The sequence below is a fragment of the Citrobacter sp. MGH104 genome, assembly GCF_001034485.1.
Taxonomy (GTDB): Bacteria; Pseudomonadota; Gammaproteobacteria; order Enterobacterales; family Enterobacteriaceae; genus Citrobacter; species Citrobacter freundii.
The window spans coordinates 747749-805419 of sequence record NZ_KQ089819.1; the positions used below are offsets into that span (position 1 = coordinate 747749).

Genomic DNA, 57671 nt, shown 5'->3' on the forward strand with positions numbered 1-57671 from the left:
GGGTTCTTTTCGCCTTTCCCTCACGGTACTGGTTCACTATCGGTCAGTCAGGAGTATTTAGCCTTGGAGGATGGTCCCCCCATATTCAGACAGGATACCACGTGTCCCGCCCTACTCTTCGAGTTCACAACCTGTGCATTTTGGTGTACGGGACTATCACCCTGTACCGTCGGACTTTCCAGACCGTTCCACTAACACACAAGCTGATTCAGACTCTGGGCTGCTCCCCGTTCGCTCGCCGCTACTGGGGGAATCTCGGTTGATTTCTTTTCCTCGGGGTACTTAGATGTTTCAGTTCCCCCGGTTCGCTTCATTACGCTATGTATTCACGTAATGATAGTGTGACGAATCACACTGGGTTTCCCCATTCGGAAATCGCCGGTTATAACGGTTCATATCACCTTACCGACGCTTATCGCAGATTAGCACGTCCTTCATCGCCTCTGACTGCCAGGGCATCCACCGTGTACGCTTAGTCGCTTAACCTCACAACCCGAAGATGTTTCTTTCGATTCATCATCGACTTGCAAAAATTTGAGAGACTCGAACACACCATTTTTCATTTCTTATTACGGAGAAATGAAACAGTGTGTCGTTTCAATTTTCAGCTTGATCCAGATTTTTAAAGAGCAAAACTTCTTAATGCACTCGAAAGTACATTCAGAAGTTCATCATTCATCAGACAATCTGTGTGAGCACTACAAAGAACGTTTCTTTAAGGTAAGGAGGTGATCCAACCGCAGGTTCCCCTACGGTTACCTTGTTACGACTTCACCCCAGTCATGAATCACAAAGTGGTAAGCGCCCTCCCGAAGGTTAAGCTACCTACTTCTTTTGCAACCCACTCCCATGGTGTGACGGGCGGTGTGTACAAGGCCCGGGAACGTATTCACCGTGGCATTCTGATCCACGATTACTAGCGATTCCGACTTCATGGAGTCGAGTTGCAGACTCCAATCCGGACTACGACATACTTTATGAGGTCCGCTTGCTCTCGCGAGGTCGCTTCTCTTTGTATATGCCATTGTAGCACGTGTGTAGCCCTACTCGTAAGGGCCATGATGACTTGACGTCATCCCCACCTTCCTCCAGTTTATCACTGGCAGTCTCCTTTGAGTTCCCGGCCGGACCGCTGGCAACAAAGGATAAGGGTTGCGCTCGTTGCGGGACTTAACCCAACATTTCACAACACGAGCTGACGACAGCCATGCAGCACCTGTCTCAGAGTTCCCGAAGGCACCAAAGCATCTCTGCTAAGTTCTCTGGATGTCAAGAGTAGGTAAGGTTCTTCGCGTTGCATCGAATTAAACCACATGCTCCACCGCTTGTGCGGGCCCCCGTCAATTCATTTGAGTTTTAACCTTGCGGCCGTACTCCCCAGGCGGTCGACTTAACGCGTTAGCTCCGGAAGCCACGCCTCAAGGGCACAACCTCCAAGTCGACATCGTTTACGGCGTGGACTACCAGGGTATCTAATCCTGTTTGCTCCCCACGCTTTCGCACCTGAGCGTCAGTCTTTGTCCAGGGGGCCGCCTTCGCCACCGGTATTCCTCCAGATCTCTACGCATTTCACCGCTACACCTGGAATTCTACCCCCCTCTACAAGACTCTAGCCTGCCAGTTTCGGATGCAGTTCCCAGGTTGAGCCCGGGGATTTCACATCCGACTTGACAGACCGCCTGCGTGCGCTTTACGCCCAGTAATTCCGATTAACGCTTGCACCCTCCGTATTACCGCGGCTGCTGGCACGGAGTTAGCCGGTGCTTCTTCTGCGAGTAACGTCAATCACTAAGGTTATTAACCTTAATGCCTTCCTCCTCGCTGAAAGTACTTTACAACCCGAAGGCCTTCTTCATACACGCGGCATGGCTGCATCAGGCTTGCGCCCATTGTGCAATATTCCCCACTGCTGCCTCCCGTAGGAGTCTGGACCGTGTCTCAGTTCCAGTGTGGCTGGTCATCCTCTCAGACCAGCTAGGGATCGTCGCCTAGGTGAGCCGTTACCCCACCTACTAGCTAATCCCATCTGGGCACATCCGATGGCAAGAGGCCCGAAGGTCCCCCTCTTTGGTCTTGCGACGTTATGCGGTATTAGCTACCGTTTCCAGTAGTTATCCCCCTCCATCGGGCAGTTTCCCAGACATTACTCACCCGTCCGCCACTCGTCACCCGAGAGCAAGCTCTCTGTGCTACCGTTCGACTTGCATGTGTTAGGCCTGCCGCCAGCGTTCAATCTGAGCCATGATCAAACTCTTCAATTTAAGTTTGATGCTCGTGAATTAAACTTCGTAATGAATTACGTATGTTCACTCAAGAGACTTGGTATTCATTTTTCGTCTTGCGACGTTAAGAATCCGTATCTTCGAGTGCCCACACAGATTGTCTGATAAATTGTTAAAGAGCAGTGCCGCTTCGCTTTTTCTCAGCGGCGCGGGGTGTGCATATTACGCTTTCCTCTTTCAGAGTCAACCCTCATTTTCAGGTTTTTCTCTTCAACCGAACCGGCTGTTTGTGTGAAGTGATTCACATCCGCCGTGTCGATGGAGGCGCATTATAGGGAGTTTCCTGTGGCCCGCAACCCTTAAATTGCAGAAAAATGACTGACTGCTGCATTCCACAGCAAAACCCCGCCTTATACCCATTTACGCACAGAGTTATCCACAAACCACACGATCGTTTCTATGATCCTCTCGTTATATCAGCCTCTTTCAACAGAAAAAGAAGAGGTCAAAATCGAAAATTAAAAATTCGCGAGCGTTGCGCAAACGTTTTCGTTACAATGCCCCCGCACAACAAGGATGCCCCGTAAGGGGCGTTAGCTGAGTTTTTAGCCAAGAATTCACCTAACGCTCTCTGTAATAGTCAAATCCAGGGGATTTACCATGCAACAACGTCGTCCAGTCCGCCGCGCTCTGCTCAGTGTTTCTGACAAGGCCGGTATCATCGAATTCGCTCAGGCACTTTCCGCACGTGGTGTGGAGCTGCTGTCTACAGGTGGCACTGCGCGCCTGTTAGCGGAGAAAGGTCTGCCAGTGACCGAAGTTTCCGATTACACCGGCTTCCCGGAAATGATGGATGGACGCGTGAAGACCCTGCATCCGAAGGTCCACGGCGGCATCCTCGGTCGTCGCGGCCAGGATGATGCCATTATGGAACAACACCACATTGCTCCTATCGATATGGTGGTTGTTAACCTGTATCCATTCGCCCAGACCGTCGCCCGCGAAGGCTGTTCTCTGGAAGATGCAGTAGAGAACATTGATATTGGCGGCCCGACCATGGTGCGCTCCGCTGCCAAGAACCATAAAGATGTAGCTATCGTTGTGAAGAGCAGCGACTACGACGCCATTATTAAAGAGATGGATGCCAACGACGGTTCTCTGACCCTCGACACCCGTTTCGATCTCGCGATTAAAGCCTTCGAACACACCGCCGCTTACGACAGCATGATCGCCAACTACTTCGGCAGCATGGTTCCGGCCTACCACGGTGAAAGCAAAGAAGCCGCCGGTCGCTTCCCACGTACGCTGAACCTGAACTTCATTAAGAAGCAGGATATGCGCTACGGCGAGAACAGCCACCAGCAGGCTGCCTTCTATATAGAAGAGAATGTTAAAGAAGCCTCCGTTGCCACCGCGCAGCAGGTACAGGGCAAAGCACTTTCCTACAACAACATCGCCGATACCGATGCGGCGCTGGAGTGCGTGAAAGAATTCAACGAGCCAGCCTGTGTGATCGTCAAACACGCGAACCCGTGTGGTGTAGCAGTAAGTACCTCTATTCTTGACGCTTACGACCGCGCCTATAAAACCGACCCGACCTCCGCGTTCGGCGGCATCATCGCCTTTAACCGCGAGCTGGATGCTGAAACCGCGCAGGCGATCATCTCCCGCCAGTTCGTGGAAGTGATCATCGCCCCATCCGCCACCGAAGAAGCACTGAAAATTACCGCTGCCAAGCAGAACGTTCGGGTGCTGGTCTGCGGCCAATGGGCGCAGCGCGTTCCGGGCCTGGACTTTAAACGCGTTAACGGCGGTCTGCTGGTTCAGGACCGTGACCTGGGTATGGTGACCGAAGGTGAACTGCGCGTGGTGTCCAAACGTCAGCCAACCGAGCAAGAGCTGCGCGATGCGCTGTTCTGCTGGAAAGTGGCGAAGTTCGTGAAATCCAACGCCATTGTTTATGCCAAAGAGAACATGACTATTGGCATAGGCGCAGGCCAGATGAGCCGCGTGTACTCCGCGAAAATCGCCGGGATCAAAGCGGCCGACGAAGGCCTGGAAGTGAAAGGTTCTGCAATGGCTTCTGACGCTTTCTTCCCGTTCCGCGACGGGATTGATGCCGCTGCTGCCGCCGGTGTGACCTGCGTTATCCAGCCGGGTGGTTCTATTCGCGATGACGAAGTGATTGCCGCCGCCAATGAACACGGCATTGCGATGGTATTTACCGATATGCGCCACTTCCGCCATTAATCCACGGAGCAGACGATGAAAGTATTAGTGATTGGCAACGGCGGGCGCGAGCACGCCCTGGCGTGGAAAGCGGCGCAGTCGCCAAAAGTCGAAACGGTATTTGTCGCCCCGGGCAATGCGGGCACCGCGCTGGAACCCACGCTGCAAAACGTGGCCATCGGCGTAACCGATATCCCGGCGTTGCTGGACTTTGCCCAGAACGAGAAGATCGATCTGACCATCGTTGGCCCGGAAGCGCCGCTGGTGATTGGCGTGGTTGATGCCTTCCGCGCCGCCGGTCTGAAAATCTTCGGCCCAACCGAAGGTGCCGCGCAGCTGGAAGGCTCCAAAGCCTTCACCAAAGATTTCCTCGCGCGCCACCAGATCCCAACGGCGGAATATCAGAACTTCACCGAAATCGAACCTGCGCTGGCTTACCTGCGCGAGAAAGGCGCGCCGATCGTTATCAAAGCTGACGGTCTGGCTGCCGGGAAAGGCGTTATCGTGGCGATGACGCTGGAGGAAGCCGAAGCCGCGGTTCATGACATGCTGGCCGGCAACGCGTTTGGCGACGCGGGCCACCGCATCGTGATTGAAGAGTTCCTCGACGGTGAAGAAGCGAGCTTTATTGTCATGGTCGACGGTGAGCACGTGCTGCCGATGGCCACCAGCCAGGACCACAAGCGCGTGGGCAATGGCGATACCGGCCCGAACACCGGCGGGATGGGTGCCTACTCCCCTGCTCCGGTAGTGACTGACGAAGTCCACCAGCGCACCATGGAACGCATCATCTGGCCAACCGTAAAAGGCATGGCGGCGGAAGGTAACACCTATACCGGTTTCCTGTACGCGGGTCTGATGATCGACAAGCAGGGCAACCCAAAGGTTATCGAGTTCAACTGCCGCTTCGGCGATCCGGAAACCCAGCCGATCATGCTGCGCATGAAGTCCGATCTGGTGGAGCTGTGCCTCGCCGCCTGTGACGGCAAGTTGGATAAGAAAACCTCCGAGTGGGACGAACGCGCCTCGCTGGGTGTGGTCATTGCCGCCGGAGGTTATCCGGGTAATTACAATACCGGCGATGAGATCCACGGTCTGCCGCTGGAAGACGTCGCTGACGGTAAAGTGTTCCACGCGGGCACCAAACTGTCTGCAGACGATCGCGTGCTGACCAACGGTGGTCGCGTGCTGTGCGCCACCGCGCTGGGCAACACCGTGGCTGAAGCGCAGAAACGCGCTTACGCCCTGATGACCGACATCCGCTGGGATGGCAGCTTCAGCCGTAACGACATCGGCTGGCGTGCCATTGAACGCGAGCAACGCTAACGCGAAATTTTCGCCAGCAGCGTTTTACGCGTAATGCCTAACTGACGGGCGGCTTCCGTTTTATTGCCGCCCGTTTTTTCAAGCGCCGCCAGAATCACCTCCTTTTCGACATCCACCAACGGTTGGATCTCGCCACTGAATTCCGTTTTTATCGGCGTCGCGGCAATCGCCATCGGCAGTTCACGTTCGGAAATATATTCCCCTGTCAGCAGCACCACCGAGCGCTCAATCGCATTTTCCAGCTCACGAATATTGCCCGGCCAGTCGTAGTGGATCAGCAGATCCATCGCCTGCGGAGTAAAGCCTTTCACCGCTTTACGGTTACGCGCGGCAAAACGCTGGAGAAAATGTTCGGCTAACAGCGGAATATCTTCCCGGCGCTGGCACAGCGCTGGCATTTCAATGGTGACGACGTTCAGACGATAGTAGAGATCCTGACGAAAGCGCCCGGCGCTGACTTCCTCTGCTAGATCGCGATGCGTAGCGGCTATCAGCCGGACATCAACACCAATTGTCTGGTTGCTGCCAACCCGTTGCACCTCTCGCTCCTGGATAGCCCGCAGCAGACGTACCTGCATCAGCGGTGAGATATCGCCAATTTCATCAAGAAATAACGTGCCGCCGTCTGCTTCCACAAAGCGCCCTTCCCGCCGTTTATCCGCCCCGGTAAACGCCCCTTTCTCGTGGCCAAAAAGTTCGGACTCCAGCAGCGACTCATTGAGCGCCGCACAGTTTAGCGTCACCAGCGGCTTATCGCTGCGCGCGCTACTGGCGTGTAGCGCCCGGGCGACCAGCTCTTTCCCTGTCCCGGAATCTCCATGGATAAGCACCGTGGCGTCCGAGGGCGCTACCATCGCAATTTCGTTGAGCAATTGCTGCATCGCCGGACTGCTGCCAATCATGCCAAACTGCGCAGCCGACGCCGATGGCAGTTCGGCGCCCATTTCCCGCGTATGCGCCAGCGCCTTTTCCAGGGTCTCCTGCAGACGGTCAAAATCCAGCGGCTTGATTAAGTAGTCCAGCGCCCCGGTTTTAAGCGCCTCAACGGCGGTCTCTACGCTGGAGAACGCCGTCATGATCAAGACCGGAATCGCCGGATTCAGCGCTTTAATCTCTTTCAGCGTTGCGATGCCGTCCATCTCCGCCATGCGTACATCACACAGCACTAAATCAAATACGCGTTCGCGCACCTGTTCCAGCGCCGCTCGCCCGCTATAGGCCAGCGCGACCTCATAACCCCAGCCGCGCAGCAGCGCCTGTAAAATGGTGCAGTGGCTGATATCGTCATCTACTACCAGAATATTGATTTTTCCGCGCGTCATCCTTGTTAATCCTGTTGTTTCGCTTTGGTCGGCAGCCAAAGAGTAAAGGTCGCACCTTTGCCCTCAACGCTTGCCACCTGAATGGTGCCACCATGCTGTTCGATAATGTTCTGCACTACCGCCAGCCCGAGGCCGGTTCCGTCAGCTTTGGTTGTAAAGTAAGGCGTAAAAATGGCCTCCAGCTGTTCCGCTGCAATTCCCTTTCCGCTATCGGTAACCACAATTTTAACGCGATCGCCGCTGCTTTCATTCGCTTCAACCGTGATCGTGCCCTGACGACCAATCGCATGAATGGCGTTCAGATACAGATTCAACAAAACCTGAGTCAGTCGGTCAGGATCGGCCTGGATAGCGGGCAGCGTAGAATTGGCCGAAAAGCGGAGCTGGATTTCCCTGCTTGCCGCATCCTGACTCACCAGGTGTAATGAGTGGGTGATAACCTCATTGAGATCCACCTGTTGCAGCGTCAGATGTGCAGGCTTCACCAGCTCCAGCAGCTCGCTCACCACCCGATTTAAACGATCCGCCTCTTTCGCCATCACCTGTGCCAGCTCATGCGACTCGCCTCCTGCCGGGGTTCGCTCGGCAAAATACTTCGCCAGACCTTTGATCGATGAAAGCGGATTACGAATTTCATGCGCCACTCCAGCCGCAAGATGCCCGAGCGCTAACAGTTTTTCTTTACGCTTCATCGCATCCTGAAGTTCTTTGTACGAGCGCTGATAGCGCTGATACCAGAAGAACGTCAGTACGGTGGCCAGCAACACAGCCGCCAGCGCACAGAGGACTATCAGTGTGTTACGCCACTCTCTTGCCTGAGTCGTTGTCAGATCGCTGGCATCAAAGGCGATAAATATGGTTTGCGCTGGGGTGATAAGCTGCCCGTCATTGCTGGCACAGCGCGCCATGCCGTGGCGTCCTGGACCATACATCGGCTGAAACTGGCGATAAATTTCCAGGGCCGGCGTTTTTTCACCATCCCTCGCTGGAATTTCAATATTCCGCCAGCTTTCTTGCTCCCCAGGACTAAGCTGTCGCAGGACATCCGGTGAATAGAGCGTTTTTCCGACCATCGCGGCATTGCTGTGAGTAATAATGACACCATGCTCATCGACGACGGCAAACCATAGCACGCCTGGTTGTACGGCCATTTCCTCCAGTAGCGTCTGCTGCTGGGCATGATGCATGCGCATCCCCATGCCTACACGCGTACCAGACTCCAGAGCGCGAATGAGCACGCTGCCTTTTTCCAGTAGCGTTTGTCGGGCGGCATCACTTTCCCGCCCATAGTCCCGAATAGTCATAATCGAAAACCAGCCGACCAAAATCAGGATTGCCGCCAGCAAGAGTCGGCTCAACCACTTTGCCACCGTATCCTTATAAAGACGCATACGCTCTCCCTTTACCCCACTTGTTCCTTTCATCGTTGCAGGTATACAGCAGAAATCATGCCATTTTTTCCCCCTGATAACCCTGCCCTCAGACACAAACAGCTGAAAGTACCGGGTAAAAATGACTCGCTGGCACGTTCTGGCGAGTCATTTTTACTCGTTTTCCTGCAAAGACGGCGGGTACGACGCCCGCAGGACTGGGATTGCCGCTTTGGCACGGAAGATGCAATAGGGAATGTAAGCTAACCAACAGGAGAACGAACGATGAAACGGAACAACAAACTGGCACTGATTGCACTTTCTCTTATCGCACTGGGCTCCACCCCGGTACTGGCGCAGAATCACTGGGGATATGGTGATGGAATGCAGCAACGGGGCGGTACCCCAATGACCACTGAGCAGCAGGCTGCCGCACAGAAAATCTATGATGATTACTACTCCCAGACCAGCGCGTTGCGCCAACAGCTGACATCCAAACGTTATGAGTACAATGCACTATTAACGGCCAGCTCGCCGGACACGGCAAAAATTAATGCCGTTGCAAAAGAGATGGAAGCGTTGAATCAGTCTCTGGACGAGCAGCGCGTTAAACGCGATGTCGCAATGGCGCAGGCTGGCGTGCCACGTGGCGCGGGAATGGGCTACGGCGGATGCGGCGGTGGCGGTAACCATCGCGGCGGCGGCCATATGGGAATGGGTCACTGGTAACAGTATTGCCTGATGGCAGATTATCAGAAAGTTTTGGCTGTAGGCTGCCAGTGACAAAAATCTTCATTGGCAACTAGCAGTATCTGCGACCCTTCGGGCGCTTCCAGCCATGCCACACTCACCTCTACGGATGAATGTTTCTGGCGGCGCTCGATATGGTTTATCGCCCACGACTCCAGGTCTGGCTTCAGCGTTTCACCTTCACAGGTTGTGACCGTGTTATCCGCATGCCAACGTCCCTGACGCAATATCACCCGTCCCTGACGCAGCGCATCGCTGGTCTGGCGAATTTGATCGGCGCGATAGCGGTAAAGCGCGATTTGATCGCTGGAAAGCTGCTGCTTTTGCCCATCGACTTCACGCTGCATGAAGCTCAGTTCGCCCCGGTCATCAAAGCGTATACGGACATGTTCAGCCGGTTTACTGTAAACGTTGAGTTCTATCAGAGAGAGCGAATCACCCTGCCAGCGGTATTCACTGGTAGTGGTTTCGCCTTTTCGCCACGGACTAAATACCGAGAGCAAGTGAACATCGTCACCGGAGTCTTTACGCCAAATGCGTACCGCCCCCTGATCGCCAACATAGCCGCTGGCCGTGAACGGAGGAAGCTCAGAATGGCTACCGCAGGCAGACAGTAACAGAACACCTGAAAGCCAAAGCGTATGACGCCAGATGGACAAAAGGGGCGAAACCGCCCCTTCGTTAAAACTGTTCACTGCCACGCGAATTACTTAACCGCGTCTTTCAGTGCTTTACCAGAAACAAATGCCGGTACGTTAGCTGCGGCAATTTTGATTTCTTTACCGGTCTGCGGGTTGCGGCCAGTGCGCTCAGCACGGTGGTTCACTTTGAAGGTACCGAAACCAACCAGTTGTACAGCATCGCCTTCTTTCAGAGACTCAGTAATAGCAGCCAGAGTGGATTCCAGAGCAGCTTTAGCCTGTGTTTTAGACAGTTCTGCTTTGTCTGCAATTACATCAATCAGTTGAGTCTTGTTCATAAGTTATCCTTACAATGTGTTTATCGCTTGCTAAGCATCGAGTGCGACGGAAATGCCAGAAAAGCACTCTCCTGCATACACGCACCGATAGCCACTTTTTTTCGCCCCCCAAATGTAGACCAGACCGGGGGCGGATGGGAAGCCTTCAGGCACGACAAATCAGGCGTTAAATCACGTTTTGTGGTGTCATTGCTGAAAATTTATACCAATATTGCTCTCGCCAGCCTCGCGCAGGTCTGCACGCAGCCCTTTTATCAGCTCAATATCGCGTTCTTCACAGTCGGCTAAAAGTCGGAAAATTTCCCACTGAATATCCCATTCTTGCTCAACGGCAGGGTTCTCTTTGAGCTCTTCATCGGTCATTTCGCGACCAGCCTGGGTCATTTCCAGCATCGCTACCGTCGTAATCGAAGCTTTACTAACTTCAATTGCATGCTCCAGCGTTTCACCGCTAAGACGTGAATGCATCAGTTCGCTTAATGCCACACAGGCATCAATCGCCGGATAAACGCCGTACAGATCGTAATCGTCTGCAGAAGGAATGGCCTCTTCAAACTTTTCCAACTGGCTGTCGAAATTGATTTTCGCGTCTTTAACCGTCAGCGCTTCCCAAATCAGATCCAGAATTCGGCGGTAAATCTGTCCATCGCCAAATTCAGTTTGCTTGCAGAACATGGCGTAATTCGGGTACATGCGTTCGCACAGACAGGCCATAAATGTGACGTGCTGCCAGCTTTCCAGCTTCTCCAGACGCAGGTGAATCGGATTTTGTAACATGATGAGTTCTCAAATACGGAAATTAGCCGCAGTTTACCCGATATGGGGCGCTTTTGCTGCAAGCCGCGTAAAAGCCGGGCGTTCGGATGCCACCGCATCTGCCCAGCGCGTTGGTTCCGGCAGACGATAGCCGTTCATACAGCGTTGTACCCACGCCAGTGCGCTGTCCAAACTCACGCGGTGGCCCGTAGAAATAAACAACGGGTTACAGCGCGCTTTGCTGCGCCAGACCCATGCCAGCTGTTCGCCTTTATCCAGCAATGGCACTAGCGCACCGGGTTCAGCAGCGAGCGGTTCAAACTTGCCACACAGCCGTTTTTTCGCCACACCGATCGTTGGGACGTCCACCAGCAGGCCAAAATGGCTGGCCACGCCCAGACGGCGCGGGTGCGAAATGCCGTGCCCGTCAACGAACAGCAGATCTGGCTTGTGCGAGAGCAGTTGCCAGGCGGCCATCAGCGCGGGGGTTTCACGAAAGGAGAGAAAACCGGGAATGTAGGGCATGGTAGTGGCGATACGCGCCACCTTATATTCAACCAGTTCAAGCGTGGGATACTTCAGTAAGACCATCGCGGCTCGCGTCACTTCGCCACCCTGCTCAAACCCAACGTCCGCCCCGCCGATCAGATCCGGCGGATCGTTCTTCAGACGATCCTCGCGGATCAATGAAGAGGCCAGTTCAAGCTGCTGCGCGCGTAATGACGCGAGATCCATAATGACTCCTTAGCGGTGGTACTGTTCGGACAACCGATGTACCGCCTCCACAAAGACACCCGCATGTTCTGGCGGGACGTCCTGATGAATGCCGTGGCCCAGGTTAAAGACATGCCCTTCGCCCTGACCGAATCCGGCCAGAATTGTCGCCACCTCTTCTTCGATGCGGGCTGGCGGTGCATACAGCATGGACGGATCCATATTGCCCTGTAGCGCCACTTTATGACCTACACGACGACGCGCATCGGCAATGTCAGTGGTCCAGTCGAGACCTAACGCATCACAGCCGGTTTCCGCCATCGCTTCCAGCCACTGACCACCACCTTTGGTAAACAGGGTCACAGGTACGCGACGACCTTCGTTCTCGCGTAGCAGGCCATCGACGATTTTGTGCATGTAGTACAGGGAGAACTGCTGATAATCGCGACCGGTCAGCACACCGCCCCAGGTATCGAAAATCATCACCGACTGCGCGCCCGCTTTGATCTGCGCGTTCAGGTACAGCGTGACGCTCTTCGCCAGCTTATCAAGCAGCAGATGCAGCGCTTTAGGGTCGGCATACATCATCTTTTTAATCACGGTGAAGGCTTTGCTGCTGCCGCCTTCAACCATGTAGGTCGCCAGCGTCCACGGGCTACCGGAGAAGCCGATCAGCGGCACTTCGCCTTTCAGTTCACGGCGGATAGTGCGCACCGCGTTCATCACGTATCCAAGCCCATCTTCCGGGTCCGGGATCGGCAGTTTGTCGACGTCAGCCTTGCTGGTAATCGGAGAGGTGAAGCGTGGACCTTCTCCTGCTTCAAAATACAGCCCGAGTCCCATCGCATCCGGGATCGTCAGGATATCGGAGAAGAGGATCGCGGCATCAAGTTTATAGCGACGCAGCGGCTGCAGCGTAACTTCGCAGGCCAGCTCGGCATTTTTGCACAGCGCCATAAAATCGCCCGCTTCGGCACGGGTAGCTTTGTATTCCGGTAGATAACGGCCTGCCTGGCGCATCATCCATACCGGAGTGACATCAACGGGCTGGCGCAGCAGCGCACGCAGATAACGATCGTTCTTCAGTTCGGTCATTTTTGCAGTTCCTTATTGCGTCAGTCCATCAGTGTATCACCACTCGCTCTTTACTCGTACTCAGCCCGACACATTGCCACAGTATCTTCAATCAATCGACGCGCGACAGTACCCGGCGGGGGCAAGAGCGGTAAATCGTCATAGCGATACCAGTTCGCTTCCAGCAGCTCTTTCGGGTCGATGACGATTTCGCCGCTATCATACTCCGCCATAAATGCGGTCATCAAAGACTGTGGGAACGGCCACGGCTGAGAAGTGACATAACGCAGGTTTTTCACCTTAATGCCGCTCTCTTCCATGACTTCACGCGCCACCGCCTGCTCGAGGGTCTCGCCCACTTCGACAAAACCCGCCAGCACGGTATGCACGCCGTTGCGATGGCGAACATGTTGGGCGAGCAGGATGGAATCATCTCGGCGAATAGCGACGATTATGCAGGGAGCAATTTGAGGATAATAACGTTCACGGCAGTGACTACAGAGCATCGCCCACTCCGTTTTACTCGGGTGCATGGGATGGCCGCAGTAACCGCAGAATTTATGCGAGCGGTAAAACTCTGCCAGCTGTACGCCTCGTCCGGCCAGTTGAAACAGGCCAACGTCCTGGTCAATGACCTGGCGCACCGACCCCATATCGTGTCGACGCTGCTGCTGCACCAGCCAGACAGTTTCCCCTTCCCACTCGCCTATTGGCAGCGCGCGCTGACCAATCAGATCAAAACGGGCTGCGTCGCCATAAGGTAGCTCGCCATGAGGTAACCATAACTTTTGCTCATGACTGACAATCCACCAGCCGCTATCTAATTTTTCAATTATACGATCCATATCTCTTGCGCAACCTTTGCTTCACAGGCATGTTGTTTACATTATTTTTACATTTACGGGTGAGCAGTTCCTAAACACCATCTTGCGGAGTCAATCATGCTAAACCAGCTGGAAAGCCTGACGGAGCACGTCGGAGGAAGTAATAAACTGGTTGATCGCTGGCTACATGTACGTAAGCACCTGCTCGTGGCTTACTACAATCTGGTTGGCATTAAGCCTGGCAAAGAATCGTACATGCGACTTAATGAAAAGGCGCTGGATGATTTTTGTCAGAGCCTGGTCGATTACCTCTCCACCGGACACTTCAGTATTTATGAACGTATTCTCCATAAATTGGAAGGGAACGGGCAGCTTTTAAAAGCCACAAAAATTTGGCCGCTGCTGGAAGCTAATACGCAGCTGATCATGGACTACTATGACTCCAGCCTGGAAACTGCGATTGATCATGATAACTTCCTTGAGTTTCAAAAGGTTTTATCGGATCTCGGCGAGGCGCTGGAAGCCCGGTTCGTGCTCGAAGATAAGCTGATCATGCTGGTATTTGATGCGATGCACGAGAGTGGCACTCTCAAACGTCCTGCTTGAGATTTGTCGCATTAACGCGTAGTTTACATTCATTACCTCTAAGATAGAGGTTACTTCTTGTCGGAGTGCTTATTTTCCACAAAAGCATTCGTGATGCGTCAAGGCGGCAAGTCAGTGAATCTCCAGGAGCTTACCTAAGTAAGTGACTGGAGTGAGCGGACGAAGCCAACAAAGAGGCAGCGCGAAGGATGACGTGGAAAAGGCTGAGACCGTTAATTCGGGATCCGCGGAACCTGATCAGGTTAAGACCTGCGAAGGGAACAAGAGTCAATCTACAACCGTATCGCCCCTGGGCGATCGCCTCTCTTGCTTCATCCGTCGTCTGACAAGCCACGTCCTTACTTTTTTGGAATGAGCTATGTCTGCCACTACTAAACCATCACGCCGCGAACAGCGCGCGCAAGCCCAACACTTTATCGATACCCTGGAAGGGACCGCCTTCCCTAACTCAAAACGCATTTATATTACCGGTTCGCAGCCGGATATCCGCATCCCGATGCGCGAAATCCAGCTGAGCCCGACGCTAATTGGCGGCAGCAAAGACAACCCGCAATTTGAAGACAACGAAGCCGTGCCGGTGTACGACACCTCCGGGCCGTATGGCGATCCTGACGTGGCGATTAACGTCCAGCAGGGCCTGGCGAAACTGCGCCAGCCGTGGATTGCGGCGCGTAACGACAGCGAAGAATTAGACGACCGCAGCTCCGCTTACACCAAAGAGCGCCTGGCCGACGATGGCCTGGACGAGCTGCGTTTCAGCGGCCTGCTGACCCCAAAGCGCGCCAAAGCCGGTAAGCGCGTGACCCAGTTGCACTACGCCCGTCAGGGGATCGTCACGCCAGAAATGGAGTTTATCGCCATCCGTGAAAACATGGGCCGCGAGCGTATTCGTAGTGAAGTACTGCGCCACCAGCATCCGGGGATGAACTTTGGCGCTCGTCTACCGGAAAATATCACCCCGGAATTCGTGCGTGATGAAGTCGCTGCGGGCCGGGCGATTATTCCCGCCAACATCAACCACCCGGAATCCGAGCCGATGATCATCGGCCGCAACTTCCTGGTGAAGGTGAATGCCAACATCGGTAACTCGGCGGTCACTTCCTCTATCGAAGAAGAGGTCGAAAAACTGGTGTGGTCGACCCGCTGGGGCGCAGATACGGTGATGGACCTCTCCACCGGTCGCTATATTCACGAAACCCGCGAGTGGATCCTGCGTAACAGCCCGGTGCCGATCGGCACCGTACCGATCTACCAGGCGCTGGAGAAGGTCAATGGGATCGCCGAAGATCTCACCTGGGAAGCGTTCCGCGATACGTTGCTGGAACAGGCCGAACAGGGCGTCGACTACTTCACCATTCACGCGGGCGTGCTGCTACGCTACGTGCCGATGACTGCCAAACGCCTGACCGGTATTGTCTCACGCGGCGGTTCAATTATGGCGAAATGGTGCCTTTCTCATCACAAAGAGAACTTCCTGTTCGAACATTTCCGCGAGATTTGCGAAATCTGCGCCGCCTACGACGTCTCGCTCTCTCTCGGCGACGGCCTGCGTCCGGGTTCGATTCAGGATGCCAACGACGAAGCGCAGTTCTCCGAACTGCATACGCTGGGTGAGCTGACCAAAATCGCCTGGGAATACGACGTGCAGGTGATGATTGAAGGCCCAGGGCATGTGCCGATGCATATGATCCAACGCAACATGACCGAAGAGCTGGAGAGCTGCCACGAAGCGCCGTTCTACACCTTAGGGCCGTTGACGACAGATATCGCGCCGGGCTATGACCACTTCACCTCCGGCATTGGCGCAGCGATGATCGGCTGGTTTGGCTGCGCGATGCTGTGCTACGTGACGCCGAAAGAGCACCTCGGCCTGCCGAACAAAGAAGACGTGAAGCAAGGGCTGATCACCTACAAGATTGCCGCCCACGCCGCGGATTTAGCCAAAGGCCACCCGAGCGCGCAGATCCGCGATAACGCGATGTCGAAAGCGCGCTTCGAATTCCGCTGGGAAGACCAGTTTAACCTCGCGCTCGACCCATTCACTGCCCGCGCCTACCACGATGAAACCCTGCCGCAGGAGTCCGGCAAGGTCGCCCATTTCTGCTCGATGTGCGGGCCGAAGTTCTGCTCGATGAAAATCAGCCAGGAAGTACGCGACTACGCCGCCGCGCAAACTATTGAAGTGGGAATGGCAGATATGTCGGAGAACTTCCGCGCCAAAGGCGGTGAAATCTACCTCAAAAAAGAGGAGGCATAATGTACCAGCCTGATTTCCCGACCGTGCCGTTCCGCCTCGGGCTTTACCCGGTGGTGGACAGCGTGGCGTGGATTGAACGCCTGCTGCAGGCGGGCGTACGCACGATCCAACTGCGCATTAAAGATAAGCGTGATGAAGAGATGGAAGCCGACGTCATGGCCGCCATTGAACTGGGGCGTCGCTATGACGCCCGCCTGTTTATCAACGACTACTGGCGGCTGGCGATTAAGCACAACGCTTACGGCGTGCATCTGGGCCAGGAAGACCTTGAAACCACCGATCTGGAGGCGATTCAGGCGGCGGGGCTGCGCCTGGGTGTCTCCACTCACGATGATATGGAGATCGACGTCGCGCTGGCGGCTAAGCCTTCTTATATCGCACTCGGCCATGTTTTCCCCACGCAAACCAAGCAGATGCCTTCCGCTCCGCAGGGGCTGACACAGCTGGCAAGCCATATTAACCGACTGGCCGATTACCCGACCGTCGCCATCGGCGGCATCAGCCTGGAACGTGCACCATCGGTGCTGGCGACCGGTGTTGGCAGCATTGCCGTGGTCAGCGCCATTACCCAGGCGGCTGACTGGCAGGCAGCCACGGCGCAGCTGCTCGACATAGCGGGAGTAGGCGATGAATGACCGCGACTTTATGCGCTACAGCCGGCAGATCCTGCTCGGCGATATCGCGATTGAGGGCCAACAAAAGCTGCTCGACAGCCATGTGCTGATTATCGGTTTAGGCGGGTTAGGTTCGCCTGCCGCGCTGTATCTGGCGGGAGCAGGTATCGGCAAACTGACGCTGGTAGACGATGACGACATTCATTTGAGCAATCTGCAGCGCCAGATCCTGTTTACCACTGATGATATCGCGCGTTCAAAATCGCAGATTGCCCAGCAGCGCCTGACGCGGCTCAACCCGGATATCGAACTGGTATCGCTCCAGCAGCGACTGAAAGGCGATGCGCTCCGGCATGCGGTAGCGCGTGCCGACGTGGTGCTCGACTGTACCGACAACATGGCCACGCGTCAGGAAATTAACGCCGCCTGCGTGTCGCTGAATACACCTTTGGTTACCGCCAGCGCCGTCGGTTTCGGCGGCCAGTTGATGGTGCTCACGCCACCGTGGGAGCAAGGTTGTTACCGCTGCCTGTGGCCGGATGATGTAGAGCCTGAACGCAACTGCCGTACCGCCGGTATCGTCGGCCCGGTTGTCGGCGTGATGGGCACCTTGCAGGCGCTGGAAGCCATCAAACTGCTTAGCGGCATTGCGACGCCCAGCGGCGAGTTACGCCTGTTTGACGGTAAAACCAGCCAGTGGCGCAGCTTCGCACTACGACGTGCCAGCGGCTGCCCGGTATGTGGAGGGCAACATGCAGATTCAGTTCAATGATGAGCCGATGCAGTGCGCCGAGGGACAAACCGTCAGCGGGCTGCTCACCGAGCTTAATCAGCTTAAACCGGGCGCGGCGCTGGCGCTCAATCAGCAGATCCTGCCGCGCGAGCAGTGGCAGCAGCAAATCGTGCAGGAAGGCGACCAGATCCTGCTTTTTCAGGTTATTGCAGGGGGTTGATATGTTACGTATTGCCGACAAAACGTTTGATTCACATCTGTTCACCGGTACCGGAAAGTTTGCCTCATCGCAGCTGATGGTCGAGGCGATTCGCGCCTCCGGCAGCCAGTTGGTCACGCTGGCCATGAAGCGCGTGGATTTGCGCCAGCATAACGATGCCATTCTGGCCCCGCTTATCGACGCGGGCGTGACGCTGCTGCCTAACACCTCCGGAGCGAAAACCGCTGAAGAGGCGATTTTCGCCGCCCAACTGGCGCGTGAAGCTCTGGGCACAAACTGGCTGAAATTAGAAATCCACCCGGATGCCCGCTGGCTATTGCCGGATCCGATTGAAACACTAAAAGCTGCCGAAGCGCTGGTGAAACAGGGCTTTGTGGTGCTGCCCTACTGCGGTGCGGACCCGGTACTGTGCAAGCGGCTGGAAGACGTGGGCTGCGCGGCGGTGATGCCGCTCGGCGCACCTATCGGCTCCAACCAGGGGCTGGAAACCAAAGCGATGCTGGAGATTATTATCCAACAGGCGACCGTGCCGGTGGTGGTTGATGCAGGTATCGGCGTCCCCAGCCACGCCACGCAGGCGCTGGAAATGGGCGCCGACGCGGTGCTGGTCAACACGGCAATCGCGGTAGCCGACAGCCCGGTGATGATGGCCACCGCTTTCCGTCTGGCAGTTGAAGCAGGCCTTTTGGCGCGCCAGGCGGTACCTGGAAGCAAAAGCTCGCAGGCAAATCCCACCAGCCCGTTAACCGGATTCCTGGAGGCCTTCGCATGAAAACGTTCAGCGACCGCTGGCGACAACTGGACTGGGACGACATCCGCCTGCGCATCAACGGTAAAACCGCCGCTGACGTGGAGCGCGCTCTCAAGACTTCGCATCTTAGTCGCGACGATCTGATGGCATTGCTCTCTCCTGCCGCCGCCGATTATCTGGAGCCGCTTGCGCAACGGGCGCAAAAGCTCACCCGCCAGCGTTTTGGCAACACGGTGAGCTTTTACGTGCCGTTGTATCTCTCCAACCTTTGTGCCAACGACTGCACCTACTGCGGTTTTTCGATGAGCAACCGTATCAAACGCAAAACGCTGGACGAAAATGAGATACAACGTGAGTGTGCGGCTATCCGTGAGCTGGGCTTTGAGCATCTGCTACTGGTCACCGGTGAACATCAGGCCAAAGTGGGGATGGATTACTTTCGTCGCCATTTGCCTGCCATTCGCCGCCAGTTTGCCTCTTTACAGATGGAAGTACAGCCGCTGTCAGAGGCTGAATATGCGGAGCTGAAGACGCTGGGGCTGGATGGCGTGATGGTGTATCAGGAGAGCTATCATGAGGCGATTTACGCCCGCCACCATCTGAAGGGGAAAAAGCAGGATTTCTTCTGGCGACTGGAAACGCCGGACCGGCTGGGCCGCGCAGGGATCGACAAAATCGGTCTTGGCGCGTTGATTGGTTTGTCCGACAGCTGGCGGGTTGACTGCTATATGGTAGCTGAACATCTGCTGTGGATGCAGCAGCATTACTGGCAGAGCCGCTACTCTATCTCCTTCCCTCGCCTGCGCCCATGCACCGGAGGCGTTGAGCCTGCATCGATCATGGATGAGCGACAGCTGGTCCAGACCATTTGCGCGTTTCGTTTACTCGCACCAGAAATTGAGCTGTCGCTCTCCACCCGCGAATCGCCATGGTTTCGTGACCATGTGATCCCGTTGGCAATCAACAACGTCAGCGCCTTCTCAAAAACCCAGCCCGGTGGTTATGCCGATAACCACCCCGAACTGGAACAGTTCTCCCCGCACGACGATCGTCGCCCGGAAGCCGTTGCTGAAGCACTGATGGCGCAGGGATTACAGCCCGTGTGGAAAGACTGGGACAGCTATCTGGGACGCGCTTAACAGGTACCGTAAGTCAGGAGCGATCGCATAAACAAAAAAACCCGCTTTCGCGGGTTTTTTCTTCACTGGTGCTTAACTGCTCGGGCTCTGGCCTTCATCGCTATCGTAAGCCTTCGTGAAATTATCGGCGTTTACAGCGCGACAACGTTAACAGCAGACGGGCCTTTAGCGCCATTCTCCACGGAGAATTCCACCTTTTGACCTTCGTCTAACGTTTTAAAATCGTTACTCTGGATAGCGGAAAAATGCACAAACACATCCTTGCTACCGTCCTGAGGAGTGATAAAGCCGAAGCCTTTATCAGAGTTAAACCATTTTACTAAACCAGTCATTTTGTTAGACATAGATACTTCCTTTCATGTTTTTGAGCCGCTTATGCAGCGAAGATGGCCTGTTTTGCAGAAATTAACTTATGGGGCACTTAGGGAGGAGGCTCATGAAGAAGAGTATCTGAGGATAACGCTTGAACTGAGAACTGCTTTACTAAAACTGCTTGCATAAGGTCTGTGTTCCAAACCGATGCCGCTATAGTAGACCTACTTCTAATCATTAAGCAAGCATTAATTTTTTTAATACCCACTGAGTGATGCAATGTTGAACCAACGCGGCTAAGCATCATGGATAACAGCTTGATCTACAATGAACAAAAGCCCCGACTATTGCAGTCAGGGCTTTACGTTACTACACACTTCAAATTTAACATTAATAAACTTAACGATTTAATACTGCTGATGGTACTACTTTAAAATGTACACGTTTACTACAGATAATATTGGATATTGATACTAACTAAAGCTTTCCTCTATTTACCGTTAAACACATTCCACCCGCTTGATAATAGAACTCAAGGCTGGTGACCTAAACAAGTACACTTCCCCTCGCGACATATACTCTTTGATGCGTTGCCTTATTTCCCTCGTGATAACCAAAAAGCAGAAATCACGAACAATTACTATTAAATCATGGCGTTACATCGTCGCGTTTTACTGATTTTTTGCGATTAGATATATCAACTACGTGGCCTGAAAGCATTGTCGAGGTGAAAAAATAGCGTTTTCAGCATCGACTATCCCATACAAAAAATACTTCGTGGCCTTTATCGCAAACCCCAATCAAGCTCTACTAACACTTACTACGTTAACAGCAAACTACAATTTCTCCGCTGTTAAGTATTAACATACGGGTTTAAAAAACGCTGTCAATACTGTTTTTTATAACATGTCTTTATTGACAGTAATTATATATTCCAGCATGTGATAAGCGAGTCAAAAAGCCGCTGGTCCCGGTCCAGATCGCAGGGTTTGGCCTCTTTTTGTAACCGGTTTCAGAAAAAGCGGTTTTCTTTGTGATGCCTTGCACACAATCGTTGCAAAGCAGTTGTTGCTATAGCTGGCTCGCGATAATTATCAACTCACACATGTTGATCGAGACTGCTTATGAAAAACATCGTTTTATGCTGTGCCGCCGGAATGTCCACCAGCATGCTGGTGCAAAGGATGAAAGATGCCGCCCAGAAAAAAGGCGTCGACGTTACTATCAAAGCCGTCCCGGTGGCCGAGTTTGAAGAGAATATCGCTACAGCGGATATCGTTTTGCTCGGTCCACAGGTTAAGTATGAACAGGCCAAGCTACAGGCGATCGCCGACCCACTAGGCAAAAAGGTCGCCGTTATCGACATGATGGATTACGGCATGATGAAAGGCGATGCGGTACTGGACAAGGCGCTGAAACTACTGGAGTGATGGTATGGAAGAGTTAGAAACGATCATCATGGAGTTATTGGTAAACGCTGGCGCTGCACGCAGCCAGGCCCTGACGGCATTGCAACTGGCGCGTAAAGGTGATTTCTCCGGTGCAGAACAAGCGATGACGGAATCACGCGAGTACGTTAAACAAGCGCATAAAATCCAGACCCAGCTGATCGGAATTGACGAAGGAACCGGCAAGCTACCGGTTAATCTCATCACCGTCCATTCGCAGGATCACCTGATGAACGCGATGGTGATTCAGGATTTGGCGGGAGATATGATTGAGCTTTATCGGCGGTTACCGCCGGTAAATTAATGACACTGCCGGATGGCTTCGTAGCCTCATAGACCAGATAAGCGCCATCAGAAATAAACCTGGACATAAAAAAACCCGCCGAAGCGGGTTTTTTATTATGGTCGGCAACGATTAATCGTTGTCAGAACCGCCCAGGCCTGCGTTCAGCAGTTCTGCCAGGCTGGCAGACGCATCTTCAGCAGTCACCTGCGGTGCAGCTGGCAGTTCGCCCGCTGCGCGACGGCGCATACGATCCTGGTGGTACGCGTAACCGGTACCTGCCGGGATCAAACGACCCACGATTACGTTCTCTTTCAGACCGCGCAGTTCATCACGTTTACCTGCAACAGCGGCTTCGGTCAGGACACGCGTGGTTTCCTGGAACGATGCTGCAGAGATGAAGGACTCGGTTGCCAGAGACGCTTTGGTGATACCCAGCAGATCGCGGGAGAACGTTGCACCCACTTTGCCGTTCGCTTCCAGCTCGCGGTTAGCGATCTTGACGCGGGAGTATTCAACCTGCTCGCCTTCCAGGAAGTCGGAGCTACCAGCGCTTTCGATGGTGGCTTTACGCAGCATCTGACGAACGATAACTTCGATGTGTTTATCGTTAATCTTAACACCCTGCAGACGGTATACGTCCTGAACTTCGTTAACGATGTAACGAGTTACAGCATGCACACCACGCAGACGCAGGATGTCGTGCGGCGCTTCCGGACCGTCGGAAACAACGTCACCACGTTCTACACGTTCACCTTCGAACACGTTGAGCTGACGCCATTTCGGAATCATCTCTTCGTACGGTTCGCTACCGTCTACCGGGGTGATAACCAGACGACGTTTACCTTTGGTTTCTTTACCGAAGGAAATGATACCGCTGATTTCAGCCAGGATTGCCGGCTCTTTCGGACGACGTGCTTCGAACAGGTCAGCAACGCGCGGCAGACCACCGGTGATATCCTTGGTACCGCCGGATTCCTGCGGAACACGGGCCAGGGTGTCACCAGAACTGATCTGTACGCCATCTTCCAACTGAACAATCGCTTTACCCGGCAGGAAGTACTGAGCAGGCATATCGGTGCCTGGGATCAGAACGTCGTTGCCCTGAGCATCAACAATTTTCAGTGCCGGACGCAGGTCTTTACCACCCGCAGTACGCTCTGCAGAATCCAGAACCACCAGAGAAGACAGACCGGTCAGCTCGTCGGTCTGACGAGTAATGGTCTGGCCGTCGATCATGTCAGTGAAGCGGACGAAACCACTCACTTCGGTGATAACCGGCATGGTGTGCGGATCCCAGTTTGCTACGGTTTCGCCGCCAGCAACCTGTTCGCCATCACCTTTCGCCATAACGGAGCCGTAAGGCACTTTATAGCTTTCTTTGGTACGGCCGAATTCGTCGATCAGTTTCAGTTCGGTGTTACGTGAGGTGATAACCAGTTTACCGCTGGAGTTCACAACCGACTTCGCATTGCTCAGACGGATGCTACCTTTGTTTTTCACCTGAATGCTGGATTCAGCAGCCGCACGAGATGCCGCACCACCGATGTGGAACGTACGCATCGTCAGCTGTGTACCCGGTTCACCGATGGACTGTGCCGCGATAACGCCGATTGCTTCACCTTTGTTGATGATGTGGCCACGCGCCAGGTCACGACCGTAGCAGTGCGCACATACACCAAAGTCGGTGTCACAAGATACAACAGAACGGACTTTAACGGAGTCAACGGAGTTCTCTTCCAGCAGATCACACCACTGTTCGTGCAGCAGCGTGTTGCGTGGAACCAGAATATCCGCCGTACCCGGCTTCAGAACGTCTTCAGCAGTTACACGACCCAGAACGCGATCGCGCAGCGGCTCTTTAACATCACCACCCTCGATAACCGGGGTCATGGTGATGCCTTCCAGAGTGCCGCAATCGTCTTCAGTAACAACCAGGTCCTGCGCAACGTCAACCAGACGACGAGTCAGATAACCGGAGTTCGCTGTTTTCAGTGCGGTATCCGCCAGACCTTTACGCGCACCGTGAGTAGAGATGAAGTACTGGAGTACGTTCAGACCTTCACGGAAGTTCGCGGTGATTGGCGTTTCGATGATGGAGCCATCTGGCTTCGCCATCAGACCACGCATACCGGCCAGCTGACGAATCTGTGCTGCAGAACCACGCGCACCGGAGTCGGCCATCATGTAGATGCTGTTGAAGGAAACCTGCTGCTCTTCTACGCCGTCACGGTTAATAACGGTTTCGGTTTGCAGGTTATCCATCATCGCTTTGGATACACGATCGTTCGCCGCAGCCCAGATATCGATAACTTTGTTATAGCGTTCGCCCGCGGTTACCAGACCAGACTGGAACTGCTCCTGGATCTCAGCAACTTCAGCTTCCGCTTCAGAGATGATCTCGTGTTTCTTCTCCGGGATGACCATGTCATCAATACCAACAGATGCACCTGAACGCGCTGCATAAGCAAAGCCGGTGTACATTGTCTGGTCAGCGAAGATAACAGTCGGCTTCAGGCCCAGAATGCGGTAACAGGTGTTCAGCATTTTGGAGATAGCTTTCTTGCCCAGCGCCTGGTTGACGATGGAGAAAGGCAGACCTTTCGGTACGATCATCCACAGAATGGCGCGACCAACGGTCGTGTCTTTCAGACTGGTGTGCGCAACGAATTCGCCGTTTTCATCTTTTTCGTATTCAGTGATACGCACTTTAACGCGCGCATGCAGAGAGGCCAGACCTGCGCGATAGATACGCTCAGCTTCTTTCGGGCCAGTCAGCACCATGCCTTCGCCTTTGGCGTTAACACAGTCACGGGTCATGTAGTACAGACCCAATACAACGTCCTGAGACGGAACGATGATAGGTTCGCCGTTCGCCGGAGACAGGATGTTGTTGGTAGACATCATCAGCGCACGCGCTTCGAGCTGGGCTTCCAGCGTCAGCGGTACGTGAACAGCCATCTGGTCACCATCGAAGTCGGCGTTATATGCCGCACAAACCAGCGGGTGAAGCTGGATAGCTTTACCTTCGATCAGTACCGGTTCAAATGCCTGGATACCCAGACGGTGCAGTGTTGGTGCACGGTTCAGCAGTACCGGGTGTTCGCGGATAACTTCGTCCAGGATATCCCAAACGACAGCTTCTTCACGCTCAACCATTTTCTTAGCGGCTTTGATGGTGGTGGCCAAGCCACGCAGTTCCAGCTTGCCGTAGATGAACGGTTTGAACAGTTCCAGTGCCATTTTCTTCGGCAGGCCGCACTGATGCAGACGCAGGTATGGACCTACGGTGATTACAGAACGACCGGAGTAGTCAACACGCTTACCGAGCAGGTTCTGACGGAAACGACCCTGCTTACCTTTGATCATGTCGGCCAAAGATTTCAGAGGACGTTTGTTAGAACCGGTGATCGCACGACCGCGACGACCGTTATCCAGCAGGGCGTCAACCGCTTCCTGCAGCATACGTTTTTCGTTGCGTACGATGATGTCCGGCGCAGCCAGATCCAGCAGACGCTTCAGACGGTTGTTACGGTTGATAACGCGACGATACAGATCGTTCAGATCCGACGTTGCGAAACGACCACCATCCAGCGGAACCAGCGGACGCAGATCTGGCGGCAGAACCGGCAGAACGGTCAAGATCATCCACTCTGGCTTGTTGCCAGACTGTACGAAGGCTTCCAGCAGTTTGATACGCTTGGTCAGCTTCTTACGCTTGGTTTCGGAGTTGGTTTCGTTCAGCTCTTCGCGCAGAGTTTCACACTCTTGCTCCAGATCCATGCTCTTCAGCAGGGCCTGGATTGCTTCCGCACCCATCTTCGCGTCAAATTCGTCACCGAACTCTTCCAGCGCGTCCAGATACTGCTCTTCAGTCAGGATCTGTTGACGTTCCAGGTTAGTCATACCGCCTTCGATAACCACATAAGATTCGAAGTACAGTACGCGTTCGATATCACGCAGCGGCATATCAAGCAGCAAACCGATACGGGACGGCAGAGATTTCAGGAACCAGATGTGAGCAGTCGGAGACGCCAGCTCGATGTGGCCCATACGCTCACGGCGTACTTTGGTCTGGGTCACTTCAACGCCGCACTTCTCACAGATCACACCACGGTGTTTCAGGCGCTTGTACTTACCGCACAGGCACTCGTAGTCTTTTACCGGCCCAAAGATACGGGCGCAGAAAAGGCCGTCACGTTCAGGTTTGAACGTACGGTAGTTGATGGTTTCCGGCTTCTTAACTTCACCGAAAGACCATGAACGGATCATGTCTGGCGAGGCCAGAGCAATTTTGATCGCATCAAACTCTTCGGTTTTAGTCTGCGCTTTCAGAAACTTTAATAAATCTTTCACGGATTTGCTCCCGTCGGAGTTAGCACAATCTGGCGCTGGCTGTTACGCCAGCACCAGTGACCTGTTTGATCGAGAGTTACTCGTCTTCCAGCTCGATGTTGATACCCAGCGAACGAATCTCTTTCAACAGTACGTTGAAGGATTCCGGCATGCCTGGTTCCATCTGATGGTTGCCGTCCACGATGTTTTTATACATCTTAGTACGACCGTTCACGTCATCAGACTTAACGGTGAGCATTTCCTGCAGGGTGTATGCTGCGCCATATGCTTCCAGCGCCCACACTTCCATCTCCCCGAAGCGCTGACCACCGAACTGCGCCTTACCACCCAGCGGCTGCTGAGTAACCAGGCTGTAAGAACCGGTAGAACGCGCATGCATCTTGTCATCAACCAGGTGGTTCAGTTTCAGCATGTACATGTAGCCAACGGTAACCTGGCGCTCGAACTGCTCACCGGTACGGCCGTCGAACAGTGTGATCTGACCGGAAGTCGGCAGGCCACCCAGCTGTAACAGTTCCTTGATTTCAGACTCTTTCGCACCGTCGAATACCGGCGTTGCGATCGGCATACCTTTTTTCAGGTTTTCAGCCAGACGCAGAACTTCTTCATCACTGAAGGTATTCAGGTCAACTTTCTGACGAACATCTGAACCCAGATCGTAAGCACGCTGGATGAATTCGCGCAGTTTCGCGACTTCCTGCTGCTGTTTCAGCATGGCGTTGATCTTATCGCCGATACCTTTTGCAGCCATACCCAGGTGGGTTTCAAGGATCTGACCGATGTTCATACGCGATGGTACGCCCAGCGGGTTCAGTACGATATCTACCGGCGTACCGTTAGCATCGTGTGGCATATCTTCGATCGGGTTGATCTTAGAGATTACACCCTTGTTACCGTGACGACCTGCCATCTTATCACCAGGCTGGATCCGACGTTTAACCGCCAGATAAACCTTAACAATCTTCAGCACGCCCGGTGCCAGATCGTCGCCCTGAGTGATTTTACGGCGTTTCGCTTCGAGTTTTTTCTCGAATTCGTGTTTCAGTTCGTCGTACTGCTCAGCCAGTTGTTCCAGCTGATTCTGTTTTTCTTCGTCGGTCAGGCCGAGTTCTAACCAGCGGTCGCGTGGCAGTTTGTCGAGCTTCTCAGCTTCAACACCACCGGAAACCAGCACAGCGTAGATACGGCTGAACAGGCCAGCTTCGAGGATCTGCAGTTCTTCAGACAGGTCTTTTTTCGCCTGCTTCAGCTGCATCTCTTCGATTTCCAGCGCACGTTTGTCTTTTTCTACGCCATCGCGAGTAAAGACCTGAACGTCGATAATCGTACCGGAAACACCGTTTGGCACGCGCAGAGAAGAGTCTTTAACGTCAGACGCTTTCTCACCGAAGATCGCACGCAGCAGCTTCTCTTCTGGCGTCAGTTGGGTTTCACCTTTCGGCGTTACCTTACCAACCAGAATGTCGCCACCGGTCACTTCCGCACCGATATAAACGATACCGGATTCATCCAGTTTGGAGAGCGCAGCTTCACCCACGTTCGGGATGTCAGCGGTGATCTCTTCTGGCCCCAGCTTGGTGTCACGGGACACACATGCCAGTTCCTGAATGTGGATGGTGGTGAAACGGTCTTCCTGAACAACACGCTCGGATACGAGGATGGAGTCTTCGAAGTTGTAACCATTCCATGGCATGAATGCCACGCGCATGTTCTGGCCCAGCGCCAGTTCACCGAGGTCGGTGGACGGACCGTCTGCCAGCACATCACCACGTTCAACCGGCTCGCCCAGAGATACGCAAGGCATCTGGTTGATACAGGTGTTCTGGTTAGAACGGGTGTATTTGGTCAGGTTATAAATGTCGATACCTGCTTCGCCCGGGTACATCTCGTCTTCGTTAACTTTGATAACGATACGGGAAGCATCCACGTACTGAACAGTACCGCCACGTTTAGCAACTGCAGTAACACCGGAGTCAACGGCAACAGCACGTTCCATACCGGTACCAACCAGCGGCTTATCAGCGCGCAGAGTCGGAACCGCCTGACGTTGCATGTTCGCACCCATCAATGCACGGTTGGCGTCATCGTGTTCCAGGAACGGGATCAGGGACGCACCGACGGATACCACCTGCTGGGTGGATACGTCCATGTAGTCAACCTGATCACGGCTGAACAAGCTGGATTCGCCTTTGCTACGGCAGGTAACCAAATCTTCTACAAAGTGGCCTTCGTCATCCAGGTTGGAGTTCGCCTGAGCGATAACGTAGTTGCCTTCTTCGATAGCAGACAGGTAATGAATTTCGTCAGTTACAACACCGTCGGTCACTTTACGGTACGGAGTCTCGAGGAAGCCGTATTCGTTAGTCTGTGCATACACGGACAGGGAGTTGATCAGACCGATGTTCGGACCTTCAGGCGTTTCGATTGGACATACGCGACCGTAGTGAGTCGGGTGTACGTCTCGAACTTCGAAGCCTGCGCGTTCACGGGTCAGACCGCCTGGGCCGAGTGCAGAGATACGACGTTTGTGCGTAATCTCAGACAGCGGGTTGTTCTGGTCCATAAACTGAGACAGCTGGCTGGAACCAAAGAACTCTTTCACTGCTGCAGAAATCGGCTTGGCGTTGATCATATCCTGAGGCATCAGGGTATCCAGATCGCCCAGAGACAGACGCTCTTTCACCGCACGCTCAACACGTACCAGGCCAACGCGGAACTGGTTTTCCGCCATTTCGCCTACGGAACGGATACGACGGTTGCCGAGGTGGTCGATATCATCGACTTCGCCTTTACCGTTACGGATATCGATGAGCTTCTTCATCACTTCGATGATGTCGTCTTTGCTCAGGATACCGGAACCTTCGATTTCGTCGCGCAGCAGAGAACGGTTGAACTTCATACGACCGACCGCAGACAGGTCATAGCGGTCTTCGGAGAAGAACAGGTTCTCGAACAGGCTTTCAGCAGCTTCACGAGTCGGCGGCTCACCAGGACGCATCATGCGGTAGATTTCTACCAGCGCGCTCAGACGATCGTTGGTTGGGTCGACGCGTACAGTTTCAGAAATGTACGGACCGTGGTCCAGATCGTTAGTGAACAGCGTTTCGATACGCTTGTGACCAGACTGGCTCAGCTTAGCCAGCAGATCCAGGCTCAGCTCCATGTTAGCTGCGCAGATCAGCTCGCCAGTAGATTCGTCAACGTAGTCTTTAGCCGCAACTTTACCAGCAATGTATTCAACCGGAACTTCGATATGTTTGATATCGTCTTTTTCCAGTTGGCGAATGTGGCGCGCAGTGATGCGACGGCCTTTTTCGACGTAGACTTTACCGTTAGCTTCAATGTCAAAGGAGGCGGTTTCACCACGCAGGCGTTCCGGCACCAGTTCCATCTGCAGCTTGTTGTCACGAATTTCGAAAACAACTTTTTCAAAGAACAGGTCAAGGATCTGCTCAGTGGTGTAGTTCAGTGCACGCAGAATAATGGTCGCAGGCAGTTTACGGCGACGGTCAATACGTACGAACAGGTTGTCCTTCGGATCGAATTCGAAGTCCAGCCAGGAACCACGGTAAGGGATGATGCGCGCGTTATACAGCACTTTACCCGAAGAGTGGGTTTTACCTTTGTCGGAGTCAAAGAAGACGCCAGGACTACGGTGCAGCTGAGAAACGATAACACGCTCAGTACCATTGATTACAAAGGTACCGTTGTCAGTCATGAGCGGAATTTCGCCCATGTAGACTTCTTGTTCTTTAATGTCTTTTACGGTGCCTTCCGGCGCTTCGCGCTCGTAGATCACCAGACGCAGTTTTACGCGCAGCGGTGCGGAATAGGTCACGCCACGGATCTGACATTCCTGAACGTCAAACACCGGTTCGCCAAGGCGGTAGCTGACGTATTGCAGCTCGGAATTACCGCTGTAGCTCTGAATCGGGAAAACGGAACGGAAAGCTGCTTCCAGACCATACTGCCCTTCAGGATCTTGCTCGATGAACTTCTGAAACGAGTCAAGCTGGATAGAAAGGAGATAAGGTATGTCCAACACTTGTGGACGTTTACCAAAATCCTTACGAATACGTTTTTTCTCGGTATAGGAGTAAACCATTAGGGTTCCTCAGCTCGCTGACAAGTCGACCCATCTGTCCGACGAAGGGACAGTTTGTGCAACACTATTTTGTTGACCGGAAAATCGAATACTTTCCGCAATGCCTGTTGCTATCACGCTTAAACCATTTCATTGCGATTTACACAGAACTGAAGCTCTGTCGCAGTATATTAAGACGTCGATAGAAACAAGCATTGAAAGGCACAGCAGTAGTCAAACAGTGTGAAATGCTACTGGCGCCTTACAGCGCAAAAAGGCTGGTGACTAAAAAGTCACCAGCCATCAGCCTAATTTCTTAGGCTGCAACCAGAAAAGTTGGCTTATTTAACTTCAACTTCAGCGCCAGCTTCTTCCAGAGATTTTTTCAGTGCTTCTGCGTCGTCTTTGCTGATGCCTTCTTTCAGGGCAGCCGGAGCAGATTCTACCAGGTCTTTAGCTTCTTTCAGACCCAGGCCAGTTGCGCCACGTACTGCTTTGATAACAGCAACTTTGTTAGCGCCAGCAGCTTTCAGAATTACGTCGAATTCAGTTTTTTCTTCAGCAGCTTCAGCCGGGCCAGCAGCTACAGCTACAGCAGCAGCAGCGGAAACACCGAATTTTTCTTCCATTGCAGAGATCAGTTCTACAACGTCCATTACGGACATAGCGGATACTGCTTCAATGATTTGATCTTTAGTGATAGACATTTAAATTGTTCCTGAAAATCAGAATAAGTTTATACGTAAGCAGATGCTTGAGAAAGATAACTGCGATTAAGCAGCTTCTTTCGCATCGCGTACAGCAGCCAGAGTACGAACCAGTTTGCCAGCCGAAGCTTCTTTCATGGTTGCCATCAGGCGTGCAATTGCTTCTTCGTAGGTCGGCAGAGTTGCCAGGCGATCGATTTGCGATGCCGGGATCAATTCACCTTCAAAGGCTGCGGCTTTGACCTCAAATTTTGCATTCGCTTTCGCGAACTCTTTGAACAGACGAGCAGCAGCGCCCGGGTGTTCCATAGAGTATGCAATCAGGGTCGGACCAACAAACGTGTCTTTCAGGCACTCGAACTGAGTACCTTCAACGACGCGGCGCAGCAGGGTGTTACGAACAACACGCATGTATACGCCAGCTTCACGACCTGCTTTACGCAGTTCAGTCATTTTATCTACAGTTACGCCACGGGAATCCGCAACTACTGCAGACAGCGCGCCTTTGGCTACTTCGCTGACTTCAGCAACAATCGCTTGTTTGTCTTGAAGATTTAAAGCCATTAGCTTTGCTCCTGGATGTTTGCCGGAACTCATGTTCCGGAACTCACTTCACTCTCCCCAACGGAGAGAGCGTCTAAATACGGTGAGCAGAAACAAGCCAGAGTATCAGAAATAATCTTAGCGTTCTGTCACCGTCTACGCAGGGCATTAAGTTTCTTACGAAACACCTGCGGTCTTCGACGGAGGCCTGGATAGGCCAGGCTCCAACGAACAAATCTTGTCTATCTGTCGCTATTCAATCTGTGCCGGCGTTGACTGCCTTCGTTCATACCAGTCACATAGTTAACTATGCTCCTGGCGATTCACTCAGTTGTCGCCTTGCCACAGCCTGAATATCTCGGATATACGTCTGCAATTAGCAGAAACGTGGGGGTAAGATTGTAGACAAAATCACCGCCCACGTAAAGGCGAATATTAGTTCGCCACAGTCGCAGTCAGACCGGACTGATCAACGGCAACACCAGCACCCATGGTGGTGGAGATGCTAACTTTCTTGATGTACACGCCTTTAGCCTGAGTCGGTTTCGCTTTTTTCAGCGCAACCAGCAGAGATTCCAGGTTTTCTTTCAGTTTGTCAGCGTCAAAATCCACTTTACCGATGGTAGTGTGAATGATGCCGTTTTTGTCGTTACGGTAACGAACCTGACCTGCTTTAGCGTTCTTAACCGCTTCAGCAACGTTAGGGGTTACAGTACCAACTTTCGGGTTTGGCATCAGGCCGCGCGGACCCAGAACCTGACCCAGCTGGCCAACAACGCGCATTGCATCCGGGGAAGCAATAACAACGTCAAAGTTCATTTCGCCTTTCTTGATCTGGTCAGCCAGATCTTCCATACCTACCAGCTCAGCGCCTGCAGCTTTAGCAGCTTCAGCGTTTGCGCCCTGGGCAAATACGGCTACGCGAACGGAACGGCCAGTACCGTGCGGCAGTACAGTTGCACCACGTACGTTCTGGTCAGATTTACGAGCATCGATACCGAGGTTAACGGCAACGTCTACGCTTTCTACGAATTTAGCAGTGGCCAGCTCTTTCAGCAGAGCAATAGCTTCGTTGATGTCGTACTGTTTAGTTGCATCAACTTTGTCACGGATCACGCGCATACGCTTGGTCAGTTTAGCCATTTCTTAGTCCTCCACTACCAGGCCCATGGAACGTGCAGTACCTTCAATGGAGCGAGTCATCGCTTCAATGTCGGAACCAGTCATGTCGGCAGCTTTGGTCTGCGCGATTTCCTGCAGCTGAGCGCGGGAAATTTTACCCACTTTGTCTTTGTTCGGTTTACCGGAACCAGACTTGATACCAGCCGCTTTCTTCAGCAGAACTGCTGCCGGAGGCGTTTTGGTAACGAAAGTGAAAGAACGGTCAGCGTAAACGGTGATAACAACCGGGATCGGCAGACCTTTTTCCATGGAATCAGTTTTTGCGTTGAACGCTTTGCAGAATTCCATGATGTTCACGCCTTGTTGACCCAGTGCTGGACCTACCGGCGGACTCGGGTTAGCCATACCAGCTGCAACTTGCAGCTTGACATAGGCCTGGACTTTCTTAGCCATTCTAAATTCCTCTAGTTGGGTTATAGCGCCTCAAGGAGGCTCCCCGTGATTAAATTCGTTTTACGGACAGGGTCCATAAAAACAAAAGGCGCGAAATTGTATTCCAATCTCGCGCCTTGTGCAACGATTAAATCGCCGCTTTTTTGATCGCTGTTTAGGCTTTTTCTACCTGGGCAAAGTCCAGTTCTACCGGGGTCGCACGACCAAAGATAGAAACAGAGACTTTCAGGCGGGACTTCTCGTAGTCCACTTCTTCAACCACGCCGTTAAAGTCAGCAAACGGACCGTCACTAACGCGAACCATTTCACCTGGCTCAAACATCGTTTTCGGACGCGGTTTATCACCAACCTGCTGCAGACGGTTCATGATCGCATCAACTTCTTTGTCGCTGATCGGCGCCGGACGGTCAGATGTACCGCCGATAAAGCCCATCACACGCGGCACGCTACGCACCAGGTGCCAGCTTGCGTCATTCATCACCATCTGGACCAGTACATAGCCCGGGAAGAATTTACGTTCGCTCTTGCGACGCTGGCCACCACGGATTTCGACCACTTCTTCGGTCGGCACCATGACTTCGCCAAACAGCTCTTCCATATTTTGTAACTTGATATATTCGCGCAGCGACGTGGCTACGCGGCCTTCAAAACCGGAAAACGCCTGAACGACGTACCAGCGCTTTTTAGGGGCTTCAGACATCTTAGAACCTCAGGCCAGTGATAAAGGATACCAGGCGAACCAGAATACCATCCAGTCCCCACAGGATCAGTGACATTACTGCGGTAACCGCAGCCACAATTAATGTGGTGTGCAATGTTTCCTGGCGAGTTGGCCAAATGACCTTACGGACTTCGGTTCTCGCTTCACGGGCAAAAGCAACGGTCGCTTTACCTTTTGTTGTCAACAGCGCGACACCACCCGCTGCGGCAATCAGAATCACTACGGCCAGCGCACGCAGCGGCAGCATCATGTCACGATAGAGGTAGTTGCCAACGATAGCTACAAGCAGCAATACAGCGACAACAACCCACTTCATCGCTTCCAGGCCGCGCCCGCTTCCTTGAGCTTCGGTATTCGCACTCATAAACCAACCTGTCAGAAGTATTCTACAAACATTTTCACCCCGCGTAAGCGAGGCGATCCAAACCGAAATGCTCTGGTGCGTTTCGGACTAAACGCCCTCTTCAGAGCCTGTCTCAGCAATGATTATGACAAAAAAAATCACTGATGAGCCAGGTTCTGGTGTGAAAGCGTGCAAAAAGGGCATCAAATGATGCCCTTTTATTGCGCATTGCGTCAAATGTTATTCGGCAATTAGCTCATTACTTTGGCAACAACGCCCGCACCAACAGTACGGCCGCCTTCACGGATTGCGAAACGCAGACCGTCGTCCATCGCGATCGGGTGGATCAGGGTAACAACCATTTTGATGTTGTCGCCCGGCATTACCATCTCTACGCCTTCCGGCAGTTCGATGGTACCAGTCACGTCAGTAGTACGGAAGTAGAACTGCGGACGGTAGCCTTTGAAGAACGGAGTATGACGGCCGCCTTCGTCTTTGGACAGAATGTACACTTCAGATTCGAACTTGGTGTGCGGCTTGATAGAGCCCGGCTTAGCCAGTACCTGACCACGTTCGATTTCTTCACGTTTGATACCACGCAGCAGAACACCAACGTTCTCACCAGCACGGCCTTCGTCCAGCAGTTTGCGGAACATTTCAACGCCAGTACAGGTAGACTTAGCAGTCTCTTTGATACCAACGATTTCAACTTCTTCACCAACTTTGATGATACCGCGCTCTACACGACCGGTAACAACGGTACCACGACCGGAGATGGAGAATACGTCTTCGATAGGCAGCAGGAACGGCTTGTCAATCGCACGCTCTGGTTCTGGGATGTAAGAATCCAGGAAGCCAGCCAGTTCGATGATTTTCGCTTCCCACTCTGCTTCGCCTTCCAGCGCTTTCAGAGCAGAACCACGAACGATCGGAGTGTCGTCGCCCGGGAAATCGTACTGAGACAGAAGTTCACGAACTTCCATTTCTACCAGTTCCAGCAGCTCTTCGTCATCAACCATGTCGCATTTGTTCAGGAACACGATGATGTACGGAACGCCTACCTGACGACCCAGCAGGATGTGCTCACGAGTCTGCGGCATCGGGCCGTCAGTCGCAGCAACAACCAGGATCGCGCCGTCCATCTGCGCAGCACCGGTGATCATGTTTTTAACATAGTCGGCGTGGCCCGGGCAGTCTACGTGTGCGTAGTGGCGAGTCGGGGTGTCATATTCAACGTGAGAAGTGTTGATGGTGATACCACGTGCTTTTTCTTCCGGCGCGTTATCGATCTGATCGAATGCGCGAGCAGCACCGCCGTAGGTTTTAGCCAGTACGGTAGTGATTGCAGCGGTCAGCGTTGTTTTACCATGGTCAACGTGGCCGATAGTACCGACGTTAACGTGCGGTTTAGTACGTTCAAATTTTTCTTTAGACATCGATTGTCCCTCTAAGACACGGATAAATCGGTGATATCACCACATCAACCAGGCAATATACCTGAGCTGTTGAATGCTTTTAAAAGTAAACAGAGAGAAACGGGAAGGAGAAGTGAAGTGGTGCTGATACCCAGAGTCGAACTGGGGACCTCACCCTTACCAAGGGTGCGCTCTACCAACTGAGCCATATCAGCACGTCTGGAGCGGGCAGCGGGAATCGAACCCGCATCATCAGCTTGGAAGGCTGAGGTAATAGCCATTATACGATGCCCGCATCCTGAAACTCGGCTACCCAGTTCTTTCTGTAACAAAAAAGAGATTTCTCTCTTTTCTGTTCGAGCTGATTAATTTTTTAATCAACTCAGGCGGCGATAACGCTGCCAGAAAGTGGTGGTGGGGGAAGGATTCGAACCTTCGAAGTCTGTGACGGCAGATTTACAGTCTGCTCCCTTTGGCCGCTCGGGAACCCCACCGGACTTGATGGTGCCGACTACCGGAATCGAACTGGTGACCTACTGATTACAAGTCAGTTGCTCTACCTACTGAGCTAAGTCGGCATCAAGTAGCGCGCATTTTATGGAGACATGCGCACTCATGCAACTAAAAAATTGCATAAAATGTTCTATCGCTCACATTTTGCACTATGCGACCGATAAATAATCTATTTCTTCTTTGGATTGGACAAATTTCCAACGCCAGGTGCCACCTCAGGGAGGAATTTTGCACCGGCATGCGCGCGTTGATAGAGAGAAAGCACATCTTTATACATCTGGAATACCCGTCACATTGCATTTCAGAGGATGATTTTTTCTTATTATTCCCCTCCATCTGGTGTTACCCTCCTGCCCATTGTCCAAATTAACTGAAATGTGCGTGCCATTGCGTACCGGGGATGATTTCGTTTTTTACCGCAGACCTGATATAGCAATGACAGCCAGACCATGCGTATGAGTATAAAAGAGCAAGCGTTAACGTCGCCTTACCTACAGTTTGATCGCAACCAGTGGGCTGCGCTTCGTGATTCCGTGCCGATGACCCTGACCGAGGAAGAGATTGCTCGTCTTAAAGGCATTAACGAAGACTTATCGCTGGAAGAAGTTGCCGAGATTTATTTGCCTCTCTCGCGTTTGCTAAACTTTTACATCAGTTCAAACCTGCGACGTCAGGCAGTGCTGGAGCAATTTTTAGGCACGAATGGCGAGCGTATTCCTTATATTATTAGTATTGCTGGCAGCGTTGCCGTCGGTAAAAGTACGACAGCGCGTGTTTTGCAGGCCTTGCTCAGTCGCTGGCCAGAGCATCGTAAGGTTGAATTGATTACTACCGATGGCTTTCTCCACCCTAACCAGGTATTGAAAGATCGTGGACTAATGAAGAAGAAAGGCTTCCCCCAGTCCTATGATATGCATCGCTTGGTTAAATTCGTTTCCGATCTGAAATCAGGCGTACCTAACGTCACGGCACCGGTCTATTCCCATCTCATCTATGATGTTATCCCTGATGGCGACAAAACCGTTGCCCAGCCCGACATATTAATACTCGAAGGGTTAAATGTATTACAAAGCGGGATGGACTATCCTCACGATCCACATCATGTATTTGTTTCTGACTTTGTCGACTTTTCTATTTATGTTGATGCGCCAGAAGAATTACTCCAGACGTGGTATATCAACCGCTTTCTGAAATTCCGTGAAGGGGCGTTTACCAACCCGGACTCTTATTTCCATAACTATGCAAAATTATCAGAAGATGAGGCTATCAATACTGCCACATCGCTATGGAAAGAAATTAACTGGCTGAATTTAAAGCAAAACATTTTACCAACACGTGAAAGAGCCAGCTTGATTATGACTAAAAGCGCCAATCATGCCGTTGAGCAAGTCAGGCTACGTAAATAAATACAAAAGGGGAGCCTCAGCTCCCCTTTTTATTATTCAGCACTTCTCAGCGATATTTCTCCACCCATCCAGGGTTTGATCTCGCCATTTTGTTCAAGCAATAATGCACCTTGCGCGTCTATTCCACGAGAGATACCAAATATTTCTTTATCACCAATAATAAGTTTTACCGGGCGGTCGATAAAGTTATCCAGTTTCTTCCAGCGAGACAGATACGGTGCTAATCCTTCGTGCTCAAAGAGCACCAACGCAGCGCGCAACTCACGTATCAGTCGGGCAGCAAGGGTATTGCGATCAATGTTTATGCCCGCTTCCTGCAGGTTAATCCAGCCTTGATTAACCACATTTTCCTCAACCCGGCGCATGGACATATTAATACCTGCGCCGATAACAATTTGCGCGGCATCACCTGTCTTACCGGTCAGTTCAACCAGGATCCCTGCCAGTTTACGGTCGAGTAAAAAGAGGTCGTTGGGCCATTTTACACGGACTTTATCCGCACCCAGATCGCGCAAAACCTCAGCCATGACGATACCAATAACCAGACTCAGGCCAATCGCGGCGGCCGGTCCTTGTTCCAGCCGCCAGAACATTGAGAGGTAAAGGTTGGCACCAAACGGTGAAAACCATTTCCGACCACGGCGGCCGCGCCCGGCCTGCTGATATTCAGCGACGCAGGCATCCCCTGACTCCAGCTGACCTATTCGGTCCATCAGGTACTGATTGGTTGAGTCGATAACCGGTAGGACAGTGATATTTCCACCATCCAGTTGAGAATGAATAAGTGAGGCATCTAATAGTTGGATAGGCTCCGGTAAGCTGTATCCTTTACCTGGAACAGTAAAGACATCAACCCCCCAGTCGCGCAACGTCTGGACATGCTTATTGATTGCGGCACGGCTCATTCCCAACGTTTCACCGAGCTGCTCACCGGAATGAAATTCTCCATCGGCCAATAATGAAATAAGCGTCAGAGGGACGGTATTATCCTTCATGCAATGATCTCCACAGCATTCATTTCACCCTGCGGACCAATAAACCGGACCTCTGGTTCGAGCCAGACATTAAATTTCTCACCGACTTTTTGGCGCACATGGTGTGCAAGTTGCACTATATCCTGACTCGTCGCATTATCTGCATTGATCAGCACCAGTGCCTGCTGCTGATGTACCGCCGCGCCACCAATGCGCATACCTTTTAGCTGGCACTGATCGATAAGCCAGCCTGCTGCCAGTTTCACAGAACCATCAGCCTGCGGGTAATGAGGTGCTGTTGGGAATTTAGCCAGGAGCTCCTGCGCAATATTCCCAGTGACAACTGGGTTTTTAAAGAAGCTACCCGCATTACCGTTTACTTTCGGATCGGGCAGTTTTGTCGTGCGCATATGGCAGACTGAATCAAAAACCTGCTGAGGTGTAACTGTTGTAGGATCCAGACGCGTCAGGTCACCGTAAGTCAAAACGGGCTGCCACTGTTTAGGTAAGCGCAGACCAACGGCTACAATTGCGAAACGATCCTGGTATTCATGCTTGAAGATGCTGTCACGGTAACCAAAACGGCATTCTGTAGCACTGACGCGCAGATGTTTGCCGGTCGCCAGTTCAATGCAGTCCACATATTCGCAAACACGCTGAAGTTCCACACCATAAGCACCAATGTTCTGGATTGGCGATGAGCCGACACAGCCCGGAATAAGTGCCAGATTTTCCAGGCCAGGCATGTTGTGCTCCAGCGCATAGCACACCAACTGATGCCAGTTTTCACCCGCGCCTACGTGCAAATGCCACGCATCAGGTTGCTCTGTAATCTCAATACCCTTAATACGATTGACGATCACCGTACCCTGGAAGGTATCAAGAAACAGGACGTTACTCCCTTCGCCCAGAATCAGTACAGGATGATGCGATGCATTGGCTAATTGCCAGGCATTCAGTAATTGTTGTTCATTTTCGGCGCAGACAAGTTCATTCGTTTGCTGATCGATACCGAAGGTGTTCCAGGCTTTAAGGGAGTGATTCATAGACGCTTTCCTGATGCAAAATCGCGCCTAGTTTACCGCATATACCGCAGAATGGCTTGTGTTATGCAGGCTCAGGATATTGCTTTGCACCCGATGGTGCTGCGATGTGCGTGATGCGCTGCGCTTATCAGGCCTGCACAATACATTCAGCCCGGCGGTTTTACCCCGCACACACGCAAAAAAGCCCATCCGTCAGGATGGGCTTCTTCACTTTATTTGATGCCTGGCAGTTTATGGCGGGCGTCCTGCCCGCCACCCTCCGGGCCGTTGCTGCGCAACGTTCAAATCCGCTCCCGGCGGATTTGTCCTCCTCAGGAGAGCGCTCACCGACAGACCACAGATAAAACAAAAGGCCCGGTCTTTCGACCGGGCCTTTCGCTTTTATTTGATGCCTGGCAGTTCCCTACTCTCGCATGGGGAGACCCCACACTACCATCGGCGCTACGGCGTTTCACTTCTGAGTTCGGCATGGGGTCAGGTGGGACCACCGCGCTACAGCCGCCAGGCAAATTCTGTTATTAACCCGCTTTTCGCCGGTTAATGTTATCTGTATCAAGCTGAATGTCGTCTCTTCGCCAAAACACCTTCGGCGTTGTAAGGTTAAGCCTCACGGTTCATTAGTATCGGTTAGCTCAATGTATCGCTACACTTACACACCCGACCTATCAACGTCGTCGTCTTCAACGTTCCTTCAGGAGACTTAAAGTCTCAGGGAGAACTCATCTCGGGGCAAGTTTCGTGCTTAGATGCTTTCAGCACTTATCTCTTCCGCATTTAGCTACCGGGCAATGCCATTGGCATGACAACCCGAACACCAGTGATGCGTCCACTCCGGTCCTCTCGTACTAGGAGCAGCCCCCCTCAATTCTCCAGCGCCCACGGCAGATAGGGACCGAACTGTCTCACGACGTTCTAAACCCAGCTCGCGTACCACTTTAAATGGCGAACAGCCATACCCTTGGGACCTACTTCAGCCCCAGGATGTGATGAGCCGACATCGAGGTGCCAAACACCGCCGTCGATATGAACTCTTGGGCGGTATCAGCCTGTTATCCCCGGAGTACCTTTTATCCGTTGAGCGATGGCCCTTCCATTCAGAACCACCGGATCACTAAGACCTGCTTTCGCACCTGCTCGAGCCGTCACTCTCGCAGTCAAGCTAGCTTATGCCTTTGCACTAACCTCCTGATGTCCGACCAGGATTAGCTAACCTTCGTGCTCCTCCGTTACTCTTTAGGAGGAGACCGCCCCAGTCAAACTACCCACCAGACACTGTCCGCAACCCGGATAACGGGTCCACGTTAGAACACCAGCCATTAAAGGGTGGTATTTCAAGGATGGCTCCATGCAGACTGGCGTCCACACTTCAAAGCCTCCCACCTATCCTACACATCAAGGACCAGTGTTCAGTGTCAAGCTATAGTAAAGGTTCACGGGGTCTTTCCGTCTTGCCGCGGGTACACTGCATCTTCACAGCGAGTTCAATTTCACTGAGTCTCGGGTGGAGACAGCCTGGCCATCATTACGCCATTCGTGCAGGTCGGAACTTACCCGACAAGGAATTTCGCTACCTTAGGACCGTTATAGTTACGGCCGCCGTTTACCGGGGCTTCGATCAAGAGCTTCTCCTTACGGATAACCCCATCAATTAACCTTCCGGCACCGGGCAGGCGTCACACCGTATACGTCCACTTTCGTGTTTGCACAGTGCTGTGTTTTTAATAAACAGTTGCAGCCAGCTGGTATCTTCGACTGATTTCAGCTCCACGGGTAAACCGCTTCACCTACATATCAGCGTGCCTTCTCCCGAAGTTACGGCACCATTTTGCCTAGTTCCTTCACCCGAGTTCTCTCAAGCGCCTTGGTATTCTCTACCTGACCACCTGTGTCGGTTTGGGGTACGATTTCGTGTTACCTGATGCTTAGAGGCTTTTCCTGGAAGCAGGGCATTTGTTACTTCAGCACCGTAGTGCCTCGTCATCACACCTCAGCGTTAAAAAGGTACCGGATTTACCTGGAACCTCCGCCTACATGCTTAAACCGGGACAACCGTCGCCCGGCTAACATAGCCTTCTCCGTCCCCCCTTCGCAGTAACACCAAGTACAGGAATATTAACCTGTTTCCCATCGACTACGCCTTTCGGCCTCGCCTTAGGGGTCGACTCACCCTGCCCCGATTAACGTTGGACAGGAACCCTTGGTCTTCCGGCGTGCGGGTTTTTCACCCGCATTATCGTTACTTATGTCAGCATTCGCACTTCTGATACCTCCAGCATGCCTCACAGCACACCTTCAACGGCTTACAGAACGCTCCCCTACCCAACAACACATAGTGTCGCTGCCGCAGCTTCGGTGCATGGTTTAGCCCCGTTACATCTTCCGCGCAGGCCGACTCGACCAGTGAGCTATTACGCTTTCTTTAAATGATGGCTGCTTCTAAGCCAACATCCTGGCTGTCTGTGCCTTCCCACATCGTTTCCCACTTAACCATGACTTTGGGACCTTAGCTGGCGGTCTGGGTTGTTTCCCTCTTCACGACGGACGTTAGCACCCGCCGTGTGTCTCCCGTGATAACATTCTTCGGTATTCGCAGTTTGCATCGGGTTGGTAAGTCGGGATGACCCCCTAGCCGAAACAGTGCTCTACCCCCGAAGATGAATTCACGAGGCGCTACCTAAATAGCTTTCGGGGAGAACCAGCTATCTCCCGGTTTGATTGGCCTTTCACCCCCAGCCACAAGTCATCCGCTAATTTTTCAACATTAGTCGGTTCGGTCCTCCAGTTAGTGTTACCCAACCTTCAACCTGCCCATGGCTAGATCACCGGGTTTCGGGTCTATACCCTGCAACTTAACGCCCAGTTAAGACTCGGTTTCCCTTCGGCTCCCCTATACGGTTAACCTTGCTACAGAATATAAGTCGCTGACCCATTATACAAAAGGTACGCAGTCACCTAACAAGTAGGCTCCCACTGCTTGTACGTACACGGTTTCAGGTTCTTTTTCACTCCCCTCGCCGGGGTTCTTTTCGCCTTTCCCTCACGGTACTGGTTCACTATCGGTCAGTCAGGAGTATTTAGCCTTGGAGGATGGTCCCCCCATATTCAGACAGGATACCACGTGTCCCGCCCTACTCTTCGAGTTCACAACCTGTGCATTTTGGTGTACGGGACTATCACCCTGTACCGTCGGACTTTCCAGACCGTTCCACTAACACACAAGCTGATTCAGACTCTGGGCTGCTCCCCGTTCGCTCGCCGCTACTGGGGGAATCTCGGTTGATTTCTTTTCCTCGGGGTACTTAGATGTTTCAGTTCCCCCGGTTCGCTTCATTACGCTATGTATTCACGTAATGATAGTGTGACGAATCACACTGGGTTTCCCCATTCGGAAATCGCCGGTTATAACGGTTCATATCACCTTACCGACGCTTATCGCAGATTAGCACGTCCTTCATCGCCTCTGACTGCCAGGGCATCCACCGTGTACGCTTAGTCGCTTAACCTCACAACCCGAAGATGTTTCTTTCGATTCATCATCGACTTGCAAAAATTTGAGAGACTCGAACACACCATTTTTCATTTCTTATTACGGAGAAATGAAACAGTGTGTCGTTTCAATTTTCAGCTTGATCCAGATTTTTAAAGAGCAAAACTTCGCAGTGAACCTTTTCAGGTACACTCTGAAGTTTTCTTGTGTTTTTGCAGTAAAGATGGTGGAGCTATGCGGGATCGAACCGCAGACCTCCTGCGTGCAAGGCAGGCGCTCTCCCAGCTGAGCTATAGCCCCATCGTAGTTATCTCATTCACCTTAATTCCTGCTGAGACAAGGCGTGGAGCGGCGAAGCATACTGAAGTATGCGAGTCGTTTCACAACGCGGTATCAGAAAGAATTTGGTAGGCCTGAGTGGACTTGAACCACCGACCTCACCCTTATCAGGGGTGCGCTCTAACCACCTGAGCTACAAGCCTGCAGAGATTTTCTTACTGCTAATTTTCATCAGACAATCTGTGTGAGCACTACAAAGAACGTTTCTTTAAGGTAAGGAGGTGATCCAACCGCAGGTTCCCCTACGGTTACCTTGTTACGACTTCACCCCAGTCATGAATCACAAAGTGGTAAGCGCCCTCCCGAAGGTTAAGCTACCTACTTCTTTTGCAACCCACTCCCATGGTGTGACGGGCGGTGTGTACAAGGCCCGGGAACGTATTCACCGTGGCATTCTGATCCACGATTACTAGCGATTCCGACTTCATGGAGTCGAGTTGCAGACTCCAATCCGGACTACGACATACTTTATGAGGTCCGCTTGCTCTCGCGAGGTCGCTTCTCTTTGTATATGCCATTGTAGCACGTGTGTAGCCCTACTCGTAAGGGCCATGATGACTTGACGTCATCCCCACCTTCCTCCAGTTTATCACTGGCAGTCTCCTTTGAGTTCCCGACCGAATCGCTGGCAACAAAGGATAAGGGTTGCGCTCGTTGCGGGACTTAACCCAACATTTCACAACACGAGCTGACGACAGCCATGCAGCACCTGTCTCAGAGTTCCCGAAGGCACCAAAGCATCTCTGCTAAGTTCTCTGGATGTCAAGAGTAGGTAAGGTTCTTCGCGTTGCATCGAATTAAACCACATGCTCCACCGCTTGTGCGGGCCCCCGTCAATTCATTTGAGTTTTAACCTTGCGGCCGTACTCCCCAGGCGGTCGACTTAACGCGTTAGCTCCGGAAGCCACGCCTCAAGGGCACAACCTCCAAGTCGACATCGTTTACGGCGTGGACTACCAGGGTATCTAATCCTGTTTGCTCCCCACGCTTTCGCACCTGAGCGTCAGTCTTTGTCCAGGGGGCCGCCTTCGCCACCGGTATTCCTCCAGATCTCTACGCATTTCACCGCTACACCTGGAATTCTACCCCCCTCTACAAGACTCTAGCCTGCCAGTTTCGGATGCAGTTCCCAGGTTGAGCCCGGGGATTTCACATCCGACTTGACAGACCGCCTGCGTGCGCTTTACGCCCAGTAATTCCGATTAACGCTTGCACCCTCCGTATTACCGCGGCTGCTGGCACGGAGTTAGCCGGTGCTTCTTCTGCGAGTAACGTCAATCGTTGCGGTTATTAACCACAACGCCTTCCTCCTCGCTGAAAGTACTTTACAACCCGAAGGCCTTCTTCATACACGCGGCATGGCTGCATCAGGCTTGCGCCCATTGTGCAATATTCCCCACTGCTGCCTCCCGTAGGAGTCTGGACCGTGTCTCAGTTCCAGTGTGGCTGGTCATCCTCTCAGACCAGCTAGGGATCGTCGCCTAGGTGAGCCGTTACCCCACCTACTAGCTAATCCCATCTGGGCACATCCGATGGCAAGAGGCCCGAAGGTCCCCCTCTTTGGTCTTGCGACGTTATGCGGTATTAGCTACCGTTTCCAGTAGTTATCCCCCTCCATCGGGCAGTTTCCCAGACATTACTCACCCGTCCGCCACTCGTCACCCAAGGAGCAAGCTCCTCTGTGCTACCGTTCGACTTGCATGTGTTAGGCCTGCCGCCAGCGTTCAATCTGAGCCATGATCAAACTCTTCAATTTAAGTTTGATGCTCGTGAATTAAACTTCGTAATGAATTACGTATGTTCACTCAGAGACTTGGTATTCATTTTTCGTCTTGCGACGTTAAGAATCCGTATCTTCAAGTGCCCACACAGATTGTCTGATAAATTGTTAAAGAGCAGTTGCGACGCGCTTTAGCGCTCTGTCGCGAGGTCCCGTATATTACGTTTTCCTCATTCAGAGTCAAGCATTTATTTTTGCTTTTCTCTACGAGATTCTCAGTGGAACCCCGCTGACCCGGCGGCTTGTAATCCGTTATTCCGTGTCAGTGGAGGCGCATTATAGGGAGTTATTTCGGGCTGACAAGGGGAAATTTAAAATAATCTTCCGAGTGCGTATTTTTTCATCAAAACAACTTAAACTGACAGTTTTTCGAGCGTTTTAAAGCCATAGCGCTGTAGCACGGGCAATAGTTGTTCGGCTTCTGTCGTCATTGCCATACAAAATGCAACGTTCTCATCTGTTGATTTCGCATCTGGCGCTTCATGTTCTAATAACCAGGCCGTGCGGCGCGCAATCGCGGCACCAGAATCCACCAGCCGCGTCCCCTCGGGCAGGACCTGTAAAAGCTCTTCCTGTAATAGAGGGAAATGAGTGCACCCGAGCACTACCGTGTCGGGTGGTTCCGACATCCGCAGCCACGGACGCAGAATACGCCGCAGCTCTTCCAGAGAAACTGTTTCACCGTGCAGCTTCGCTTCCGCCAGTTCCACCAGCTCAGCAGAACCCAACATTGCAATTTGGCATTCGTTAGCGAATCGCGCAATCAGCTCATGGGTATACGAGCGCTTCACCGTTGCACGCGTAGCCAGCAGCCCCACTACGCCATTCGCCGTGAGTCGCGCCGCCGGTTTAATCGCAGGCACCACGCCCACAACCGGGAAGGCAAACTTCTCACGTAACGCAGGAAGCGACACCGTGCTTGCTGTATTACATGCGATGACCGCAAGAGAGAGGGGATAACGCTGCTGGACAGCAGTCACAATCTCAACAACACGCTCGACGATAAACTCCTCGCTCTTCTCTCCATAAGGAAAGGCGACGTTGTCGAAAGCGTAGATATAGTGGAGATCCGGCAGAAGACGCCGGATCTCGTCATAGACCGACAACCCACCGACGCCGGAATCAAACACCAGCACGGTGGGACGGGGATCAGAAGGTGTAGCTGCCAGACAAGGTGTATTCCCGTCCTGCAGTTGCGTAGCCATAAACTGTCTCGTAATCTTTATCGAACAGGTTGGCGATTTTACCACGAACTGTCAGCTGTGAGGTGATTGGATATGATAATCCGATATCCCATAAGCTGACGCCGCCCAATTTAACATCACGATTATTGTCGTAATCATTATCGTAACGTTCACCTATATATTGATACGCAACGTTCCAGCCCAGATCCTGGACCTGTCCGGTTAACTCATACTTAACCTGCTGTTTTGCACGGCGATAGAGCACCTTGTTTGTGTCATCATCGCGCGGATCAACGTATTGTAGCGTTAGATGATGTTCTACAGGGCCAGTCGTAATGTTTCCGGTCCATTCCAGCCCCTTAATCGTGGCTGATTTAACGTTGACGTACTGGTTATTCTTGTAGTCGATCAGGTTTTGAATTTCATAGTGGTATGCGGAAAGACGCCAATCAAGCGGCCCTGTCAATCCATCAATTCCTGCTTCCCACTGTTTGGATTCTTCCGGTTTCAGGTTCGGGTTGGCGGCAATACCCGGCCCATAGGATGAGGCAAAGCGCGTCGCCCCGTACTGCTGACCCAGCGAGGGTGCCAGGAAACCAGTACCGTAAGAGAGCGTTGCGCGATAACCATCAACAAACTCCCAGCCGGCTGCGGTCTGCCAGGTGCCATGCCAGCCGAATTGTTCGTCATGATCTTCACGCCCCGAAGCTTCCAGCGTGACGCTGTCAATTTGTTGCTGTCCGGTCAGATAAAGCCCGGTCGTATCACGTTTATAGCTGTCGGATAACGTCGTGCTACTGGAGGTCAGTTTTTCCTGTTTCCAGTCAACACCGCCGTTGATCGCCCCATGTCCAACCTCAATGCTATTCCCCCACTGGATATAACGCTGTTCCATATCATCCAGCGTGGCATCTCCTGCGTAGCGGCCAAGCTCGTTACTGTAGTTGTAATTCTTCAGGCGCTGGTAGTTAGCAATTAACTGAGAAGAGTAAATGCCAGAGTTGTACCGTAAACCCGTATCCCAGGACTGGTTGTAATTCTGGGCTTCGTCATTACCGCCCGGATAACCCCACGCCCCTTGGTCATAATCGCTATTCGCGGTGTAGCCGTAGCCACGGAAAAAACCGGAGAAATTATTGTCGAACTTATGCTGTACCGCGCCCCAGAACAACTTGTTACGGTAACCATCCCGGTCGCTGTCACCGCTGTAGGGTGAATCGGGCTGAATGTTAAAGCCTTTCGTCGTCTGATATGCGCCGGCAGCGGTCACCACCGTGTCGCCGAAACGCTTGTTGATAGCGCCATCGTAAGTCTGATAACCGTTACTACCCATGCCTGCGTTGATCTGCGATTTCTCTTCATCACTCATCGTAATGATGTTAACCACACCACCGATCGCACCAGATCCATACACCGCTGAACGCGGTCCGCGAATGTATTCAACCCGCTGCACCAGCGATACCGGAATCTGGCCAATATCAACACCATTGGAAATGCCTGGCCGTGCCATTGGAACACCGTCAATCAGTACCAGCACATGACGCGCTTCAGTCCCACGCACATATAGAGAAGAGCTGCTCCCCATCCCACCGGTCTGCGAGATATCTACCCCCGGCAATCGACGCATGACATCATTCAGATCTTTTGACTGCCAGCGCTGAATATCTTCACGCGTGACCACATCGGTGGGGGCAAGAACAGTATTAACAGGCTGCTGAAAACGGTTGGCAGTGACGACGAGAGTATCCGGGCGAGTGTCCTGTGCCCAACCAGAAAATGCCGTGACGGACAGCGCCGTGCACAGCAATGATTTTTTGATCATTGTAAAGCATCCACAATTTAAGAAGGATGCCGCAGGTCCCACCGATAGTACGCGATGATGAAAACCAGATGCGACGTTAGCCGGCAGGTCTTCGGGCTTGGAGGCGACTTAAAGAGACGATGACTTCCCGCGGCAATCCGCAGTGTCTGCACCAGGTGCGCTCATCTCTTACCTTCCTTACCGCTGCGCGTCAGCTCCAGATTTACACTGGATTCCCTTTTAACTCACAGGACCGGAAAACGGATGCTACAGTTTGTTACAACCTGGTGTCCAGACCGCGTATCACATTATCGGAAATCATCAATGACTGGACATCTGTTGAGCAATCCCTACAATCCCCGCGTACTTTTATTTTTCAGGACGCATCATGACCCCCGAACACCTTCCGACAGAACAGTACGACGCCCAGTTAGCTGAGAAAGTAGTGCGTCTGCAGAGCTTAATGACGCCATTTTATGCACAGGCTCCGGAAGTGTTTCGCTCACCGGTCAGCCATTACCGTATGCGCGCCGAATTCCGCCTGTGGCATGACGGTGATGACCTGTACCACATCATGTTCGACAGCCAGACCAAAAACCGTATTCGCGTCGACAGCTTCCCGGCTGCCAGCGAGCTCATCAACACGCTAATGACGGCAATGATCGACGGCGTTCGCAACAACCACGTCCTGCGCCACAAACTGTTTCAGATTGATTACCTCACAACCCTGAGCGATCAGGCGGTGGTTTCGATGCTGTACCATAAAAAGCTGGATGATGAATGGCGTAAGGAAGCCGAAGCGCTGCGAGATGCGCTGCGGGCGCAAAACCTGAACGTGCATTTGATTGGTCGGGCTACCAAAACCAAAATTGAGCTGGACCAGGACTACATTGACGAACGCTTGCCGGTTGCAGGTAAAGAGATTATCTACCGCCAGGTTGAGAACAGCTTCACCCAGCCAAACGCCGCCATGAATATTCAGATGTTAGAGTGGGCGATTGATGTCACCAGGGGCTCAAAAGGCGACCTGCTGGAGCTGTATTGCGGCAATGGCAATTTCTCGTTAGCCCTGGCGCAAAACTTCAACCGCGTACTGGCCACTGAAATCGCCAAACCGTCCGTGGCTGCTGCACAGTACAACATCGCGGCTAACCATATTGATAACGTACAAATTATCCGCATGGCGGCCGAAGAGTTTACACAGGCGATGAACGGTGTTCGCGAGTTCAACCGTTTGCAGGGAATCGATCTGAAGAGTTACCAGTGTGAAACTATCTTCGTTGACCCACCGCGCAGCGGTCTGGACAGCGAAACGGAGAAAATGGTGCAGGCGTATCCGCGCATTCTGTACATCTCCTGCAATCCGGAGACGCTGTGTAAGAACCTGGAAACGTTAAGCCAGACGCACAATGTTTCACGTCTGGCGCTATTCGATCAGTTCCCGTATACGCACCATATGGAGTGCGGAGTACTGTTAACGAAGAAGTAAGACTGAACGGAGGCCGGATAAGCACTATCGGTTCAGATTGCCGGATAGCGGCTTTGCCTTATCCGGCCTACAGCGACAACTGTTACTCCACAATTTCCTGTTTACGGTTACGCACTTTAAAGCCGATCCAGAACACCAGAATCACCGACAGCACCGCCGGGAAGAAGTTAGAGCCAATATCCGGATATTCAGCGCGTACCACGGTGCTGTACAGCAGAACACCGAGAATAAAACAGGCGGCGGCCAGGCCCGGCAATCCCACAGGCATGGTGCGGTTCTGATAGCGTTGATGCAGACAATAAACCGTCAGCACCAGCGAAATAATCGGGAATACGGAGAATGGCACAATGGAGCTAAACAGCGCCGCAAATGTACCATTGATCGATAAGCCAGCAACCAGCGCCAGCAGCAGCGTACCTTTATCTTGACCTGACTGTTTCATTGCTTGTCCTTCTCGTTACTCGGAGTGATGCGTCATCTTCTCTTGTTCACGGCGGTACCAATAAAATGCGCCTTTCGCGATCATGCGCAGTTGCAATACCAGCCGCTCTTCTAGCTGTCGACGCTGTTCAGCGCCAACATCCAGTGCTTCTGCCCCGGCGCTGAAAACAATGGTTACCATGGCTTCGGCTTGCGCTTCAGTAAACGCACGAGGCATATGGTTTTCGAGTTCCAGATAGTCCGCAAGTTCCGCAATGAAGTGCTGAATTTCACGTGCGACCGCTGCACGAAACGCTGCGGATGTCCCCGAACGCTCGCGCAATAATAAACGGAAGGCGTTGGGATTGTTGCCGATGAACTCCATAAATGTTGAGACCGAGGTGCGGATCACACTCCCGCCCTTCGCGATACGCTGCCGCGCCTGGCGCATCAATTGACGCAGCATCAGACCGCTTTCGTCCACCATCGTCAGGCCGAGTTCATCCACATCGCGGAAATGGCGATAAAACGAGGTTGGCGCAATGCCCGCTTCACGAGCAACTTCGCGTAAACTGAGGCTGGCAAAACTACGCTCAGCGCTCAGTTGACTAAATGCGGCTTCTACCAGCGAACGCCGGGTTTTTTCTTTTTGTTGCGCTCTAACGCCCATCACGATGTCTGAATCCTTCCACATACCTTGCTGGCACTATACCAGAGATTAGGCGGTTGGCATGGCTTTGTGAATGATTGTTTACGCGCAGTTTGTGCTTCGACTTCGCAAAAAAGCACAACGATAATTGGGTTATCCTGACAACGATGTTACTATTCTGTTGCTTTTATGTATAAGAACAGGTAAGCCTGACCATGTCACATTCCTACGATTACGATGCAATAGTAATAGGTTCCGGTCCCGGCGGCGAAGGCGCTGCAATGGGTCTGGTTAAGCAAGGAGCGCGCGTCGCGGTGATTGAGCGCTATCATAACGTCGGCGGAGGCTGTACCCACTGGGGCACCATCCCGTCGAAAGCCCTCCGCCACGCCGTCAGCCGCATTATTGAATTCAATCAGAACCCACTGTACAGCGACCACTCCCGACTCCTTCGTTCTTCTTTTGCCGATATTCTCAACCACGCTGATAACGTTATTAATCAGCAAACGCGTATGCGGCAAGGATTTTACGAGCGCAATCACTGCGAAATTTTGCAGGGGAATGCCCGTTTTGTTGATGAACACACGATCGCCCTGGAATGTCACGACGGTACGGTGGAAACACTGACTGCGGATAAGTTTGTTATTGCCTGCGGTTCGCGTCCTTATCGCCCTGTTGATGTTGACTTTTCGCATCCCCGGGTTTACGACAGCGACTCTATCCTGAGCCTGCACCACGAACCCCGCCATGTGCTGATTTATGGCGCGGGGGTCATTGGCTGTGAATATGCGTCGATCTTCCGTGGAATGGACGTCAAAGTTGATTTAATCAACACCCGCGATCGTCTGCTGGCATTCCTCGATCAAGAGATGTCCGACTCCCTCTCTTACCACTTCTGGAACAGCGGTGTGGTCATTCGCCACAACGAAGAGTATGAGAAGATTGAAGGCTGCGATGACGGCGTCATCATGCACCTGAAATCCGGTAAGAAACTGAAGGCAGACTGCCTGTTGTACGCCAATGGCCGTACCGGTAATACCGATTCGCTGGCGCTGGAAAACATTGGTCTGAAAACCGACAGCCGTGGGCAGCTCAAAGTGAATAGCATGTACCAGACGGCGCTGCCGCATGTGTATGCCGTAGGGGATGTGATCGGTTATCCGAGCCTGGCATCGGCGGCCTACGACCAGGGACGCATTGCCGCCCAGGCGTTGGTAAAAGGCGAAGCCACCGCGCATCTGATTGAAGATATCCCGACCGGGATTTATACCATTCCAGAAATCAGCTCCGTTGGTAAAACCGAACAGCAACTCACGGCAATGAAAGTTCCATACGAGGTTGGCCGCGCCCAGTTTAAGCATCTGGCACGTGCGCAAATCGTGGGTATGAGTGTCGGAACGCTGAAGATCCTGTTCCATCGCGAAACCAAAGAGATTCTGGGGATCCACTGCTTTGGGGAGCGCGCTGCCGAAATTATTCACATCGGACAAGCGATAATGGAGCAAAAAGGTGGTGGTAACACTATCGAGTACTTCGTTAACACCACCTTTAACTACCCAACCATGGCAGAAGCCTATCGGGTAGCAGCGCTAAATGGCTTAAACCGCCTGTTTTAACGCACTGTCGAAATGGCCATCCATTGATCCACGGATGGCCTCTGCCAACTGTTCATAACGGCTGCGCAGCGGCGAACCAGGGCGGTACACCAGACCAATCGTACGACGCGGTTCGGGTTTAATGCATGGCAGATAAACGACACCATCACGCTTACGCTCCGGCGGAACAGCCAGCGCAGGCAGTAAGGTAATACCGCTTCCTGCCGCCACCATGTTACGCAGCGTTTCCAGACTGGTTGCCCGAAAATGGGTATCTTCATCAGCACCCGCTTCAAAGCAGAAGCCCATTGCCTGATCGCGCAGGCAGTGGCCATCTTCCAGCATCAGCAGTTTTTCACCCGCCAGATCGGACATCGGTACACAGTCACGGTTTGCCCACGGATGATCTTCATAGATCGCCAGCAGCATAGGCTCATCAAATAGCGGTACTTCGATGAACGCCTCACTCTCTTTCACCAGCGCCAGAATGACGCAGTCGAGCTTGCCGCTATCCAGTTGCGCTAACAGCTGATGTGTCTGCGCTTCATGGAGATACATTTCCAGTTTTGGGAAGGTCTGGTGCAACATCGGAATAATATGCGGCAGCAGGTATGGCCCCACCGTTGGGATCAAACCAATATGCAGCGGGCCAGACATTGTCTCGCCTTGTTGGCTTGCCATCTCCTTGAGCACTTTGACCTCGCGCAGCACGGTGCGCGCCTGATCCACCAGCAGCAAACCAGCCTGGGTGAACAGCACCTTGCGACTCGTACGCTCCAACAACATGACGCCAAGCTCATCTTCCAGCTTGCGGATCTGCCCGCTCAGCGTTGGTTGGCTAACGTGACAGGAGTCTGCCGCTCGTCGGAAGTGACGATGTTCGGCTAGCGCTACCAGGTATTCAAGATCACGAATATTCATTATTCATCCTCCATCGCCACGATAGTTCGTAGCGATAGGTAGCATAGCAACGAACGATTATCCCTATCAAGCTTTCTGTTTAATAATGCACCACAGAAACGGAACGGTACCCCTTTAACCCTTGAAGCTACTGTCCGTTTTGAGAGTTTCTCTCATACTCGAAATAACTAAAGCCAACGTGAACTTTTGCGGACCTTGTGTCCGCATTTTTTTTGCATAAAAAAGCCCGGCGTGACGCCAGGCTCGAATGATTACCCATCAATTTATGCCAGACGCGCCTTCGCGTAGTCGATCGCCTGTGCAACCTGCTGGGGTGACACGCCGCCTTTCGCCGCACGCTTGTCCAGGCACGATTGCAACGAGAGGATCGGGTAAACGTCATCGCCAATCACCTGGCTAAACTTTTGTAAGTCAGCAAGCGACAGCGCCTCCAGCGGTTTGCCCTGTCGAATCGCCTCGACCACCGTTTCACCTACGATATGGTGCGCTTCGCGGAACGGGACACCTTTCGCCACCAGATAATCCGCCAGTTCAGTGGCGTTAGCATAGCCCTGCTGCGCCGCTTCCTGACAACGCGGACGTTTCACCTGGATACCATCCAGCACCAGCGCGGCCATATGCAGACAGTCCAGCCAGGTGTCGAGCGCGTCGAACAGCCCTTCTTTGTCTTCCTGCATATCTTTGTTGTATGCCAGCGGGAGGCCTTTTAACGTCATCATCATGCCGGTCAACGCACCCTGCACGCGACCGCATTTGCCACGGATCAGCTCCAGCGCATCCGGATTTTTCTTCTGCGGCATCAGAGATGAACCCGAAGTCACGCGATCAGACAGCTCGACAAAGCCCGCTTCGCCGGTGTTAAAGAAAATCAGGTCTTCAGCAAAACGCGACAGGTGTACCATGCCGATAGAGGCGTCTGAGAGTAACTCCAGCACGTGGTCACGGTCAGAAACGCTGTCCAGACTGTTGCGCGTAGCCGAGGCAAAGCCCAACCAACCCGCCAGCTGCTCGCGATCGATTTCATACGCCGTACCCGCCAGCGCGCCGCAGCCTAACGGACTGACGTCCAGGCGTTTGAGCGCATCCTGCAGGCGGCTCTCGTCACGCGCCAACATTTCAACATAGGCCAGACACCAGTGAGCAAACGTCACCGGCTGCGCACGTTGCAGGTGGGTGTAACCCGGCATGACGGCGTCCTGGTTATTCTCCGCCGTCACCACCAGCGCAGTTTGCAACTGACGATTGGCCGATAGTAATTCGATAACCGTGTCTTTGCACCACAGCTTGAGATCGGTCGCGACCTGGTCGTTACGGCTACGTCCGGTATGCAGTTTTTTACCAAGCTGGCCGACTTTATCAATCAGCTTACCTTCCACCCAACTGTGAATATCTTCGGCATCGCTTTGCAGAATCTGCTGAGGATTCGCGCGAACCTCTTCCAGCAGATTATTCAGCGCTTCTTCCAACCGCAGCTGTTCATCAGCAGTCAGTACACCGACCGTTACCAACGCTTTGGACCAGGCCACAGAGCCAACAATATCCTGTTCTGCCAGGCGGTAGTCAAAACGCAACGAGTCGTTGAACTGTTTGAACCGCTGATCTGCTGCCTGTGTAAAACGCCCACCCCAAAGTGCCATAACGAATTTCCTTAATATGATATTTTTGCCCGGTGGCGCTGCGCTTACCGGGCCTACAAAACCCACGTAGGCCGGATAAGGCGAAGCCGCCATCCGGCACATTAGTAGTTAAGCCAGAATACGCGTACCAATTGGCGTGCCGTTAAACAGCGCCGGGAGTTGCTCTGCATGACGCCAGGAGGCGATATCCACCGGACGACCCAGCGTACGCGCGGCATCCAGCGCCGCATTCACCTTCACGATCATGCCATCGGTAATAATGCCCTGTTCAATCAGCTGTTCCGCTTTCGCTGCAGTCATTTCGGCAATACGCTGGCCTTTGCCATCCAGAATACCGCTTACATCAGAGAGCAGGATCAGATCCGCACCCAGCGTTGCCGCCAGCGCCGTTGCCGCCTGATCGGCATTCACGTTCATCAGCAGCCCATCATCAGTGACGCCAATAGAGCTCACTACCGGCAGAAAACCGCTTTCCAGCAGCTTGTTAATCAGCTTAGGCGAACCCGGCTGCGCCAGTCCAACATGACCCAGTTCTTTATCGAGCGGCGTCACTTTTACGCTGTCGCCATCGCCAAGATACAGACCCACAGACGCGATGTGATGCTTTTTCGCCCAAGCCAGCAAGGTTTTATTCGCCGTTCCCGCCAGGGCACCGGTAATAATGTCAATTTGATCGGCAGGCGTGACGCGCAGACCATTTTTCTTTTTCACCGGCAGATTCAGCTGCTTCATCAGCTCGTCGACCACGCAGCCGCCACCATGCACAATGACCAGCGGACGCTGGTGCGACTCACGATAATTCACCAGTGCGGTAAACAAGCGCTCCAGCGCCTCTTCGCTATCCAGTAAAACGCCGCCCAACTTGATAATTAATGGATTCATTGTTGCACCCTAAATAAGAGACTGCGTTTGGGCAAAGCCAAAACGAATATTTGCGCACTGCATCGCCTGTGCCGCCGCGCCTTTCAATAAGTTGTCTTCCGTCGCCACGACGATCAGGTGTTCACCCTGTACGGCAAACCCGATATCGCAGAACGGTAATCCAACCACATTCTTCAGCGCCGGAACCCCTTTGTCATACAGACGCACCAGCGGTTTATCGCCATACGCCTGTTGCAGCGCCTGAGCCACCTGAGCATGGGTTACGCCCGCCTTAAGGCGGCAAGTGATAGTTTCCAGAATTCCGCGCGGGAAGTTACCCAGATGCGGGGTGAAAATCACTTCTGTCCCCAGATGAGTGGCGATTTCCGGCTGATGACGATGGGTAAACACGCCATACGGCTGCAGGCTCACCTCACAAAAGCTGTTGGAGATAGCCGCTTTACGCCCCGCACCGCTCACGCCGCTGGTCGCATTAATTACCGGCCACTGGCTGAGATCCAGCAGCCCGGCATCAATCAACGGTTTCAGCGAAAGCTGCGCCGCCGTCGGGTAACAACCTGGCACAGCAATCAGATTCGCTTCTTTCAGTTTGTCCGCGTTCCACTCCGCCAGCCCATAAACGGCCTGCTCCAGCAGCTCAGGATGCTGATGCGTAAAGCCATAATATTTTTCATAGAACGTGCCGTCGTTTACGCGAAACGCGCCCGAAAGGTCAAACACCACGCAACCGGCCTGCAAAAACTGCGGAGCCAGGTCATGACTCACCTCATGAGCCGTTGCGAGGAACACAACATCCACCCCTGCGCTAAACTCGCTGATATCTGACATTGGCTGCAACGGTAAATCGACAATGCCTTTCAACTGCGGATGCAAATCGGAGATTAATTTTCCTGCATCATTGCTTTGCGCTGAGACGGTCAAAGCGGTTATGGTCATATCAGGATGGCGATTTACATAGGTCACAAGCTCTGCGCCGGCATAGCCACTGGCGCCCACAATCAGCGTATTCAACATCGGGGCAGCTCACCTTCTTAGATTCTGTTGCCAGGTATAAGCCTTTATCACCTCACCTTACACTTGGTGGGTTTTATTACGCTCAACGTTAATGTATTTTTATTCACAAATACTGCATGAATATTGATACTATCATGACCCGAGGTGTGTCAACAATGAAAAACAATTTACCGCCATTTATCGAGATTTACCGCGCTCTGATTGCCACGCCATCGATCAGTGCCACCGAAGAAGCGCTCGATCAAAGCAATGCAGGTTTAATCACTCTGCTGGCGGGCTGGTTTAAAGATTTAGGCTTCAATGTGGAGGTCCAACCGGTTCCCGATACGCGAAATAAATTCAATATGCTGGCGAGCATTGGACAGGGCGCTGGCGGCCTGTTGTTGGCGGGCCATACCGATACCGTACCCTTTGACGACGGACGCTGGACACGCGATCCGTTCACTCTAACCGAGCATGACAATAAGCTGTATGGTTTGGGTACGGCGGATATGAAAGGCTTCTTCGCCTTTATCCTCGACGCGTTGCGTGATGTCGACGTCACGAAACTGAAAAAACCCCTGTACATTCTGGCCACTGCTGACGAAGAGACCAGCATGGCGGGAGCTCGCTACTTCTCTGAAACTACCGCTCTGCGCCCGGACTGCGCGATCATTGGCGAACCCACATCCCTGCAACCGGTGCGCGCGCACAAAGGCCATATCTCTAATGCGATACGCATTCTGGGACAGTCGGGTCATTCAAGCGATCCGGCGCGTGGCGTTAATGCGATTGAACTGATGCATGATGCCATCGGCCATATCATGCATCTGCGCGATGACCTGAAAGCGCGCTATCACCATGATGCCTTTACCGTCCCGT

General features: G+C 52.8%; 45 protein-coding genes, 6 tRNA genes, 4 rRNA genes, 1 pseudogene, 1 riboswitch and 1 other annotated feature (1 of these 58 cut by a window edge). Of the genes and pseudogenes, 18 read left to right on the top strand and 38 right to left on the bottom strand.

What is annotated here, in order from left to right; all coding sequences use genetic code 11:
• Positions 1–456 (bottom strand) — a sequence feature (23S ribosomal RNA rRNA prediction is too short).
• Positions 457–721: 265 nt separating this feature from the next.
• Positions 722–2261 (bottom strand): 16S ribosomal RNA (locus SK34_RS21820).
• A gap of 621 nt (positions 2262–2882) precedes the next feature.
• Between SK34_RS21820 and purH the strand changes: the two genes are divergently transcribed.
• Both purH and purD read left to right on the top strand, forming a co-directional pair.
• The gene (purH, locus tag SK34_RS21825; RefSeq protein ID WP_048234177.1) at positions 2883–4472 is read left to right on the top strand and encodes a bifunctional phosphoribosylaminoimidazolecarboxamide formyltransferase/IMP cyclohydrolase; all 1590 of its coding nucleotides are present in this window, start codon (positions 2883–2885) and stop codon (positions 4470–4472) included.
• A 15-nt stretch (positions 4473–4487) separates the two neighbouring features.
• Entirely contained in the window at positions 4488–5777 is a 1290-nt protein-coding gene (gene purD, locus SK34_RS21830) for a phosphoribosylamine--glycine ligase (RefSeq protein WP_048234178.1), read from the top strand.
• Here purD and zraR read toward each other — a convergent pair.
• Together zraR and zraS are read right to left on the bottom strand one after the other, a co-directional pair.
• On the bottom strand, positions 5774–7099 hold the full coding sequence (gene zraR / locus SK34_RS21835; protein ID WP_048234179.1) for a sigma-54-dependent response regulator transcription factor ZraR: 1326 nt from the start codon (positions 7097–7099) through the stop codon (positions 5774–5776). The genes purD and zraR overlap by 4 nt on opposite strands.
• Before the next feature lie 5 nt (positions 7100–7104).
• Entirely contained in the window at positions 7105–8490 is a 1386-nt protein-coding gene (zraS, locus tag SK34_RS21840; RefSeq protein WP_048234180.1) for a two-component system sensor histidine kinase ZraS, read from the bottom strand.
• 57 nt (positions 8491–8547) lie between these two features.
• On the opposite strand from zraS, the gene SK34_RS25045 reads away from it, so the two are divergent.
• Together SK34_RS25045 and zraP are read left to right on the top strand one after the other, a co-directional pair.
• Positions 8548–8736, top strand: a complete 189-nt coding sequence (locus SK34_RS25045) for a hypothetical protein (protein WP_128299017.1) — start codon at positions 8548–8550, stop codon at positions 8734–8736.
• Positions 8737–8754: 18 nt separating this feature from the next.
• A complete protein-coding gene (gene zraP / locus SK34_RS21845; RefSeq protein WP_048234181.1) occupies positions 8755–9198 on the top strand; it encodes a zinc resistance sensor/chaperone ZraP in 444 nt (147 codons plus the stop codon).
• Positions 9199–9221: 23 nt separating this feature from the next.
• On the opposite strand, the gene SK34_RS21850 is transcribed toward zraP, so the two are convergent.
• The 6 genes from SK34_RS21850 to nudC form a co-directional block, all read right to left on the bottom strand.
• Entirely contained in the window at positions 9222–9914 is a 693-nt protein-coding gene (locus SK34_RS21850; RefSeq protein WP_003033064.1) for a DUF1481 domain-containing protein, read from the bottom strand.
• A gap of 11 nt (positions 9915–9925) precedes the next feature.
• On the bottom strand, positions 9926–10198 hold the full coding sequence (gene hupA / locus SK34_RS21855; protein ID WP_001044509.1) for a nucleoid-associated protein HU-alpha: 273 nt from the start codon (positions 10196–10198) through the stop codon (positions 9926–9928).
• A gap of 186 nt (positions 10199–10384) precedes the next feature.
• Entirely contained in the window at positions 10385–10975 is a 591-nt protein-coding gene (locus SK34_RS21860; RefSeq protein WP_003842015.1) for a YjaG family protein, read from the bottom strand.
• A 33-nt stretch (positions 10976–11008) separates the two neighbouring features.
• Entirely contained in the window at positions 11009–11689 is a 681-nt protein-coding gene (nfi, locus tag SK34_RS21865) for a deoxyribonuclease V (RefSeq protein WP_003842017.1), read from the bottom strand.
• A gap of 9 nt (positions 11690–11698) precedes the next feature.
• Positions 11699–12763: a uroporphyrinogen decarboxylase gene (gene hemE / locus SK34_RS21870; protein ID WP_003826889.1), complete on the bottom strand. Its 1065-nt coding sequence runs from the start codon at positions 12761–12763 to the stop codon at positions 11699–11701.
• Positions 12764–12813: 50 nt separating this feature from the next.
• Positions 12814–13587: an NAD(+) diphosphatase gene (gene nudC / locus SK34_RS21875; protein ID WP_003033074.1), complete on the bottom strand. Its 774-nt coding sequence runs from the start codon at positions 13585–13587 to the stop codon at positions 12814–12816.
• Between the two features lie 96 nt (positions 13588–13683).
• On the opposite strand from nudC, the gene SK34_RS21880 reads away from it, so the two are divergent.
• The 7 genes from SK34_RS21880 to thiH all read left to right on the top strand — a co-directional run bounded on the left by SK34_RS21880 (position 13684) and on the right by thiH (position 19886).
• The gene (locus tag SK34_RS21880) at positions 13684–14172 is read left to right on the top strand and encodes an Rsd/AlgQ family anti-sigma factor (protein ID WP_003033077.1); all 489 of its coding nucleotides are present in this window, start codon (positions 13684–13686) and stop codon (positions 14170–14172) included.
• A 358-nt stretch (positions 14173–14530) separates the two neighbouring features.
• On the top strand, positions 14531–16429 hold the full coding sequence (thiC, locus tag SK34_RS21885; RefSeq protein ID WP_048234182.1) for a phosphomethylpyrimidine synthase ThiC: 1899 nt from the start codon (positions 14531–14533) through the stop codon (positions 16427–16429).
• Positions 16429–17064 carry a thiamine phosphate synthase gene (thiE, locus tag SK34_RS21890; RefSeq protein ID WP_048234183.1) on the top strand — a complete coding sequence of 212 codons (636 nt, stop codon included), beginning with the start codon at positions 16429–16431 and terminating at the stop codon, positions 17062–17064. The genes thiC and thiE overlap by 1 nt, the downstream gene beginning before the upstream one ends.
• Positions 17057–17815, top strand: coding sequence for a HesA/MoeB/ThiF family protein (locus SK34_RS21895; RefSeq protein ID WP_003033085.1), 759 nt, complete (start codon positions 17057–17059; stop codon positions 17813–17815). Before thiE ends, SK34_RS21895 begins: the two co-directional genes overlap by 8 nt.
• Positions 17796–17996, top strand: coding sequence for a sulfur carrier protein ThiS (thiS, locus tag SK34_RS21900; RefSeq protein ID WP_003033088.1), 201 nt, complete (start codon positions 17796–17798; stop codon positions 17994–17996). Before SK34_RS21895 ends, thiS begins: the two co-directional genes overlap by 20 nt.
• A gap of 1 nt (position 17997) precedes the next feature.
• The gene (gene thiG / locus SK34_RS21905) at positions 17998–18768 is read left to right on the top strand and encodes a thiazole synthase (RefSeq protein WP_003842025.1); all 771 of its coding nucleotides are present in this window, start codon (positions 17998–18000) and stop codon (positions 18766–18768) included.
• Positions 18765–19886 carry a 2-iminoacetate synthase ThiH gene (gene thiH / locus SK34_RS21910; RefSeq protein ID WP_048234184.1) on the top strand — a complete coding sequence of 374 codons (1122 nt, stop codon included), beginning with the start codon at positions 18765–18767 and terminating at the stop codon, positions 19884–19886. Before thiG ends, thiH begins: the two co-directional genes overlap by 4 nt.
• A gap of 131 nt (positions 19887–20017) precedes the next feature.
• Here the strand turns inward: thiH and cspG are convergent, their stop codons facing one another.
• The gene (cspG, locus tag SK34_RS21915; RefSeq protein ID WP_003033098.1) at positions 20018–20230 is read right to left on the bottom strand and encodes a cold shock protein CspG; all 213 of its coding nucleotides are present in this window, start codon (positions 20228–20230) and stop codon (positions 20018–20020) included.
• Between the two features lie 1092 nt (positions 20231–21322).
• Here cspG and SK34_RS21920 point away from each other — a divergent pair.
• Positions 21323–21628, top strand: coding sequence for a PTS sugar transporter subunit IIB (locus tag SK34_RS21920; RefSeq protein WP_003033102.1), 306 nt, complete (start codon positions 21323–21325; stop codon positions 21626–21628).
• Positions 21629–21632: 4 nt separating this feature from the next.
• The gene (locus tag SK34_RS21925; protein ID WP_003033104.1) at positions 21633–21950 is read left to right on the top strand and encodes a PTS lactose/cellobiose transporter subunit IIA; all 318 of its coding nucleotides are present in this window, start codon (positions 21633–21635) and stop codon (positions 21948–21950) included.
• 111 nt (positions 21951–22061) lie between these two features.
• On the opposite strand, the gene rpoC is transcribed toward SK34_RS21925, so the two are convergent.
• From rpoC to SK34_RS21990, 13 genes are all read right to left on the bottom strand, one after another.
• Positions 22062–26285: a DNA-directed RNA polymerase subunit beta' gene (gene rpoC / locus SK34_RS21930; protein WP_003033107.1), complete on the bottom strand. Its 4224-nt coding sequence runs from the start codon at positions 26283–26285 to the stop codon at positions 22062–22064.
• A 76-nt stretch (positions 26286–26361) separates the two neighbouring features.
• On the bottom strand, positions 26362–30390 hold the full coding sequence (rpoB, locus tag SK34_RS21935; protein ID WP_003033111.1) for a DNA-directed RNA polymerase subunit beta: 4029 nt from the start codon (positions 30388–30390) through the stop codon (positions 26362–26364).
• Between the two features lie 320 nt (positions 30391–30710).
• Positions 30711–31076, bottom strand: coding sequence for a 50S ribosomal protein L7/L12 (rplL, locus tag SK34_RS21940; RefSeq protein ID WP_003033114.1), 366 nt, complete (start codon positions 31074–31076; stop codon positions 30711–30713).
• A 66-nt stretch (positions 31077–31142) separates the two neighbouring features.
• On the bottom strand, positions 31143–31640 hold the full coding sequence (rplJ, locus tag SK34_RS21945; RefSeq protein WP_001207203.1) for a 50S ribosomal protein L10: 498 nt from the start codon (positions 31638–31640) through the stop codon (positions 31143–31145).
• Between the two features lie 414 nt (positions 31641–32054).
• Positions 32055–32762: a 50S ribosomal protein L1 gene (gene rplA, locus SK34_RS21950; RefSeq protein WP_003033119.1), complete on the bottom strand. Its 708-nt coding sequence runs from the start codon at positions 32760–32762 to the stop codon at positions 32055–32057.
• A 3-nt stretch (positions 32763–32765) separates the two neighbouring features.
• Positions 32766–33194, bottom strand: coding sequence for a 50S ribosomal protein L11 (rplK, locus tag SK34_RS21955; protein ID WP_003033122.1), 429 nt, complete (start codon positions 33192–33194; stop codon positions 32766–32768).
• Between the two features lie 154 nt (positions 33195–33348).
• Positions 33349–33894: a transcription termination/antitermination protein NusG gene (nusG, locus tag SK34_RS21960; RefSeq protein WP_003033125.1), complete on the bottom strand. Its 546-nt coding sequence runs from the start codon at positions 33892–33894 to the stop codon at positions 33349–33351.
• 1 nt (position 33895) lies between these two features.
• Complete coding sequence (gene secE / locus SK34_RS21965; protein WP_003033128.1) at positions 33896–34279, bottom strand: preprotein translocase subunit SecE; 384 nt, start codon at positions 34277–34279, stop codon at positions 33896–33898.
• Between the two features lie 230 nt (positions 34280–34509).
• Complete coding sequence (gene tuf, locus SK34_RS21970) at positions 34510–35694, bottom strand: elongation factor Tu (protein WP_003031109.1); 1185 nt, start codon at positions 35692–35694, stop codon at positions 34510–34512.
• Between the two features lie 118 nt (positions 35695–35812).
• Positions 35813–35888: transfer RNA gene (locus SK34_RS21975), tRNA-Thr, on the bottom strand.
• Positions 35889–35893: 5 nt separating this feature from the next.
• Positions 35894–35968, bottom strand: a tRNA-Gly gene (locus SK34_RS21980).
• Between the two features lie 114 nt (positions 35969–36082).
• Positions 36083–36167, bottom strand: a tRNA-Tyr gene (locus tag SK34_RS21985).
• A gap of 8 nt (positions 36168–36175) precedes the next feature.
• A tRNA-Thr gene (locus SK34_RS21990) sits at positions 36176–36251 on the bottom strand.
• A 19-nt stretch (positions 36252–36270) separates the two neighbouring features.
• On the opposite strand from SK34_RS21990, the pseudogene SK34_RS25050 reads away from it, so the two are divergent.
• Both SK34_RS25050 and coaA read left to right on the top strand, forming a co-directional pair.
• Positions 36271–36351: pseudogene (locus tag SK34_RS25050) on the top strand (hypothetical protein); the annotation flags it as partial.
• A 290-nt stretch (positions 36352–36641) separates the two neighbouring features.
• Positions 36642–37592: a type I pantothenate kinase gene (coaA, locus tag SK34_RS21995; RefSeq protein ID WP_003031107.1), complete on the top strand. Its 951-nt coding sequence runs from the start codon at positions 36642–36644 to the stop codon at positions 37590–37592.
• Between the two features lie 32 nt (positions 37593–37624).
• Here coaA and birA read toward each other — a convergent pair whose 3' ends face one another.
• The 9 genes from birA to btuB all read right to left on the bottom strand — a co-directional run bounded on the left by birA (position 37625) and on the right by btuB (position 48224).
• Positions 37625–38587, bottom strand: coding sequence for a bifunctional biotin--[acetyl-CoA-carboxylase] ligase/biotin operon repressor BirA (gene birA / locus SK34_RS22000; RefSeq protein WP_048234185.1), 963 nt, complete (start codon positions 38585–38587; stop codon positions 37625–37627).
• Positions 38584–39612 (bottom strand): UDP-N-acetylmuramate dehydrogenase, encoded by a 1029-nt coding sequence (gene murB / locus SK34_RS22005; RefSeq protein WP_048234186.1) that lies wholly within the window; start codon positions 39610–39612, stop codon positions 38584–38586. The genes birA and murB overlap by 4 nt, the downstream gene beginning before the upstream one ends.
• A 390-nt stretch (positions 39613–40002) precedes the next feature.
• Positions 40003–40118, bottom strand: a 5S ribosomal RNA gene (gene rrf, locus SK34_RS22015).
• Positions 40119–40208: 90 nt separating this feature from the next.
• A 23S ribosomal RNA gene (locus tag SK34_RS22020) occupies positions 40209–43115 on the bottom strand.
• 208 nt (positions 43116–43323) lie between these two features.
• Positions 43324–43399, bottom strand: a tRNA-Ala gene (locus SK34_RS22025).
• Positions 43400–43504: 105 nt separating this feature from the next.
• Positions 43505–43581: transfer RNA gene (locus SK34_RS22030), tRNA-Ile, on the bottom strand.
• A gap of 71 nt (positions 43582–43652) precedes the next feature.
• Positions 43653–45194: ribosomal RNA gene (locus tag SK34_RS22035) — 16S ribosomal RNA — on the bottom strand.
• Together the 16S, 23S and 5S rRNA genes with 2 tRNA genes alongside form the textbook arrangement of a ribosomal RNA operon.
• 377 nt (positions 45195–45571) lie before the next feature.
• Positions 45572–46423: a glutamate racemase gene (gene murI, locus SK34_RS22045; RefSeq protein WP_003847829.1), complete on the bottom strand. Its 852-nt coding sequence runs from the start codon at positions 46421–46423 to the stop codon at positions 45572–45574.
• Complete coding sequence (btuB, locus tag SK34_RS22050; RefSeq protein WP_048234188.1) at positions 46368–48224, bottom strand: TonB-dependent vitamin B12 receptor BtuB; 1857 nt, start codon at positions 48222–48224, stop codon at positions 46368–46370. The genes murI and btuB overlap by 56 nt, the downstream gene beginning before the upstream one ends.
• A 65-nt stretch (positions 48225–48289) precedes the next feature.
• Positions 48290–48476: riboswitch (cobalamin riboswitch) on the bottom strand.
• A gap of 115 nt (positions 48477–48591) precedes the next feature.
• Between btuB and trmA the strand changes: the two genes are divergently transcribed.
• Entirely contained in the window at positions 48592–49692 is a 1101-nt protein-coding gene (gene trmA / locus SK34_RS22055; protein ID WP_003028866.1) for a tRNA (uridine(54)-C5)-methyltransferase TrmA, read from the top strand.
• Between the two features lie 82 nt (positions 49693–49774).
• On the opposite strand, the gene SK34_RS22060 is transcribed toward trmA, so the two are convergent.
• Together SK34_RS22060 and fabR are read right to left on the bottom strand one after the other, a co-directional pair.
• Positions 49775–50134 carry a YijD family membrane protein gene (locus SK34_RS22060; RefSeq protein ID WP_003028863.1) on the bottom strand — a complete coding sequence of 120 codons (360 nt, stop codon included), beginning with the start codon at positions 50132–50134 and terminating at the stop codon, positions 49775–49777.
• Between the two features lie 15 nt (positions 50135–50149).
• Positions 50150–50785, bottom strand: a complete 636-nt coding sequence (gene fabR, locus SK34_RS22065) for an HTH-type transcriptional repressor FabR (protein ID WP_003028862.1) — start codon at positions 50783–50785, stop codon at positions 50150–50152.
• Positions 50786–50976: 191 nt separating this feature from the next.
• On the opposite strand from fabR, the gene sthA reads away from it, so the two are divergent.
• On the top strand, positions 50977–52377 hold the full coding sequence (sthA, locus tag SK34_RS22070) for a Si-specific NAD(P)(+) transhydrogenase (RefSeq protein WP_003028860.1): 1401 nt from the start codon (positions 50977–50979) through the stop codon (positions 52375–52377).
• Here sthA and oxyR read toward each other — a convergent pair.
• The 4 genes from oxyR to argC all read right to left on the bottom strand — a co-directional run bounded on the left by oxyR (position 52360) and on the right by argC (position 56810).
• Positions 52360–53277, bottom strand: coding sequence for a DNA-binding transcriptional regulator OxyR (gene oxyR, locus SK34_RS22075; RefSeq protein ID WP_003028858.1), 918 nt, complete (start codon positions 53275–53277; stop codon positions 52360–52362). The two genes, sthA and oxyR, sit on opposite strands and share 18 nt — an antisense overlap.
• A gap of 263 nt (positions 53278–53540) precedes the next feature.
• Positions 53541–54914: an argininosuccinate lyase gene (gene argH, locus SK34_RS22080; protein WP_003028856.1), complete on the bottom strand. Its 1374-nt coding sequence runs from the start codon at positions 54912–54914 to the stop codon at positions 53541–53543.
• Between the two features lie 108 nt (positions 54915–55022).
• A complete protein-coding gene (gene argB, locus SK34_RS22085; protein ID WP_048234189.1) occupies positions 55023–55796 on the bottom strand; it encodes an acetylglutamate kinase in 774 nt (257 codons plus the stop codon).
• Positions 55797–55805: 9 nt separating this feature from the next.
• Entirely contained in the window at positions 55806–56810 is a 1005-nt protein-coding gene (gene argC / locus SK34_RS22090) for an N-acetyl-gamma-glutamyl-phosphate reductase (protein WP_048234190.1), read from the bottom strand.
• A 155-nt stretch (positions 56811–56965) separates the two neighbouring features.
• Here argC and argE point away from each other — a divergent pair, with 155 nt between their 5' ends.
• Positions 56966–57671, top strand: the 5' portion of a protein-coding gene (argE, locus tag SK34_RS22095; protein WP_003028848.1) for an acetylornithine deacetylase. It continues 446 nt past the right edge of the window; 706 of the gene's 1152 nt are visible here — the first part of the coding sequence; the start codon lies at positions 56966–56968; its stop codon lies beyond the right edge, outside the window.

What these genes read in the sequence shown, in the direction of transcription:
- purH (WP_048234177.1), top strand. Translation starts at nt 2,883, where the DNA reads ATGCAACAACGTCGTCCAGTCCGCCGCGCTCTGCTCAGTGTTTCTGAC.
- purD (WP_048234178.1), top strand. Translation starts at nt 4,488, where the DNA reads ATGAAAGTATTAGTGATTGGCAACGGCGGGCGCGAGCACGCCCTGGCG.
- zraR (WP_048234179.1), bottom strand. Translation starts at nt 7,099, where the DNA reads ATGACGCGCGGAAAAATCAATATTCTGGTAGTAGATGACGATATCAGC.
- zraS (WP_048234180.1), bottom strand. Translation starts at nt 8,490, where the DNA reads ATGCGTCTTTATAAGGATACGGTGGCAAAGTGGTTGAGCCGACTCTTG.
- SK34_RS25045 (WP_128299017.1), top strand. Translation starts at nt 8,548, where the DNA reads ATGCCATTTTTTCCCCCTGATAACCCTGCCCTCAGACACAAACAGCTG.
- zraP (WP_048234181.1), top strand. Translation starts at nt 8,755, where the DNA reads ATGAAACGGAACAACAAACTGGCACTGATTGCACTTTCTCTTATCGCA.
- hupA (WP_001044509.1), bottom strand. Translation starts at nt 10,198, where the DNA reads ATGAACAAGACTCAACTGATTGATGTAATTGCAGACAAAGCAGAACTG.
- SK34_RS21860 (WP_003842015.1), bottom strand. Translation starts at nt 10,975, where the DNA reads ATGTTACAAAATCCGATTCACCTGCGTCTGGAGAAGCTGGAAAGCTGG.
- nfi (WP_003842017.1), bottom strand. Translation starts at nt 11,689, where the DNA reads ATGGATCTCGCGTCATTACGCGCGCAGCAGCTTGAACTGGCCTCTTCA.
- hemE (WP_003826889.1), bottom strand. Translation starts at nt 12,763, where the DNA reads ATGACCGAACTGAAGAACGATCGTTATCTGCGTGCGCTGCTGCGCCAG.
- nudC (WP_003033074.1), bottom strand. Translation starts at nt 13,587, where the DNA reads ATGGATCGTATAATTGAAAAATTAGATAGCGGCTGGTGGATTGTCAGT.
- SK34_RS21880 (WP_003033077.1), top strand. Translation starts at nt 13,684, where the DNA reads ATGCTAAACCAGCTGGAAAGCCTGACGGAGCACGTCGGAGGAAGTAAT.
- thiC (WP_048234182.1), top strand. Translation starts at nt 14,531, where the DNA reads ATGTCTGCCACTACTAAACCATCACGCCGCGAACAGCGCGCGCAAGCC.
- thiE (WP_048234183.1), top strand. Translation starts at nt 16,429, where the DNA reads ATGTACCAGCCTGATTTCCCGACCGTGCCGTTCCGCCTCGGGCTTTAC.
- SK34_RS21895 (WP_003033085.1), top strand. Translation starts at nt 17,057, where the DNA reads ATGAATGACCGCGACTTTATGCGCTACAGCCGGCAGATCCTGCTCGGC.
- thiS (WP_003033088.1), top strand. Translation starts at nt 17,796, where the DNA reads ATGCAGATTCAGTTCAATGATGAGCCGATGCAGTGCGCCGAGGGACAA.
- thiG (WP_003842025.1), top strand. Translation starts at nt 17,998, where the DNA reads ATGTTACGTATTGCCGACAAAACGTTTGATTCACATCTGTTCACCGGT.
- thiH (WP_048234184.1), top strand. Translation starts at nt 18,765, where the DNA reads ATGAAAACGTTCAGCGACCGCTGGCGACAACTGGACTGGGACGACATC.
- cspG (WP_003033098.1), bottom strand. Translation starts at nt 20,230, where the DNA reads ATGTCTAACAAAATGACTGGTTTAGTAAAATGGTTTAACTCTGATAAA.
- SK34_RS21920 (WP_003033102.1), top strand. Translation starts at nt 21,323, where the DNA reads ATGAAAAACATCGTTTTATGCTGTGCCGCCGGAATGTCCACCAGCATG.
- SK34_RS21925 (WP_003033104.1), top strand. Translation starts at nt 21,633, where the DNA reads ATGGAAGAGTTAGAAACGATCATCATGGAGTTATTGGTAAACGCTGGC.
- rpoB (WP_003033111.1), bottom strand. Translation starts at nt 30,390, where the DNA reads ATGGTTTACTCCTATACCGAGAAAAAACGTATTCGTAAGGATTTTGGT.
- rplL (WP_003033114.1), bottom strand. Translation starts at nt 31,076, where the DNA reads ATGTCTATCACTAAAGATCAAATCATTGAAGCAGTATCCGCTATGTCC.
- rplJ (WP_001207203.1), bottom strand. Translation starts at nt 31,640, where the DNA reads ATGGCTTTAAATCTTCAAGACAAACAAGCGATTGTTGCTGAAGTCAGC.
- rplA (WP_003033119.1), bottom strand. Translation starts at nt 32,762, where the DNA reads ATGGCTAAACTGACCAAGCGTATGCGCGTGATCCGTGACAAAGTTGAT.
- rplK (WP_003033122.1), bottom strand. Translation starts at nt 33,194, where the DNA reads ATGGCTAAGAAAGTCCAGGCCTATGTCAAGCTGCAAGTTGCAGCTGGT.
- nusG (WP_003033125.1), bottom strand. Translation starts at nt 33,894, where the DNA reads ATGTCTGAAGCCCCTAAAAAGCGCTGGTACGTCGTTCAGGCGTTTTCC.
- secE (WP_003033128.1), bottom strand. Translation starts at nt 34,279, where the DNA reads ATGAGTGCGAATACCGAAGCTCAAGGAAGCGGGCGCGGCCTGGAAGCG.
- tuf (WP_003031109.1), bottom strand. Translation starts at nt 35,694, where the DNA reads ATGTCTAAAGAAAAATTTGAACGTACTAAACCGCACGTTAACGTCGGT.
- coaA (WP_003031107.1), top strand. Translation starts at nt 36,642, where the DNA reads ATGAGTATAAAAGAGCAAGCGTTAACGTCGCCTTACCTACAGTTTGAT.
- birA (WP_048234185.1), bottom strand. Translation starts at nt 38,587, where the DNA reads ATGAAGGATAATACCGTCCCTCTGACGCTTATTTCATTATTGGCCGAT.
- murB (WP_048234186.1), bottom strand. Translation starts at nt 39,612, where the DNA reads ATGAATCACTCCCTTAAAGCCTGGAACACCTTCGGTATCGATCAGCAA.
- murI (WP_003847829.1), bottom strand. Translation starts at nt 46,423, where the DNA reads ATGGCTACGCAACTGCAGGACGGGAATACACCTTGTCTGGCAGCTACA.
- btuB (WP_048234188.1), bottom strand. Translation starts at nt 48,224, where the DNA reads ATGATCAAAAAATCATTGCTGTGCACGGCGCTGTCCGTCACGGCATTT.
- trmA (WP_003028866.1), top strand. Translation starts at nt 48,592, where the DNA reads ATGACCCCCGAACACCTTCCGACAGAACAGTACGACGCCCAGTTAGCT.
- SK34_RS22060 (WP_003028863.1), bottom strand. Translation starts at nt 50,134, where the DNA reads ATGAAACAGTCAGGTCAAGATAAAGGTACGCTGCTGCTGGCGCTGGTT.
- sthA (WP_003028860.1), top strand. Translation starts at nt 50,977, where the DNA reads ATGTCACATTCCTACGATTACGATGCAATAGTAATAGGTTCCGGTCCC.
- oxyR (WP_003028858.1), bottom strand. Translation starts at nt 53,277, where the DNA reads ATGAATATTCGTGATCTTGAATACCTGGTAGCGCTAGCCGAACATCGT.
- argH (WP_003028856.1), bottom strand. Translation starts at nt 54,914, where the DNA reads ATGGCACTTTGGGGTGGGCGTTTTACACAGGCAGCAGATCAGCGGTTC.
- argB (WP_048234189.1), bottom strand. Translation starts at nt 55,796, where the DNA reads ATGAATCCATTAATTATCAAGTTGGGCGGCGTTTTACTGGATAGCGAA.
- argC (WP_048234190.1), bottom strand. Translation starts at nt 56,810, where the DNA reads ATGTTGAATACGCTGATTGTGGGCGCCAGTGGCTATGCCGGCGCAGAG.